General features: G+C 66.7%; 51 protein-coding genes (1 of these 51 running past the window's edge). 26 read left to right on the top strand and 25 right to left on the bottom strand.

The window, feature by feature from the left end; translation table 11 throughout:
* Positions 1–746, bottom strand: partial view of a type I pantothenate kinase gene (coaA, locus tag FHX50_RS05800; RefSeq protein WP_183375514.1) — the 5' portion only. It extends 223 nt beyond the left edge of the window; only the first 746 of its 969 coding nucleotides appear in the window; it begins with the start codon at positions 744–746; its stop codon lies off the left edge, out of view.
* A gap of 152 nt (positions 747–898) precedes the next feature.
* Here coaA and glmS point away from each other — a divergent pair, with 152 nt between their 5' ends.
* The 5 genes from glmS to FHX50_RS05775 all read left to right on the top strand — a co-directional run bounded on the left by glmS (position 899) and on the right by FHX50_RS05775 (position 6767).
* The gene (gene glmS, locus FHX50_RS05795; RefSeq protein WP_183375513.1) at positions 899–2767 is read left to right on the top strand and encodes a glutamine--fructose-6-phosphate transaminase (isomerizing); all 1869 of its coding nucleotides are present in this window, start codon (positions 899–901) and stop codon (positions 2765–2767) included.
* 128 nt (positions 2768–2895) lie between these two features.
* Entirely contained in the window at positions 2896–3327 is a 432-nt protein-coding gene (locus FHX50_RS05790; RefSeq protein WP_183375511.1) for a holo-ACP synthase, read from the top strand.
* Positions 3320–5620 carry an alanine racemase gene (alr, locus tag FHX50_RS05785; protein ID WP_183375509.1) on the top strand — a complete coding sequence of 767 codons (2301 nt, stop codon included), beginning with the start codon at positions 3320–3322 and terminating at the stop codon, positions 5618–5620. Before FHX50_RS05790 ends, alr begins: the two co-directional genes overlap by 8 nt.
* Positions 5617–6303, top strand: coding sequence for a tRNA (adenosine(37)-N6)-threonylcarbamoyltransferase complex dimerization subunit type 1 TsaB (tsaB, locus tag FHX50_RS05780; protein ID WP_183375507.1), 687 nt, complete (start codon positions 5617–5619; stop codon positions 6301–6303). The genes alr and tsaB overlap by 4 nt, the downstream gene beginning before the upstream one ends.
* The gene (locus FHX50_RS05775; RefSeq protein ID WP_183375505.1) at positions 6300–6767 is read left to right on the top strand and encodes a GNAT family N-acetyltransferase; all 468 of its coding nucleotides are present in this window, start codon (positions 6300–6302) and stop codon (positions 6765–6767) included. Before tsaB ends, FHX50_RS05775 begins: the two co-directional genes overlap by 4 nt.
* A 7-nt stretch (positions 6768–6774) precedes the next feature.
* On the opposite strand, the gene FHX50_RS05770 is transcribed toward FHX50_RS05775, so the two are convergent.
* From FHX50_RS05770 to FHX50_RS05760, 3 genes are read right to left on the bottom strand one after another with little or no spacing between them, the layout of a single operon-like run.
* Entirely contained in the window at positions 6775–8523 is a 1749-nt protein-coding gene (locus FHX50_RS05770; RefSeq protein WP_183375504.1) for a hypothetical protein, read from the bottom strand.
* Complete coding sequence (locus FHX50_RS05765) at positions 8508–9263, bottom strand: ABC transporter ATP-binding protein (RefSeq protein WP_183375503.1); 756 nt, start codon at positions 9261–9263, stop codon at positions 8508–8510. The genes FHX50_RS05770 and FHX50_RS05765 overlap by 16 nt, the downstream gene beginning before the upstream one ends.
* A gap of 53 nt (positions 9264–9316) precedes the next feature.
* Positions 9317–10462: a glutamate--cysteine ligase gene (locus FHX50_RS05760; RefSeq protein ID WP_183375502.1), complete on the bottom strand. Its 1146-nt coding sequence runs from the start codon at positions 10460–10462 to the stop codon at positions 9317–9319.
* A gap of 176 nt (positions 10463–10638) precedes the next feature.
* On the opposite strand from FHX50_RS05760, the gene FHX50_RS05755 reads away from it, so the two are divergent.
* Positions 10639–11913: an AI-2E family transporter gene (locus FHX50_RS05755; protein WP_183375501.1), complete on the top strand. Its 1275-nt coding sequence runs from the start codon at positions 10639–10641 to the stop codon at positions 11911–11913.
* Between the two features lie 82 nt (positions 11914–11995).
* Here the strand turns inward: FHX50_RS05755 and greA are convergent, their stop codons facing one another.
* Entirely contained in the window at positions 11996–12499 is a 504-nt protein-coding gene (greA, locus tag FHX50_RS05750) for a transcription elongation factor GreA (RefSeq protein WP_183375500.1), read from the bottom strand.
* Positions 12500–12821: 322 nt separating this feature from the next.
* A complete protein-coding gene (locus FHX50_RS05745) occupies positions 12822–13232 on the bottom strand; it encodes a DUF4307 domain-containing protein (RefSeq protein WP_183375498.1) in 411 nt (136 codons plus the stop codon).
* A 47-nt stretch (positions 13233–13279) separates the two neighbouring features.
* On the opposite strand from FHX50_RS05745, the gene mca reads away from it, so the two are divergent.
* Both mca and FHX50_RS05735 read left to right on the top strand, forming a co-directional pair.
* Positions 13280–14164, top strand: a complete 885-nt coding sequence (mca, locus tag FHX50_RS05740) for a mycothiol conjugate amidase Mca (RefSeq protein WP_239374017.1) — start codon at positions 13280–13282, stop codon at positions 14162–14164.
* Positions 14164–14535, top strand: coding sequence for a hypothetical protein (locus FHX50_RS05735; protein WP_183375496.1), 372 nt, complete (start codon positions 14164–14166; stop codon positions 14533–14535). Before mca ends, FHX50_RS05735 begins: the two co-directional genes overlap by 1 nt.
* A gap of 19 nt (positions 14536–14554) precedes the next feature.
* Here FHX50_RS05735 and trhA read toward each other — a convergent pair whose 3' ends face one another.
* On the bottom strand, positions 14555–15289 hold the full coding sequence (gene trhA / locus FHX50_RS05730; RefSeq protein WP_183375494.1) for a PAQR family membrane homeostasis protein TrhA: 735 nt from the start codon (positions 15287–15289) through the stop codon (positions 14555–14557).
* Between the two features lie 210 nt (positions 15290–15499).
* Here trhA and uppS point away from each other — a divergent pair, with 210 nt between their 5' ends.
* Both uppS and phoH2 read left to right on the top strand, forming a co-directional pair.
* Positions 15500–16282 carry a polyprenyl diphosphate synthase gene (gene uppS, locus FHX50_RS05725; RefSeq protein ID WP_259923591.1) on the top strand — a complete coding sequence of 261 codons (783 nt, stop codon included), beginning with the start codon at positions 15500–15502 and terminating at the stop codon, positions 16280–16282.
* A 68-nt stretch (positions 16283–16350) separates the two neighbouring features.
* Positions 16351–17676, top strand: coding sequence for an RNA 5'-3' helicase PhoH2 (phoH2, locus tag FHX50_RS05720; protein ID WP_183375483.1), 1326 nt, complete (start codon positions 16351–16353; stop codon positions 17674–17676).
* A 115-nt stretch (positions 17677–17791) separates the two neighbouring features.
* Here the strand turns inward: phoH2 and FHX50_RS05715 are convergent, their stop codons facing one another.
* The 3 genes from FHX50_RS05715 to FHX50_RS05705 form a co-directional block, all read right to left on the bottom strand.
* Positions 17792–18262, bottom strand: a complete 471-nt coding sequence (locus FHX50_RS05715) for a hypothetical protein (RefSeq protein WP_183375481.1) — start codon at positions 18260–18262, stop codon at positions 17792–17794.
* A 225-nt stretch (positions 18263–18487) separates the two neighbouring features.
* On the bottom strand, positions 18488–19894 hold the full coding sequence (locus FHX50_RS05710) for a class II fumarate hydratase (RefSeq protein WP_183375479.1): 1407 nt from the start codon (positions 19892–19894) through the stop codon (positions 18488–18490).
* Entirely contained in the window at positions 19891–20922 is a 1032-nt protein-coding gene (locus FHX50_RS05705; protein ID WP_183375477.1) for a carbohydrate kinase family protein, read from the bottom strand. Before FHX50_RS05705 ends, FHX50_RS05710 begins: the two co-directional genes overlap by 4 nt.
* A gap of 91 nt (positions 20923–21013) precedes the next feature.
* On the opposite strand from FHX50_RS05705, the gene FHX50_RS05700 reads away from it, so the two are divergent.
* Positions 21014–21604: a DUF4245 family protein gene (locus FHX50_RS05700; protein ID WP_183375475.1), complete on the top strand. Its 591-nt coding sequence runs from the start codon at positions 21014–21016 to the stop codon at positions 21602–21604.
* A gap of 18 nt (positions 21605–21622) precedes the next feature.
* Here the strand turns inward: FHX50_RS05700 and FHX50_RS05695 are convergent, their stop codons facing one another.
* The 5 genes from FHX50_RS05695 to yedE form a co-directional block, all read right to left on the bottom strand.
* Positions 21623–22594 (bottom strand): diaminopimelate dehydrogenase, encoded by a 972-nt coding sequence (locus tag FHX50_RS05695; RefSeq protein ID WP_183375473.1) that lies wholly within the window; start codon positions 22592–22594, stop codon positions 21623–21625.
* A 137-nt stretch (positions 22595–22731) separates the two neighbouring features.
* The gene (locus FHX50_RS05690) at positions 22732–22998 is read right to left on the bottom strand and encodes an exodeoxyribonuclease VII small subunit (RefSeq protein ID WP_183375471.1); all 267 of its coding nucleotides are present in this window, start codon (positions 22996–22998) and stop codon (positions 22732–22734) included.
* Positions 22995–24290 (bottom strand): exodeoxyribonuclease VII large subunit, encoded by a 1296-nt coding sequence (gene xseA / locus FHX50_RS05685; RefSeq protein ID WP_183375469.1) that lies wholly within the window; start codon positions 24288–24290, stop codon positions 22995–22997. Before xseA ends, FHX50_RS05690 begins: the two co-directional genes overlap by 4 nt.
* 57 nt (positions 24291–24347) lie before the next feature.
* A complete protein-coding gene (gene yedF / locus FHX50_RS05680) occupies positions 24348–24680 on the bottom strand; it encodes a sulfurtransferase-like selenium metabolism protein YedF (RefSeq protein ID WP_183375467.1) in 333 nt (110 codons plus the stop codon).
* Entirely contained in the window at positions 24677–25948 is a 1272-nt protein-coding gene (gene yedE / locus FHX50_RS05675) for a selenium metabolism membrane protein YedE/FdhT (RefSeq protein WP_183375465.1), read from the bottom strand. The genes yedF and yedE overlap by 4 nt, the downstream gene beginning before the upstream one ends.
* A 132-nt stretch (positions 25949–26080) precedes the next feature.
* Here yedE and FHX50_RS05670 point away from each other — a divergent pair, with 132 nt between their 5' ends.
* Together FHX50_RS05670 and FHX50_RS05665 are read left to right on the top strand one after the other, a co-directional pair.
* Positions 26081–27145 carry a 4-hydroxy-3-methylbut-2-enyl diphosphate reductase gene (locus tag FHX50_RS05670; protein WP_183375463.1) on the top strand — a complete coding sequence of 355 codons (1065 nt, stop codon included), beginning with the start codon at positions 26081–26083 and terminating at the stop codon, positions 27143–27145.
* 511 nt (positions 27146–27656) lie between these two features.
* Positions 27657–28502, top strand: a complete 846-nt coding sequence (locus tag FHX50_RS05665) for a hypothetical protein (protein WP_183375461.1) — start codon at positions 27657–27659, stop codon at positions 28500–28502.
* Between the two features lie 81 nt (positions 28503–28583).
* Here the strand turns inward: FHX50_RS05665 and FHX50_RS05660 are convergent, their stop codons facing one another.
* Together FHX50_RS05660 and FHX50_RS05655 are read right to left on the bottom strand one after the other, a co-directional pair.
* The gene (locus FHX50_RS05660; RefSeq protein WP_183375459.1) at positions 28584–29447 is read right to left on the bottom strand and encodes a poly(ethylene terephthalate) hydrolase family protein; all 864 of its coding nucleotides are present in this window, start codon (positions 29445–29447) and stop codon (positions 28584–28586) included.
* Between the two features lie 123 nt (positions 29448–29570).
* Positions 29571–30749 carry a DNA recombination protein RmuC gene (locus FHX50_RS05655; protein WP_246370821.1) on the bottom strand — a complete coding sequence of 393 codons (1179 nt, stop codon included), beginning with the start codon at positions 30747–30749 and terminating at the stop codon, positions 29571–29573.
* A gap of 118 nt (positions 30750–30867) precedes the next feature.
* Here FHX50_RS05655 and ychF point away from each other — a divergent pair, with 118 nt between their 5' ends.
* Genes ychF through FHX50_RS05630 form a run of 5 tightly spaced genes read left to right on the top strand, consistent with a single transcriptional unit; the run spans position 30868 to position 38929 of the window.
* On the top strand, positions 30868–31977 hold the full coding sequence (gene ychF, locus FHX50_RS05650; protein WP_183375457.1) for a redox-regulated ATPase YchF: 1110 nt from the start codon (positions 30868–30870) through the stop codon (positions 31975–31977).
* Between the two features lie 48 nt (positions 31978–32025).
* Positions 32026–33978, top strand: coding sequence for a site-specific DNA-methyltransferase (locus FHX50_RS05645; RefSeq protein WP_183375455.1), 1953 nt, complete (start codon positions 32026–32028; stop codon positions 33976–33978).
* Between the two features lie 3 nt (positions 33979–33981).
* The gene (locus tag FHX50_RS05640; protein WP_183375453.1) at positions 33982–36978 is read left to right on the top strand and encodes a type III restriction-modification system endonuclease; all 2997 of its coding nucleotides are present in this window, start codon (positions 33982–33984) and stop codon (positions 36976–36978) included.
* Positions 36975–37811, top strand: coding sequence for a TIGR02391 family protein (locus FHX50_RS05635; protein WP_183375451.1), 837 nt, complete (start codon positions 36975–36977; stop codon positions 37809–37811). Before FHX50_RS05640 ends, FHX50_RS05635 begins: the two co-directional genes overlap by 4 nt.
* Positions 37808–38929, top strand: coding sequence for a hypothetical protein (locus FHX50_RS05630; protein WP_221187233.1), 1122 nt, complete (start codon positions 37808–37810; stop codon positions 38927–38929). The genes FHX50_RS05635 and FHX50_RS05630 overlap by 4 nt, the downstream gene beginning before the upstream one ends.
* Positions 38930–38965: 36 nt before the next feature.
* Here the strand turns inward: FHX50_RS05630 and FHX50_RS11905 are convergent, their stop codons facing one another.
* Together FHX50_RS11905 and FHX50_RS11900 are read right to left on the bottom strand one after the other, a co-directional pair.
* Positions 38966–39133, bottom strand: a complete 168-nt coding sequence (locus tag FHX50_RS11905) for a hypothetical protein (protein ID WP_221187232.1) — start codon at positions 39131–39133, stop codon at positions 38966–38968.
* Positions 39134–39407: 274 nt separating this feature from the next.
* Positions 39408–39617 carry an AbiV family abortive infection protein gene (locus FHX50_RS11900; protein ID WP_221187231.1) on the bottom strand — a complete coding sequence of 70 codons (210 nt, stop codon included), beginning with the start codon at positions 39615–39617 and terminating at the stop codon, positions 39408–39410.
* A 208-nt stretch (positions 39618–39825) separates the two neighbouring features.
* On the opposite strand from FHX50_RS11900, the gene FHX50_RS05620 reads away from it, so the two are divergent.
* The 3 genes from FHX50_RS05620 (at position 39826) to FHX50_RS05610 (ending at position 42942) form a co-directional block, all read left to right on the top strand.
* Entirely contained in the window at positions 39826–40377 is a 552-nt protein-coding gene (locus FHX50_RS05620) for a hypothetical protein (protein WP_183375449.1), read from the top strand.
* Between the two features lie 306 nt (positions 40378–40683).
* A complete protein-coding gene (locus FHX50_RS05615; protein ID WP_183375447.1) occupies positions 40684–42216 on the top strand; it encodes a recombinase family protein in 1533 nt (510 codons plus the stop codon).
* 42 nt (positions 42217–42258) lie between these two features.
* Positions 42259–42942 carry a hypothetical protein gene (locus tag FHX50_RS05610; RefSeq protein WP_183375445.1) on the top strand — a complete coding sequence of 228 codons (684 nt, stop codon included), beginning with the start codon at positions 42259–42261 and terminating at the stop codon, positions 42940–42942.
* Positions 42943–42952: 10 nt separating this feature from the next.
* Here the strand turns inward: FHX50_RS05610 and FHX50_RS05605 are convergent, their stop codons facing one another.
* Entirely contained in the window at positions 42953–43549 is a 597-nt protein-coding gene (locus FHX50_RS05605) for a recombinase family protein (RefSeq protein ID WP_246370820.1), read from the bottom strand.
* A 203-nt stretch (positions 43550–43752) separates the two neighbouring features.
* On the opposite strand from FHX50_RS05605, the gene FHX50_RS05600 reads away from it, so the two are divergent.
* Together FHX50_RS05600 and FHX50_RS05595 are read left to right on the top strand one after the other, a co-directional pair.
* Positions 43753–44136: a helix-turn-helix transcriptional regulator gene (locus FHX50_RS05600; protein WP_183375441.1), complete on the top strand. Its 384-nt coding sequence runs from the start codon at positions 43753–43755 to the stop codon at positions 44134–44136.
* A 120-nt stretch (positions 44137–44256) separates the two neighbouring features.
* The gene (locus tag FHX50_RS05595; protein WP_183375439.1) at positions 44257–44517 is read left to right on the top strand and encodes a hypothetical protein; all 261 of its coding nucleotides are present in this window, start codon (positions 44257–44259) and stop codon (positions 44515–44517) included.
* A 2375-nt stretch (positions 44518–46892) separates the two neighbouring features.
* Here the strand turns inward: FHX50_RS05595 and FHX50_RS05590 are convergent.
* The 4 genes from FHX50_RS05590 to FHX50_RS05575 form a co-directional block, all read right to left on the bottom strand.
* The gene (locus tag FHX50_RS05590; protein ID WP_183375437.1) at positions 46893–48716 is read right to left on the bottom strand and encodes a DNA polymerase; all 1824 of its coding nucleotides are present in this window, start codon (positions 48714–48716) and stop codon (positions 46893–46895) included.
* Positions 48713–51283, bottom strand: a complete 2571-nt coding sequence (locus FHX50_RS05585) for a toprim domain-containing protein (protein WP_183375435.1) — start codon at positions 51281–51283, stop codon at positions 48713–48715. The genes FHX50_RS05590 and FHX50_RS05585 overlap by 4 nt, the downstream gene beginning before the upstream one ends.
* A 76-nt stretch (positions 51284–51359) precedes the next feature.
* Complete coding sequence (locus FHX50_RS05580) at positions 51360–51530, bottom strand: hypothetical protein (RefSeq protein WP_183375433.1); 171 nt, start codon at positions 51528–51530, stop codon at positions 51360–51362.
* Positions 51527–51706: a hypothetical protein gene (locus tag FHX50_RS05575; RefSeq protein ID WP_183375431.1), complete on the bottom strand. Its 180-nt coding sequence runs from the start codon at positions 51704–51706 to the stop codon at positions 51527–51529. Before FHX50_RS05575 ends, FHX50_RS05580 begins: the two co-directional genes overlap by 4 nt.
* Positions 51707–52809: 1103 nt before the next feature.
* On the opposite strand from FHX50_RS05575, the gene FHX50_RS05570 reads away from it, so the two are divergent.
* The 3 genes from FHX50_RS05570 (at position 52810) to FHX50_RS05560 (ending at position 56732) form a co-directional block, all read left to right on the top strand.
* The gene (locus tag FHX50_RS05570) at positions 52810–54294 is read left to right on the top strand and encodes an ApeA N-terminal domain 1-containing protein (protein ID WP_183375429.1); all 1485 of its coding nucleotides are present in this window, start codon (positions 52810–52812) and stop codon (positions 54292–54294) included.
* Positions 54295–54762: 468 nt separating this feature from the next.
* On the top strand, positions 54763–55956 hold the full coding sequence (locus FHX50_RS05565) for an MFS transporter (RefSeq protein ID WP_183375427.1): 1194 nt from the start codon (positions 54763–54765) through the stop codon (positions 55954–55956).
* Positions 55953–56732: a siderophore-interacting protein gene (locus tag FHX50_RS05560; protein WP_183375425.1), complete on the top strand. Its 780-nt coding sequence runs from the start codon at positions 55953–55955 to the stop codon at positions 56730–56732. The genes FHX50_RS05565 and FHX50_RS05560 overlap by 4 nt, the downstream gene beginning before the upstream one ends.
* Before the next feature lie 90 nt (positions 56733–56822).
* On the opposite strand, the gene FHX50_RS05555 is transcribed toward FHX50_RS05560, so the two are convergent.
* Positions 56823–57407, bottom strand: a 585-nt coding sequence (locus tag FHX50_RS05555; protein ID WP_221187230.1) for an LPXTG cell wall anchor domain-containing protein, incomplete at its 5' end; no start/stop codon positions are given.

The raw sequence follows: 57407 nt of genomic DNA, 5'->3' as shown, positions 1-57407 counted from the left end.
AAGCGTTCGATGTACCAGCGGCGGATGTCGTCCTCGCGGGCGTCCACGTACACGGAGAAGTCGAAGTAGTCGGAGACGGCGATGCCGACCCGGCCGTCGGCGCGCACCCGCGGCGCCTGCAGCACGTTCAGGCCCTCCACGATCAGCACATCCGGCCGCTGCACGCGGACGAACTCGTCCGGCAGGATGTCGTAGCTGATGTGGGAGTACACCGGCGCCAGCACTTCGCTCTGGCCGCTCTTCACATCCGCGACGAACCGCAGCAGCGCGCGGCGGTCGTAGGACTCGGGGAACCCTTTGCGGTGCATGATGTCGCGGCGCTTCAGCTCCGCGGTGGGATAGAGGAACCCGTCGGTCGTCACCAGCTGCACGCGCGGCGTCTCCGGCCAGCGCGCCGTCAGCTCCCGCAGCAGGCGCGCTGTGGTGGACTTGCCGACGGCGACGGAGCCGGCGACCCCGATGATGTACGGGGTGCGCCGTGCGTTCTGATGGAGGAACTCGTTGCGCACGTCCCGCATGGACTGCGCGTTCTGCACCTGCAGGTTGAGCAGGCGGGAGATGGGCCGGTACACCTTGTTGACCTCGTCCATGTCGAGCCGGTCGCCGAGGCCGCGCAGCGTCTCGATCTCGTCCGCGGTCAGCGGCAGCGGCGTCTCACCGGACAGGGAGGCCCAGTCGTCGCGGGCGATCTCCGTGAAGGGGGAGAGGGATGGGCTCGCATGGTCGTGCACAGTCACAGCCACCATTGTTCCACGGACGCGGCGGATGCTCACTTCTGCACGCTCGCGCGAAGCGCTCCGCAGGCTCGAGCAGGCCGGGGGCGATCCGTGATCTATCACTCCGACGCGCCCGCTTCCATCCGGCTGCGCACAGGTGCGGCACCGCTATCGTTTCTGGCATGTGTGGAATTGTTGGATACGCAGGGCCCGTCGGCCCCGAGGCCTCGAGCCGCCCCATCGACGTCGTCCTCGCCGGTCTCACCCGGCTGGAGTACCGCGGATACGACTCCGCTGGAGTCGCCGTCCTCGGTGAGGACGCGGTCGACGTCTTCAAGAAGGCCGGCAAGATCAAGAACCTGAAGGAGGAGGTCGCCGGCTCCGAGCAGACGCCCTCGAACGTCTCCATCGGGCACACCCGCTGGGCCACCCACGGCGGGCCGACGGATGCCAACGCCCACCCGCACCGCGGCGGCAAGAAGGGCGAGCTCGCCCTCGTGCACAACGGCATCATCGAGAACTTCGCGCCGCTGAAGGACGAACTGCTGGCCGACGGCTACGAGTTCTCCTCCCAGACCGACTCCGAGGTCGCCGCCCACCTCGTGGCCCGCGAATACGCCGCCACCGGTGACCTCACCGAGGCGATGAAGAACACCGTCGGCCGCCTCGAAGGCGCCTTCACCCTCCTGGCGATCCACGAGGACGCCCCGGACCGCGTGGTCGCCGCCCGCCGCAACTCCCCGCTGGTGATCGGCCTCGGCGAGGGCGAGAACTTCCTCGGCTCCGATGTCGCCGCGTTCGTGGACTTCACGAAGCAGGCGATGGAGATCGGCCAGGACCAGATCGTCACGGTCACCGCCGACAGCGTCGACGTCATCGAGTTCGACGGCACGCCCGTCGCCGACCCGAAGACCTACACCATCGAATGGGACGCCGAAGCAGCCCAGAAGTCCGGCTACGCCTCCTTCATGGCGAAGGAGATCCACGAGCAGGCCGAGGCCATCGCCGACACCCTCGTGGGCCGCTTTGAGAACGGCCGCCTCACCCTCGAGGACATGCTCATCGAGGAGTCCACGCTTCGCAGCATCGACAAGATCATCGTGGTCGCCTGCGGCACCGCGGCGAACGCCGGTGAGGTCGTCAAGTACGCCATCGAGCACTGGTGCCGCATCCCGGTGGAGGTGGAGCTCGCGCATGAGTTCCGCTACCGCGACCCGATCGTGAGCCCGAAGACCCTTGTGGTGGCGATCTCCCAGTCCGGCGAAACCATGGACACCCTCATGGCGGTGCGGCACGCGAAGGAGCAGGGCGCGAAGGTCGTCGCGATCTGCAACACCCGCGGCTCCACCATCCCGCGCGAGTCCGATGCTGCGATCTACCTGCATGTGGGCCCGGAGATCGCCGTCGCCTCCACGAAGGCGTACCTGGGGCAGATCTCCGCCTGCTACCTCCTGGGCCTGTACCTCGCGCAGGTGCGCGGCAACTTCTACGGCGACGAGATCCAGGCCGTCCTGGACGACCTGGAGCAGATCCCCGCGAAGATCCAGCAGGTCCTGGACGGCTCCGAGCAGGTGGAGCAGCTCGCCCGCGACATGGTCGATGCCACCAGCGTGCTGTTCCTCGGCCGGCACGTCGGTTACCCGACCGCGCTGGAGGGCGCGCTGAAGCTCAAGGAGATCGCGTACATCCATGCGGAGGGCTTCGCCGCCGGTGAGCTCAAGCACGGCCCGATCGCCCTGGTGGAGGACGGTCAGCCGGTGTTCGTGGTGGTGCCCAGCCCCCGCGGCCGCGACTCCCTCCACTCGAAGGTCGTCTCCAACATTCAGGAGGTGCGCGCCCGCGGCGCCCGCACCCTCGTGATCGCGGAGGAGGGCGACGAGGACGTGCTGCCGTACTCGGATGTGGTGATCCGCTACCCGCAGACCCGCACCCTGTTCGCGCCGCTGCTGACCATCATTCCGCTGCAGATCTTCGCCTGCGAGCTCGCCACCGCGAAGGGCCTGGACGTGGATCAGCCGCGCAACCTCGCCAAGTCCGTCACCGTCGAGTGATCCGACCCTTCTGAGCGCCCCGCGGGGTGCTCACGACCGGCGCCGCTGGAGGTGCCCTCGGCCACGGAGCCGACGGGTGCCCGGCGGCGCCGCTGTCGTCCCCACGCCGTGCTGGCTACACTGGCGGCATGTCACGGGCCCACGACGTTCGAGATGGCGAGGAGCTCGCCTTCGAACCCGAACCCGAGTCCCGGCTCGCCGGGGTGGGTGTGGACATCGTCGACATCGACAGGTTCGAGGCGATGCTCGCCCGGACTCCACGACTGAAGGAACGGCTGTTCGCGCCCGAAGAGCGCGGACTGTCCCTCGCATCGTTGGCGGCCCGCGCCGCCGCGAAGGAAGCGACCGGTAAGGCTCTGGGCAACCCGGGGGAGCTCTCGTGGCAGGACGTCATCGTCCGCAAGACCGCGACGGACCGCCCCTACCTGGTTCTGCGCGGCAACGCGCTGGCCACCGCCGTACGGGAGGGCGTGAGCGCCCTGCACCTCTCGCTGAGCCATGACGGTCGTCTTGCTGTGGCATCTGTCGCAGCGGAAAGAAGGAAATCACTCGATGACTGAGACCGCAGCGTCACCCGCCCCGTTCGCCGAGGAGCCCGGTATCGCCCCTCCGAAGGCCCGCATCTCCAAGGACGCGATCCGGCACAACGCCCGGCAGATCCGCTCCGCCCTCGATGAGCAGACCGCGCTGATGGCGGTGGTGAAGGCCGACGGGTACTCCCACGGCATGATGGCTGCGGCCGAGGCCGCCATCGCCGGCGGCGCCACCTGGCTCGGGGTGGCGCATCCCGGATCCGCGCTCGGCCTGGCACGCGCCGGGTTCGATGTTCCGATCCTCACCTGGCTGTTCGACCCGACGACCGCTCTGGACGTGCTGCCGGAGCTGATCAGCGCCGGCATCGACATCGGCGTCGGCTCCTACGAACTGCTCGAGCTGGTCGCGGACGCGGGACGCACCGCAGACCGCCGCGCCCGTGTGCACCTGAAGATCGACACCGGGATGGGCCGCGGCGGTGTGCTCCCGGAGGACCTGCCGAAGATGACGACGATGATCCGCGGCAGCGACTACCTGCATGCGATCGGCGCGATGAGCCACTTCCATTCCGCTGACGTTCCCGGCGACCCCTCCATCGATGAGCAGATGCGGGTGTTCACAGAGGCGTGCGACGCCCTCGCCGACGAAGTCGGCCCGATCCCGCTGCGCCACATTGCGAACTCCGCCGCCGCCCTGACCCGCCCGGACACGCACTGCGACATGGCGCGGGTGGGCGTGGCGCTGTACGGCTACCCGCCGGTGGAGACGGACCTGGACCTGCGTCCGGCGATGACGCTGACCACGCGCGTGGCGGAGATCAAGACGGTCCAGGCGGGCCAGACCTCCGGGTACGGCGCCACCTACACCTGTGCGGAGAGCACGGACCTGGGCCTGCTCAGCATCGGCTACGGCGACGGCCTGCACCGGGCGGCGTCCGGTCGCGGCTGGGTCGCGGTCCGCACCGATGAGGGCATGAAGGTGGTCCCGCAGGTGGGGCGGATCTCCATGGACCAGATGGTGGTGGACCTCGGCCCTTCCTCCACGGCGCACGCCGGTGATGAGGCGATCATCTTCGGTGACCCGGCCGCGAACCCGGACGTTCCCACGGCGGAGGACTGGGCGAGGGCCGCCGGCACCATCTCCTACGAGGTGCTGACCTCGATCAATGCGCGGGTGAGCCGTGTGGTCCTCGACCTGACCGACGAGGACGAGGACACCGGCGCCGCAGTTGACTCATCCACGGCCGGTGACTCTGACTCGGGCGCTGACCCCGCCGCGACTGCCGGCCCTGACGCTGAGGCCGGCGCTGAGGGTGGCGCTGCGCCGACCGAGCCCGCTGACCCTGCGCCGACCGCGGTCGGAGACGCTCCGGCTGCGGGGGCCACCGCAGCGCCCGACGCCGCACCCGCCCCGGTGATGCCGGGCGGCGCCTCGAGCGACGCCGACTACGTGCAGTCCCCGCCGACGCCGGTCACCGGCGGCACCCGCGTCACCGTCCCCTCTGCAGCCAGCGCGGAGCGCCCCGTCCGGACAGGCCAGGAGCCCCCCACCGAGAACCTTGAGCCGATCGCAGACGAGGCCGGCCCCGCACCGGTCCACGACGACGCCCTGCCCGGCGCACTGGAACCGCGGGAGCAGAAGACGTGGACGATCGTGGACCAGTCCACGCTGACGGACCCGTCGGCCGCCCCCTCGGCCGGCACTGACGCGTCCGGTGCGGCGGGCTCGCCGGCGGATGACACCGCGCAGATCCCCATCACCGCCACCAGCGTCCAGGTCGACACCAGCACGGCCGAGGAGACCCGCCGAGTCGCGCAGATCCTCGCTGAGCAGGCGCAGGCCGGTGACCTGATCGTGCTGGACGGCCCCCTCGGCGCCGGCAAGACCACGTTCACGCAGGGCTTCGGATCGCAGATGAACGTGCGCGGCACCATCGCCTCGCCCACGTTCGTCATCTCCCGCGTGCACCCGCCGCTCGGGGACGGGCCGAGCCTCGTCCACGTGGACGCCTACCGCCTCGACGACGACTGGGACATCGAGGACCTCGACCTCGACTCCGACCTGCAGGACTCCGTCATGCTCGTGGAGTGGGGCCGCGACCGGGTGGAGCATCTGACCGATTCCTACCGCAGTGTGCAGCTGATCCGCGCCGAGGGTGCGGACCCGGCGGGCGACGTCGATGACCCGGAGGAGCCGCGCACCATCGTCATCACCCAGACGGGGCCGCGCTATGAGGACATCGACCTCGCGCACCTCGCCGACCGGTTCCGCGGGGCCGGCCTGACAGTCCGCGACCACCACCAGGAGACGAGCGCATGATCCTCGGCATCGACACCTCCGGTGCCGTGTCGGTCGCGGTGGCCGACGAGGACCGCATCCTCGCTGTGCGCACCGATGACCGCGCCCGCCACCATGACGAAGTGCTGCTGCCGCTGATCCAATCGGCGATGGATGATGCCGGAGCCGCCCGCTCCGACCTCACCGAGGTCGTGGTGGGCCGCGGGCCCGGCCCGTTCACCGGCCTGCGGGTCGGCCTCGTGACGGCCCGGTCGATCGCCGCGGTCCTGCGGCTGCGCCTGCGGGGCCTGTGCTCCCTGGATGCGCTGGCGCTGCAGGCCGCCGAGCAGGATCCCCTCGCGGGGACCGTCGGTGTGGCCCTGGACGCCCGCCGGCGCGAGGTGTACGCCGCCGCGTACCGCATCGAGCATGCGGGGGAGCAGGTGCGTGTGCACCGCACTCTGGGGCCGACGGTCGCCGCACCCGCCGATGCAGCCGCTGAACTGACGGGGTGCGACGCGCTCGTCGGCGCCGGCGCCCACCTGTACGCCGAGCAGCTGCCGCCGACCGCGGACCTGCGGCATGTTGATGCCGGTTTCCTCATCCGCGCCGCGAACCAGCAGGTGCGCGACGGTGACGAGCTCGGCTCCACGGACCCGCTGTACCTGCGCGAGCCGGACGCGGCGAAGCCCACGGGCCGCAAATCCACGCTCGGGAAGCGATGAGCGTCCCGGCGCTGCTGCGCCCCGTGGAGCCCGAGGACATCGAAGCGATCGCGTTCCTCGAACTCGCGCTGTTCCCGGACGAAGCGTGGGACGTCTTCATGCTCGCCGAAGAGATCGGCCACCGCGACCGCCGCTACATTGCGGCCGTGGACCCGGAGAGCGAGGAGATCATCGGCTACGCCGGCATCATGCTCGCCGGCGACACCGCGGACCTGCACACCATCGGCACCACCCGCCCCGGGCAGGGGATCGGGCAGGCGATGCTGGCGAACCTGGAGGAGACCGCGCTGTCCGAGGGCGCAGAGCGCATGCTGCTGGAGGTCCGTGAGGACAATGAGCGCGCCCGCGCCTTCTACCGGGAAGCCGGCTACGAGGAGCTCGGGGTGCGCCGCGGCTACTACCGGACCGCGGCCGGCGCCATGGACGCCATCGTCATGGCAGCGGACCTGCCCCGCACTGCCTGAGCACCCCTCAGCCGATGAAGGTCTTCACCTTCTGCGCCACCTCCGGCCAGTGACGGTCCAGCTGACGCCCGCCGAGCACGATGCCGGCCCACAGGGTGACAGCACCGAGCACCAGGGCGATCACGGCACCGATCCAGGCGAGGTACTGGCCGAACGCGAAGCTCGCACCGATCAGCGCCATGGCCGGCAGCATCGGCAGCCACGTCACCAGCATCGACACCAGGGTGGGCAGCCACGCCGCCATCGGTGAGGAGTTCTTCATCGAGCCGGGCTTCGGCGCCGCGAACGGAAGGAACGCGGCCGTCGCCACACCGATGCCGGTCCCCGACAGGGCAACGCCCAGCGCGCTCAGCAGCAGAACACCCGCGTATCCGCCGAGGTCGTGCAGCACACCGATCACGGCCGTCACGATGATCAGCATCGGAACCGCCCACATCAGCGACACTCCGGCGCGGGCCGCCAGGGTGGTGCGGCCGCGGATGCCGGCCACGATGTTCACCCAGTTCGCGGGGCCGTCCATCCCGATGTCGTTGTAGATCAGCAGACCCGCCATCCACGCCACCACCACGGTTGCGAAGATCGACATCGACGGATTGTTCGACATCACCGACATGCCCACCATGAACGCCACCATCACCGGCTGGACCAGCAGGCCCATGGAGTAGCGGGCGTCGCGGCGCATGTACTTCAGCGACCGGCCGACGGATGCTCCGAACGGCGTGGAGCGCAGGAAGCGCGGCACGAGCGCCGTCACCTTCTCCGACTTCGCGGCGCTGTCGCCCTGCAGCGCCTGCGTCAGCGCCAGCTCCAGGGAGCGGCGCCACCACAGCCACAGCACAGCGATCGTCACCGAGGCGATCAGCATCCGCACCACAGCGGCCGCGTACCGGCCCTCCAGCAGGTCCATCGGGATCGCGAACGGCGCCCCCAGCGGGGTCCAGGCGATGACGCCCAGGACCAGCAGGGCGTAGTGGACGATCGTGTCGATGACCGACGGGCTCTCCGCGATCGCGTTGGAGATGAGGGAGAACCCGTACATCCCCACCAGGAGGCCGATGATGCCGAGACCTGTCGCGAGCTCGCGGCTGCGACGACTGGACTGGCGGGTGGAGCGGAACGCGTCGATCGCGCGCGGCAGCAGAATGCAGATCGCCAGGCCTGCCAGCAGGGACGGCAGAAGCAGCACCAGTCCGCTGATCGCACCGGCGGGCCGCTCCGCGAGGAACCGCACCAGCATGACCGTCTGCGCGGCGCCGAGCACACCGATCGCCAGCGCGGTCAGGATGATCGCGGGGGAGATGAGCGATGCGATCAGCATCGGCAGCTGGAGGTCGCGGCCGCGTCGGCCCAGGATCGCGAACTTCGCGGGCGAGAGCGCGTCCTCAGCGCCGGAGACCACGGCCGGTGCGAGCAGCCAGGCGAGCACGAGCAGCGCGCCGATGCCGACCGCGGTCGGCGCGAACGCCCCGCCGATCTCCGACACCGACGCGGACGTGATCAGGGCGGGGCCGCCGAACGCGAGCGCGCCCAGCGCATACAGCACACCGATCGCGCCGCCGATCGTGGCGGCGAGCGTGGCGCGGGCGCGGCGCAGCGTGATCGTCCACCGCAGCTTCATCAGCAGCGGTGTCAGCGACGGCGCCTTCCCGTTCGCGGGCGCGTCGCCGCCCTCGCCGGGCAGCGGAACGGGCCCGGCGGTGTGCACGGCAGCGGAGGAGCCGCCCTCGGCGGGAGCGGGGGTCACTGGTTCAGCCACGACAGATCCCCCTGGGAGGCCTGACCGCCGGCGAGTTCGAGGAAGCGTTCCTGCAGGGTGCCGCCGGCGCGGACCTCATCGAGGGTGCCAGCGGTGCGGACAGCGCCGTCGGTGATGATGGCGACGTGGCTGCACAGCCCCTCCACCAGTTCCATCACGTGGGAAGAGATCACCACGGTGCCGCCGGAGGCGACATAGCTGGACAGCACGGAGCGGATCGTCTGCGCTGAGACCGGGTCCACCGCTTCGAGCGGCTCATCCAGCACCAGCAGACGCGGCGCGTGCAGCAGCGCGTTCGCCAGAAGGATCTTCTTCGTCATACCGGCGGAGTAGTCGACGATCAGTTTGCCCTCGGCATCGGCGAGGCCGAGGGTTGCCAGGAGCGAATCGGTGCGCTGCTCCACTGTCGCGGGATCGATGCCGCGGATCAGACCGGTGTAGGTGAGCAGTTCGCGGCCGGTGAGGCGGTCGAACACGGGCAGGCCGTCCGCGAGGACGCCCACCTGGCGCTTCGCCTCCGTCGGCTGCTGCCACACATCGGTGCCGAGGATCAGCGCGGTGCCCGCATCGGGCCGCAGCAGACCCGTGGCCATCGACAGGGCAGTGGTCTTGCCGGCGCCGTTCGGGCCGACGATCGCGTAGAGCGAGCCGCGGGGAATGGACAGGGACAGGTCGTGGACGACAGGGACACCGGCGAAGGATTTCTGCAGGCCCTGCATCTGAAGAGCAGCATCGGTCATGCTCTCAGTCTAGGAAGCAGCCACCGGCCGATCCGTCGTCCGAAGGTCGCAGATCAGGCGGTCTGCTCTGGTGCGAGCGGATGACCGGCGTCCGTCTCGGCCACGAGGTGCTTGACCACCGCGGGCAGGCCCCGCTGGTGCGCCACTTCCCGCTGTCGCTGATAGGACGCACCGAGTTCGGTGATGCGGTTCAGCCCCTCGAACTCGCGCGTGCACCCCAGGCGTTCAGCAACGGGGGCGAGGCGGTCCATCAGCTCCGGCAGGGCGTCCGTGATCAGCTCTTCGCGGTTGTTGCGGTCGAGCACGAGGATCGCGTCCATCCCGTACCGGGCGGCGCGCCACTTGTTCTCCGCGATCTGCCACGGCGCCATCACCGGCAGCTCCTCTCCGCGGTCGAGGCGCTCACTGAAGTCGTCCACGAGGCACTGCACGAGGGAGGCGACGGCGAGGACCTCCTGCAGGGACGGCAGTCCGTCGCTGACCCGCACTTCGATGGTGCCGAAGGCGGCGACCGGCCGGATGTCCCAGCGGATCTCGTTGACCTCCTCGATCACCCCCATCGTGGTCATGTCGTTGATGTACGCCTCGTACTGCGGCCATTCGGTGAACATGTGCGGCAGGCCCGCTGTCGGCAGCTGCTGGAACATGAGGGACCGGTTGGAGGCGTAGCTGGTCTCCTCGCCCTGCCAGTAGGGGGAGGAGGCCGACAGGCACAGCAGGTGGGGGAGGTACGTGAGCAGCGCGTTGGTGATCGGCAGCATCTTCGCCGGGTGGTCGATGCCGACGTGCACGTGCACGCCGTAGATCGTCATCTGCCGGCCCCACCACTGGGTGCGGTCCACGAGAGTGGAGTAGCGGGCATCGTCGGTCACCATCTGGTCGGCCCACCGCGAGTAGGGGTGCGCGCCCATGCTGGTGACGTCCACCCGCAGGGGTTCGCCCGCTTCGCGGACGCGCTGCAGGGAGCGGGCGAGGTCCTCACCGGCTTCGGCGACGGTGCTGCACACGTCGGTGACGAGTTCCACGGTGTTCTGCAGCAGTTCGCCGACCACACCGGAGGTGCCCGCGTGGACGTCACGGACGGACTGCAGCAGCGACGGCGCGCACTGGCGCGACTCACCGGAGTCCCGATCCACGAGCAGCATCTCCCATTCGATGCCGACCGTGGAGCGCTGGGAGGGGGCGATGTTGATGGTCATGGTGCCATTGTCCATCATCGGCCCTCATGAGGACGCCGTGTCCGTTCTGTCATAATCGCCTGTGGCGCCGTATGCGCCGCCTCGCGTCAGCACGTCGCGGTGGGCGGCCGATGGGGTCCGGACACCACGGGCCCCAGCGGTAGGATGGCCTCCCGCAGATGAAGGAGCATGATTCCATGCAAGCAGCCAAGCGTTCGCGTCAGCGGCAGGTCCAGCGCCTGGCGCAGCCGGTCACCTCGATCCAGGGCGCGGCCGGTCAGGAGACCCGTGAGATTCCCCTCGGCATCCGCCGGGCCGGGGCCTGGGCGTGGCGGTTCATCGTCATCGTCGCCAGCCTCTGGCTCATCGTGAAGGGCATGGGGATGCTGTCCGGACTGGTGATCCCCGTCCTGGTCGCGATCCTCCTCACCTCCCTGCTGAACCCCCTGGTGCGGATGCTCACACAGCACACGTTCCTTCCGCGCGCCGCCGCGGCCGCCATTGCGCTGCTCAGCCTGATCATCGTGGTGGTCGGCATGTTCGTGCTGGCGGGCCGTCAGCTCGTCGCGTCCTGGCAGGACATCTCCGATGCCGCCGTCAAGGGCTTCAACCAGCTGTGGGACTTCGCCACCACCACCCTCAACATCGACAGCGGGGCCGTGTCGGAGGCTCAGCGTGAACTGGTGGACAAGCTGCAGGCCAACTCCGGCGCCATCGTCAACGGTGCGGTCGCGACCGCCGCAATGGTCGGCAATGTCGGCACCGGCCTGCTGATCGCCCTGTTCACCCTGTTCTTCCTGCTCAGCTCCGGCCACAGCGTGTGGCGCTGGATCGTGGGCCTGTTCCCGGCACAGTCCCGCCCGACCGTGCACGAGGGCTTCCGCCGCGGCTGGAAGGCGCTGAGCGCCTACGTGCGCACCCAGGTGCTGGTGGCGGCTGTGGATGCCACCGGCATCGCACTCGGCTTCGTGATCATCGACCTGGTGCTCAGCGCCACCGGTGCTCCGAGCTCCGCCCCGCTGACTCCGTATGCGGTGCCGATCTGGCTGATCGTGTTCCTGTTCAGCTTCGTGCCGCTGGTCGGTGCGGTCGCCTCCGGTGCGATCGCCTGCCTCATCGCCCTTGTGCTGCAGGGCCCGATCATCGCGCTCATCATGGTGGGCGTGGTGATCCTGGTGCAGCAGCTCGAATCCAACGTGCTGCAGCCCCTGCTGATGGGACACGCTGTGGAGCTCCACCCCCTGGCCGTGTTCCTCGGCGTCGCGGGCGGCGCGATGATCGCCGGCATCACGGGCGCCCTGTTCGCGATCCCGTTCCTGGCGTTCATCAACGCGCTGTACCTCTTCTTCACCGGCCGTGACCCCGCCCCGGACCTCGGCGTGGACGAGACCGCGCAGCAGCACTACAGGGAACTGGAGCGGCGCCACAAGGAGTTCCTGGCGACCGGTGTGCACGCCGCTGACCAGTCCTGACACCGGCGAACCAGCCGCCGACAGAGCAGAAGGGCCGCATCCGTGGGGATGCGGCCCTTCTGCTCGTCAGTTCATCGGTGCGTCACTTGGCGCGCTTCGGATCGTACGGGCTGCAGCGCACGATCGTGACGGGGATCGACTTGCCGTTCGGTGCGGTGTAGTCGATCTTCTGGCCGACGCTGGAGCCGGAGATGGCCTGACCGAGCGGCGACTCGGAGGAGAACACCTCCAGGGTCTCGTCATCGTCGGCGATCTCGCGGTTGCCGAGCAGGAAGGTGCGCTCCTTGCCGGCCATCTCCACGGTGACGACCATGCCGGGCTCCACCACGCCGTCATCCTTCGGGGTCTCGCCGACCACCGCGGTCTTCAGCAGGTGGGTGAGCTCCTCGATGCGGCCCTCCAGCTTGCCGAGCTCCTCACGGGCGGCGTGGTAGCCGCCGTTCTCCTTGAGGTCGCCCTCGTCGCGAGCAGCGGAGATGCGCTCCACGATCTCGGAGCGGCGCGGACCCTCGAGCTCCGCAAGCTCTGCCTCGAGTCGGTCGAAGGCGTCCTGGGTCAGCCAGGCACCCTGCTGGTTCTCGCTCATCGTTGTTCTCCTGGGTCAGTTCAATGGACAGTCGAGTCTGAGTGGCGGTGCGCACCCACGACAGCTCCCTCGCATCTGTGCGGCGGGAGGGCGGCCGTGCGCCCGCGGCATCGCGGTCAGCATGCCAACGAAAAAGGACACATGACGAAGCATGCGTCCTGAGGTTTCGCTTCCGCGTTGACGACCATTGTAGCGCACATGTGTCCGAATGACCCTGATCCTCGTCACAGAACCCGTCGGCCGACGGGGTGGACTCCCGCGAGCGGACAGGGATCCGGGCGCGCGGCCCGGCACGGGCGCAGCGCGGACGCGCAGGTGCGGATCAGAGGGGAGTGCAGGACTTCACGACGCCGGACACCGCCGGCTGCTGAGTGGTCACCACCACCGAATGGTGGGAGACCCGCTCACTCTGCTGCGGAACCTCCACCGAGGTGAAGCCCACCTGGCCGCGGTTCCCGTTCAGCGCCTCCACACTGCAGCGCACCGCGGTGCCGGGCTTCGTGTTCAGCTCGAAGCTCACCCGCATCTGCGTATCGGACACGTGGGTGTAGCCGGTGGTGGTGACCTTCACCGGAGATGAGGAGGAGACCACCAGACCCACCCAGATGACGGTCGCGAGGAACACCAGAGCGAGGATCCCGATGCCGATCCGGGCGGCGAGGGTGCGGCCAGCGGAGCGAGACGTGCCGTAGCGCTCTGCCAGGCGTTCGGAACGGGACTCGGTGGCGTGCATGCGGCTATTGTGTCATGGGACCAGGACCTCTGCTGCTAGGAGAGACATTGAGCGCTGACAGCCGCCCCGCACGCGAGAAGCTGCGCATGATGGCCGTGCACGCCCACCCGGATGACGAAGCGTCCAAGGGTGCGGCAGCCGTCGCCAAATATGTGCACGAGGGGGTGGACGTCACCATCGTCACCTGCACCGGCGGCGAACGCGGAGACATCCTCAACCCCGCGATGGCGGATGACCCCGACGCGCTCGCGGACCTCACGGCCGTGCGCCGCCGCGAAATGGAAGCGGCCCGCGACGTCCTCGGCGCCGACCACGTGTGGCTCGGCTTTGTGGACTCCGGCCTGCCCGAAGGGGACCCCGTCCCCGACCTGCCCGACGGGTGCTTCGCGCTCCTGCGCACCGAAGAGGCGGCACGCCCCCTCGTGCAGCTGATCCGTGAGCGCCGCCCGCACGTGCTCACCACGTATGACGAGAACGGGCACTACCCGCACCCGGACCACATCATGACCCACAAGATCTCGATCCTGGCGTGGGAGCTCGCCGCCGATCCCACCTATCGGCCGGAGCTCGGCGAGCCGTGGGAGATCTCGAAGCTGTACTACAACATGAGCATGTCGGCGGTGGAGGCGAACGAGTTCCACGAGTACTACCTGGAGCGTGGCCTCGACTCCCCGTACGAGGAGCGCCTGTCCTGGTACAAGGGGCTGCGGCAGAACCCGATCACCACCAAGGTGGACGTCTCCGACTACCTGGAGTACCGCGACCGGGCGCTTCTGGCGCACGCCACCCAGGTGGATCCGGAGGGCATGTTCTTCTGGGTCTCCAATGAGGTGCGCCGCCTCGTGTGGCCGTGGGAGGCCTACACCCTGCACTTCTCCCGCATTCCGGTGACGATTCCGGAAGACGACCTGTTCGAAGGACTCCGTTCGTGATGATGATCGCCGATCGCCTGCTCGTCACCGCCGGCACCGTTCTGGCGGACTCGACCCCGTCGCCGTCGCCGTCCTCCACGGTCCCGCCGGAGGACATGAACGCCGCCACCATCACCCCCGGCCTGCCGGGGTTCATCGTGTTCTTCATCATGGCGTGCGCTCTTGTGCTGCTGGCGTGGGACATGGGCCGCCGCATCCGTCGGTCCTCGGCGCGGGAGAACGTGGCGGCGCGCATGGCCGCCCGCGATGCGCAGGCAAGCTCCACCGAGGGCTCTGAGCCCGCGCGCGCTGCTGACGAGGGCGAAGGCCCCGAGCTCCGGTCCGAGGAGAATGACGTGGACCTTCCCGACGGCCCCGAGGACCGCGCCTGATCCGACTGAGCGCCTTCGCTCAGACCACGGAGATCCACACCGCGATGAGGTGGCAGACGAAGCCGATCACGGTGAAGCTGTGGAAGATCTCGTGGAAGCCGAACACCTCCGGCACCGGGTCCGGCCGCTTCAGTCCGTAGACCACCGCACCGAGCGTGTAGGCGATGCCGCCGCCGATCAGCAGGCCCACCACCGGCCAACCTCCGCCGGCGTGCAGCTGCGGCATGTACAGCACGGCCACCCAGCCGAGCGCCACGTACGCCGGCACGTACAGCCAGCGCGGCGCACCGGTCCACAGCAGGCGGAACGCGACACCGAGCGCGGCGCCCGCCCACGCAACGGACAGCAGCACTGTGGCGTCATGCCGGTTGAGCAGTGACACCGCGATCGGGGTGTACGTGCCGGCGATGATCATGAAGATGTTCGCGTGGTCGAACCGCTTGAGCATCAGGGCCCGCTTCGGCGCCCAGGTGCCGCGGTGGTACGTGGCGGAGACGCCGAACAGCAGACCGGCCGTCGCGATGAACACCACAGTGGACAGGCGGGCCGCGAGGCTCCCGCCGAGGGCCACCAGGATCAGCCCGGCGATCATGGCGCTGGGGAACGCGAACAGGTGGATCCAGCCGCGCAGCTTCGGCTTCGGCACCACACCCGCGGCGATGCTGAACTTCTGCGCGGCGAAGTCGCGCGCCCGGTTCGCTCCGGCGCGCGCCGAAACAACGGGGTGGGACCCCTCGTGCGGTGTGGTGACCATGTGGTCATATTAGCCGACCGCACCCCGCCCGGCCGCCGGGGACCACCGCCTGGTCCGCGGTGCACGCCCGTCCGCTCAGCGGCCCCGGCCCCCCTTTTTTTGTGAGCATGTTGTGCACGCCCGGGGCACGGATGGGGGAGCGGCACCCGTCGGCCGCCCCGATCGGGAAGAATGGGCCCCACCCCATCCGACGCGCCGACAGGAGGACCCGTGGCAGCACCCGCCAGCGCGCCCCGCACCCGAGCGGCTGGACCGCAGCACGCCCGCGGCGCCGAGGAGCCGGCAGCGCCGGCTGCGAGCACCGCGCCCGAGCACGTCGGGGTCATCATCGACGGCAACCGCCGGTGGGCGCAGGGCCGCGGCCTCTCCACCGCCGATGGCCACCGGGAGGGCGCCCGCCGCATCAGCGATGTGCTGCGCTGGATGGACGAGCGCGGCATCGCCCTGGGCACCATCTGGATGCTGTCCACCGACAACGCGAACCGCCCCGCCGACGAGCTCCAGGCGCTGTTCGGGATCATCGCCGCGACCGTGGAGGACATCGCGGCCGACGGGTTCAGCATCCGCATCATCGGCGACCTCAGCCTGATCCCCGCCGCCTCCCGCCAGCGGATCGGCGCCGCGATCGACGGCGCAGACATCCGCCGGGACATGCAGGTGAACCTCGCGGTCGGGTACGGCGGCCGCCGCGAAATCGTCGACGCCGTGCGCACGTCGCTGCGCGATGCCGTCGCCGCCGGCGCCGACCCGATGGAGGCGATCGCGCGCCTGAGCGAACAGGACGTCGCCGACCACCTGTACACCGCCGGCCAGCCCGACCCGGACCTCATCATCCGCACTTCCGGTGAGGAGCGCCTGTCCGGGTTCCTGCTGTGGGAGTGCGTCCACACCGAGCTGGTGTTCACCCAGACGCTCTGGCCGGACTTCAGCGAGCAGGACCTGGATGCGGCCCTCGAGGAGTTCGCCGGCCGCGACCGCCGCTACGGAGCCTGAACCCGGCCCACCGCCCCGGTTAACCGGGGCCCAAGCCCCCATGAACTCTCATCGGCGCCCACCGGGACATGTCCGGGAGCCCCTTCGCGCCGACCTACGCTCAGGGCATGATCTATGTTCTGGACACCTCAGTCCTCCTCTCGGACCCAGGCGCACTGTACCGCTTCGCAGAGCACGAGATCGTGCTCCCGATCATTGTGATCACGGAGCTGGAGGCCAAGCGCCACCACCCCGACCTCGGGTTCTTCGCCCGCAAGGCGCTGCGCTCGCTGGACCGCCTCCGCGAGAAGCACGGGTCCCTCGCCACCGCCGTCCCCATCTCCGATGAGGGCGGAACCCTGCGCGTGGAGCTGAACCACCAGGACACCTCCAGCCTCCCGCCGGGCTTCCGCCTCGCCGACAACGACACCCGCATCCTCGCCGCCGCCAAGAACCTCCTCGACGAAGGGCACGAGGTCACCCTCGTCTCCAAGGACGTCCCGATGCGCATCAAGGCCAGCGCCTCCGGCCTGCGCGCCGAGGAGTACCGCGCGGAGCTCGCCCACGACGCCGGCTACACCGGCATCGAAGAGGTCCACATCAGCGACGACGACATGCAGGGCCTGTGGGCCGGCGAAACGATCGACCTGCCGGAGGACAAGCGGGACCTGCCGCTGCACACCGGTCTGAAGATCCACTCCGGTCGCGGCAACGCCCTCGGCCGGGTGGTCCACATGAACCAGATGCGGGTCATCCCCCCGGATCAGACCCTGTTCGGCGTCACCGGCCGCTCCGCGGAGCAGCGCATCGCGGTGGACCTGCTGCTGGATGACGCCGTCTCCATCGTGTCGCTCGGCGGCCGTGCCGGCACCGGCAAGAGCGCCCTCGCCCTCTGCGCCGGCCTCGAAGCCGTGATGGAGCGCCGCACCCAGCGCCGCATCATGGTGTTCCGCCCCCTGTTCCCGGTGGGCGGGCAGGAGCTCGGGTACCTCCCCGGCGACCAGGACGAGAAGATGGGGCCGTGGGCGCAGGCCGTGTTCGACACCCTCGGCTCGATGGTGTCCGACTCGATCGTGGATGAGGTCATCTCCCGCGGCATGCTCGAAGTGCTGCCGCTGACCCACATCCGCGGCCGCTCCCTCCACGACGCGTTCGTGATCGTGGACGAAGCGCAGTCGCTGGAGCGAGGCGTGCTGCTGTCGATGATGAGCCGTGTGGGTCAGAACTCCCGCGTGGTCCTCACCCACGACGTCGCCCAGCGCGACAACCTCAGGGTGGGCCGCTTCGATGGCATCGCATCGGTCGTGGAGGCGCTGAAGGGCGAGGAGCTGTTCGCACACGTGACGCTGCGACGCTCCGAGCGCTCCCCGGTGGCGGAGCTCGTCACCCGTGTCCTCGACCAGCCGGCTCCCTGATCGGAGCGCTCGAGCATGATCACGGTGGTGAGCCGCCGGCTGCGTGCACAGCAGCCGCACCTCGTCGCGATGATGAGATGCGGCTGCTCGGCTCGCCAGGTGCTGTGGTGGGCGCTCAGCCCTTGCGGTGGGTCCAGGTCTCGCCGTAGGTGACGGTCAGGGTGTGGCCCTCGCAGTGGGACACCAGCCACTCGTAGGCGGCCTCGGCGGAGTCCAGGCCGTCCTCGCCGCCGGAGGTGATCCTCGCCTCCAGGGCGGTGCCCGACGGGTGCTCCGTCCATTCCAGTGACGCTCCGCCGTCGAGGCCGTGACGGCCTGTGTCCGGGTGCTCCGGGTTCTGGGTGAGGGTGCGGAACCTCTGATCCATGCGGTCCGCAGCGTCGCTCAGCGCCTGCGAGTCGGTGCCGGCGGAGATGAGGACGTCGAGGGTGACCAGGAAGTCACCGTCGCCCCAGCGGGCGGTGGATCCGTCGGCGAACTCCATCTCCTCCACGGGGGTGTAGGGGGCGATGCCGGGCTGGGTGGGCTGCCGGTCGGCGACGGCGCCGAGGTGGGCGGTGTGGGACGGAGTGCTTGCGGTGGCCATGCGATGAGTCCTTCCAACGCGGTCCGCGCGGATCAGCGCGGTGGGCAGCGCCCTGCCGCCCAGGTCACGATTCTATGAACGTGCACGGTTCGGAGCCTCGCAGCACGGGTCCTTCGCGGCGGCGTACGGGGCTCCTCCGCTGCCGGGAACAGCGCAGCGGCCGCCGTCAGAATCCCTGCAGGCGGCCGCTGGTGGATTCGGCGCCGGGTGACCAGCGCTGGGCTATCAGGCCTTCGGCGCGGTCATCGACAGCACGTCCAGAGCATCATCGAGCTGCTCTTCGGTCAGCTCGCCGCGCTCCACGAAGCCGAGGTCGAGGGCGGCCTCGCGGACGCTGATGCGCTCCGCGACGGCGTGCTTTGCGATCTTCGCGGCGCTCTCGTAGCCGATCAGCTTGTTCAGCGGCGTCACGATCGACGGGCTGGCCTCCGCGTAGAAGCGGGCCTTCTCCTCGTTGGCGACGAGACCGTCCACGGTCTTGTCCGCGAGCACCCGCATCGCGTTGGAGAGCAGGCGGATCGACTCGAGCACGCAGGTGCCCATGAGGGGGATCTGCACGTTGAGCTCGAACACGCCCTGGCTGCCGCCCCAGGCGACGGCGGCGTCGTTGCCGACGACCTTCGCGCACACCATCATCATGGCCTCCGGCACCACCGGGTTCACCTTGCCGGGCATGATGGAGGAGCCGGGCTGCAGGTCCGGGATGGCGATCTCGCCGAGGCCGGTGTTCGGTCCGGAGCCCATCCAGCGCAGGTCAGTGTTGATCTTCGTCAGGGACACCGCGATGGTGCGCAGCGCACCGGACATCTCCACGAGGCCGTCGCGGGCGGACTGCGCTTCGAAGTGGTTGCGGGCCTCGGTCAGCGGCAGGTCGGTCTGGCCGCCGAGGTGCTTGATGACGGCCTGCGGGAAGCCGACCGGGGTGTTGATGCCGGTGCCGACGGCGGTGCCGCCCAGCGGCACCTCAGCGGTGCGCGGCAGAGCCGCTTCGACGCGCTCGATGCCGTAGCGCATCTGAGCGGCATAGCCGCCGAACTCCTGACCGAGGGTCACCGGGGTCGCATCCATCATGTGGGTGCGGCCGGCCTTCACCACGGACTTCCACTTCTCGGCCTTGTCCTCGAACGCGGTGGCGAGGTGGTCGAGCGCGGGCAGCAGGTTGCGCACCACGGACGCGGTGACGGCGACGTGCACGGACGTCGGGAAGACGTCGTTGGAGGACTGGGAGGCGTTGACGTGGTCGTTCGGGTGGACCTCCAGGCCGGACGCCTTCGAGGCGAGGGTCGCCAGCACCTCGTTCATGTTCATGTTCGAGGACGTGCCGGAGCCGGTCTGATAGACGTCGATCGGGAACTGGTCGTCGTGCTCACCGCTGATGACCTCATCGGCCGCGGCGACGATGGCGTCGGCGATCTGCTGGTCCACGGTGCCGAGCTCGGCGTTGGCGCGGGCCGCGGCCTTCTTCACCTCGGCGAGGGCGTGGATGTGGGCGGCTTCGAGCCCCTGGCCGGAGATCGGGAAGTTCTCCACGGCGCGCTGGGTCTGCGCGCGGTACAGGGCCGAAGCGGGCACCCGCACCTCGCCCATCGTGTCGTGCTCGATGCGGTAGTCAGTCTGGTCAGCCTGCGTCATTGCTCAACTTTCTTACTGGTGCTGGTGCCGGAGGGGCCGGCGAGCGACCCATCCAGCCTATCCCCGATCTCGTGCAGCCACGGCGGGTTCGCGCCGGTGCGGCTCACCGTCACCGACGCGAGTTGAGCGGCATGCCGGACAAGGGCCGTCACCTGCTCGGCGCCGAGGGCGGTGAGGCGCTCACGGGCGGCCTCGCCCGCCCCGTCGGCAGCGCCGCCGGCCGACGGAGTCAGCACACCGAGCCGCACCAGGCCGTCGATCAGGCCGGCGGAGAAGGTGTCGCCCGCCCCGATGGTGTCCGCGACGTCGGTGGGAGCACCGGGCACGTCGATGCGGCCGGCAGCGGTGAACGCGGTGGCTCCGTCGGCCCCGCGGGTGAGGACGGCCAGGAGCGCACCGCGCTGCAGGAACGCCGCACACGCGCGCTCCTCCTCGCCGGCGCCGTACAGCCACTGGAGATCCTCGTCGGACGCCTTGACCACGTCGGCGAGAGCGGCGTTCGCTTCGATGACGCCGCGGACATCGGCTGCTTCGCCCATGAGGGCGGGGCGGGCGTTGGGGTCGTAGGAGATCAGCGCGTGGGGGCGGAGGCGCTGGATCTGCTCGCGCACCACGGAAGCGCCCGGGGAGCGGGTGGCGGCGATGGAGGAGGTGTGCACCGCTGCGGGGGAGTCGGGGAGGCCGACGGGGTTCGGGGACCAGTCGAGGTCGAACTCGTATTCGGCGGCGCCGTCCTCTGCGATGTCGGCGCGGGCGGTGGAGGTGGCGCCCTCCTGCACGGATCCGGCTGTGAGCGTGACGCGCGAGTCGGCGAGGTGGGTGCGGATCCGCCTGCCGCGCTCATCGGTGCCGAGGTGGGTGAGCAGGTGCGAGTCGTGGCCGAGGCGCCCCAGCGCGACCGCCACGTTCATCGGAGAGCCGCCGGGGTGCTCCTCGGGGGGTTGGCCGGGGCGGTGGACGATGTCGGTGAGGGCCTCGCCGATGGTCAGGATCTGCACGGGGTGCTGGTCGGAAGAGGAATCAGTCATCACACCGGTGATTGTCTCACCGGCTCGGCGGTTCGTGGAGCGGGTCGCACGGAGTCGCCCACCGCCCGGTGGTGCTGTCACAATGTCAGCCATGTCCGACCCATCGCTTGATCAGGCGCCGCCGAAGAAGCGGGAACTGCCCACGAAGAAGAACACCTCCGTCAAGAACATGGCGTGGGCCATGGGCCTGAACCTCATCCTGGTGGCGATCATCGCCGTGGCCGTGGTGGGGCTGGGCCGTGACAATGAGCAGAAGCCGTCGGCCGGGTCCGTCACCACCGTGAACATCGCCGAGTCCGCCGGCCGCGCCCAGGAGACACTCCCGTTCCCCGTGGCGAAGCCCGAGATGGGGGAGGGGTGGCGGCCCATCAAAGCGCGGCAGGGCGGCTCCGGTGAGTCCGGCACGTGGACCGTGCAGCAGCGCTCAGCGAGCGGCGAACTGCTGACCTTCGTGCAGGGATCCGAATACGGGCCCGCGATCACCCAGCTGATGGGCGGGGAATACCGAGCCAGTGGTGAGGAGCAGCAGATCGGCGGCGCCGACTGCGAATGGTTCGACGGCGACGACAAGCGCATCGCCCTCGGCTGCGACACCGGCGACTCCGGTTTCGTGGTCTACGGGGGAACGAACCGGGAGGACACGGCCGCCTTCGCCGAGAAGGCGGCGAGAACCGCGCAGTGACGCGCCGAGGGCGCACTCTCAGACGTCGCGGGCGATCAGCTCATCCAGCGGAATCGGCGACAGCAGGTACGGCGCCACCTCCAGCACGGTGAACGCACCGACCTGGCCCGAGCGGTTCATACGGGCGGCGGCGCGGGCGTAGGCGACCTGCGCGGCCGCGGTGAAGTCCGGGTTGCGCTCCAGCTCCAGGGAGAACTCCACCGTGGACAGCGAACCGCCGAGGTCACCGGTGGTGATGACGCGGCCGCCGTGCGGCAGCCCCTGATGGTTCTTCTCGAACTCCTCGACGCTGACGAACTCGACCGTGGTCTCGTACGGCTCGAAGTAGTTCGGCATCGTCACGATCTGCTCGCGGATCCGCTCCTGCTCGGACTCCTCCGCCACCGCAACCACTTCGCGGCGGTGAGCGGTGTGCGCGGTGATGTCGGCGCCGTCACCGCGGCGGGCGGCCTGCAGGGCGTCGTCCGACGGGATCGTGTACTGCACGGCGCGCTGCACACCCGGCACCCGTCGGACCGCATCCGAGTGGCCCTGGGAGGCGCCGAGGCCCCAGAAGGTGTTCTGCTGCGCGCTGGGGAACAGGGCTTCGGCCATGGTGCGGTTCACGGAGAACAGGCCCGGGTCCCATCCGGTTCCGACCATCGCCGTGTGGCCGTTCGCACGGGCCGCGGCGTCCATGCGGGCGCGGTGGCCGGGGATGTCGGCGTGGTTGTCGTAGGTGTCCACGGTGGTGAACAGCTCCGCCCAGCCGGTGGCCTGCTCGGGGATGTCGGTGGCGGAGCCGAGGCAGAGCAGCACCACGTCGATGTCGTCGGCGTGCTGGGCCGCGGAATCGGCGGGGAACACGGGAGCGTCGGTGTCCAGGGAGCTGCGGCGGGAGAAGATGCCCACCAGGTCCATGTCGTCCTGGGCGCGGATGAGCTTCTCCGCGCTGCGTCCGAGGTTGCCGTAGCCCGCGATGGCGGCGCGGATCCGCTTCGTTTCAGTCATGGCACGACCCTATGCCCCAGCCGTACTCGCTCGCCAAAGGCGCCCGGTGGGAGTGAGACGCGCACCGTTGAGCGGGCCGCGCCCTGCCGCAGCGGCGACGCCGGCCGGACACGGCTGCCGGTCGGCACTGCTGCGGGTCAGTTCTGCTGGTCGGTGCTCTGCGCCTGCTGGCGCTGCACGGCGGCGTCGAGGCGCTCGCGGGCGCCGTCGAGCCACTGCTGGCAGCGCGTGGACAGCAGTTCGCCGCGCTCCCACAGTGCGATGGACTCCTCCAGCCCGCCCTGCCCGGATTCGAGGCGCTGGACGATGCCGACGAGTTCGTCGCGCGCCTGCTCGTAGCCGAGCGCGCGGATATCCTCCGGCAGCTCGGGGGACTGGGGGTCGTCGGGGGTGCTGGTGCTCATGCGGGGTCCTCCTCGGGTGAATCAGTGGGGCCGACGGGTGCCGTGCGGTCATCAGAGCCGGTGCTGACCGCACCGATGCGGCCCTCGGCCATGCGGATGGACAGGCGGGTGCCGTCGGGGGCGCTGACGGGGTCGGTGATGACGGTGCCATCGCTCAGCTGCACGGCCGCGTAGCCGCGCCGCATCGTCTCCAGCGGTGACAGGCTCCGCGCCTGCCGCCGCAGGTGCGTGATCTCGTCACCGGCGCGCTGCAGGCGCGCATGGATGATGGTGCGCACCATCGACATCTGGGAGCGCAGCTCATCGGATCGCGCACCGAGCATGGTGTGCGGCTGGGCGAACACGGGCCGGGAACGCAGCGCCTGCAGGTTCTGTGCGTCCCGGTCGATGCGGGCGCGCAGAGCGGACCTGAGGCGGGTGCGGGCCAGCTCCACGTGCTCGCGTTCGGCCATCATGTCCGGCACCGCGATCTTCGCGGCATCCGTCGGCGTGGACGCGCGCACATCCGCCACGAGGTCCAGCAGGGGAGTGTCCACTTCGTGGCCGATGGCGGAGATGATCGGCGTGGCGGCGCCGGCGGCGAGGCGCACGAGGGACTCGTCGGAGAATGGCAGCAGATCCTCCATGGAGCCGCCGCCGCGGGAGATGATGATGACCTCCACCTCGGGGCGCGCTTCGAGTTCGCGCAGTGCCGCGCTCACCTCGCTGACCGCTTTGGTGCCCTGGACGGCGACTTCGCGGATCTCGAATCGAACGGCGGGCCACCGCTTCTCCGCGTTGACCACCACGTCCCGTTCGGCGGCGGAGGCGCGCCCGCAGATCAGGCCGATGGTGTGCGGCAGGAACGGCAACGGCTTCTTCCGGCCCCGGTCGAACAGGCCCTCCGCCGCAAGGGTGCGCTTCAGCTTCTCCAGGCGGGCGAGCAGCTCACCGAGCCCGACGGGGCGGATATCGGACGCTTCCAACTGCAGGGTGCCGCGCTTGCTCCAGAAGGTGGGCTTGCACCGCACCACAACGGTCGCGCCCTGGGTCGGCTCCATCCCGGACTGCTGGAGGACGTTCTCCCGAACGGGGACGGTGAAGGAGGCGTCGGTGTCGGTGTCGCGCAGGGTCAGGAAGTGCAGGCCGGCTCCGCGGCGCATGTTCACCTGCACGAGTTCGCCGATCACCCACAGGGGCGACATGCGGTTGATGTAGTCGCGCACGTTGACACTGAGCAGCCGCACCGGCCACGGATTCTCCGGGGTGGTTTCGGCGGCGGTCGCGGCCAACTGCTGCGGGGGCTCAGTCATGGCCTCTACTCTGCCACGCCGCCCCGTGCTGCGCGGTGCTCCTCGAAGGAGCGTGGATCACTGCTCGTGTTGATGCCGTCGGCCCCGCAGGAAGCCGAAGCGGCGGCGCGGCTTCTCCTCGGTGAGGTGGCGGCCGAGCACGGCGTCACCGCGGCGGAACACGAACAGCATCGTGGCGCCCTCCTTCACGGGTTCCCCGAGCAGCTCGTGGCCCGCGGCGCGTGCGTCGTCGGGCACGTTGCGGTACGCCTGCGGGCAGTCGGTGGAGATTTCGATCGTCTCCCCGGGCCGCAGGCCGTGCAGTGCTTCGAGGGTGTGGATCACAGGGTAGGGGCAGGACTCGCCGCGCAGGTCCAGCGAGTAGTCCGCGGTGCGGAACGAGGAACTCATGCGGCGACCTCCTCTCTCTCTGCCGGGGCGGATCCCTCAGCGTTGAGACGGCTGAGGCGACTGGTGCGGCGCGGCGACATCGCCAGCCACCACAGCGCCAGCAGAACCAGTGAGATCACAAGGGCTCCCCACAGGCCGCCGAAGCTCGTCAGACTGACCGGGGGAGCGGAGGCGACCAGATGGCGGTGGATGCCCCAGTGGTCCCAGCCGTAGGCGAGGACGGTGGCGCCGATGACATTGCCGCCGAACGCCACCCACGCCACTGTCTGCCCTTCCATCGCGCGGTACATCATGCCGGTTTCGCACGCTCCGGCCATGACGATGCCGAGGCCGAACAGGGTGCCGCCGATGACGGTGCCCCACCCGGCGGGCTTGGTCAGCGGGTCCATTCCGGTCACCAGCAGAACCACGAAGGTGGTGATGACGGCGGTCGCCAGGCCGATCACGAGCGCGTCGGAGAGCTTGGTCTTCCGCGTGACCCAAAGGTCGCGGAACGCCGCGGTGAAGCAGATCTGACCCCGCTGAATGAGCGCGCCGAACACGGTGCCGAACACCACGGCGACGGCCAGCAGGGGCCGCTCGGTGAGCAGGTACAGCAGGCACGCTGCGGCCAGAGCCGCCACGATGACCGTGAACGCGGACAGGTGGCGGACCCGTCGGCGCCGGTTCTGCTCAGCGGTGAGGTGCTGGCGCGCGGACGCGGGGACAGGGCGAGTGGGGCCGCGCCACCAGCGCTGTCGGATCAGCTGAACACCCAACCAGGTGCCGATCGCGGTGGTGAGGGTGAACAGCCAGGCGTGCAGGGAGAACTGCGGAATGCCGGTGAACATGGCGGCGAGGTTGCAGCCGAAGGCGAGGCGGGCTCCGAACCCGGCGACGATGCCGCCGGCGAGTGCCTGGGGGAACCGGCGGCGCAGCGGCGGGGTCCGGACGCGGAAGTCGTCTGCCCAGAGTGCTGCGAGGAGGGACCCCGCGAGCATGGCGATGACGATCCAGCCGTCGGTGCGGTCCAGGGGGCCGCCCTCCAACGCGGTGACCTCCTGGTAGTAGGTCCACGAACCGGGGTCGGCGCCGAGGAGCTCAACGGCATGTCCGCCCAGGCGGGTGAACTCACCGGTCACGGCCCAGACGGTTCCGGTGATCGCGAAGTAGGCGGCGCTGAGTGCGCCGAGGGCGGCGAACACGGGGCCGGGCGGCAGGCCCACGCGGGCGCGCAGAACGGAGTCGTAGGAGCGGTGGGATGCTCGAGGAGGAGGCGATGATGTCACGGAGTCTCCGAAGCGGGCCGAGGGGACGAAGTCGATTGTAGACGGTCGGGAGGGGGCTGGGATCCGGCCCGGTGTGTCCGCGCTGGTGGGCCAGCTCGCTTCGGCTGGGGTTCCCACCTCGTGGTCCGTAGGATGGTGGGCGTGACTGATCAGCGTGTTCTTCTTGCAGAGCCCCGCGGGTATTGCGCGGGCGTTGACCGGGCCGTTGTGGCCGTCGAGCGGGCGCTCGAGCATTTCGACGAAACCGTGTACGTGCGCCACGAGATCGTCCACAACAAGTTCGTGGTGGACTCCCTGCGTGAGCGCGGCGCCGTGTTCGTCGAGGAGGTCGACGAGATCCCGGAGGGGTCCCTCGTCATCTTCTCCGCCCACGGCATCTCCCCGGCTGTGCGCGAAGCCGCCGAGGAGCGGGGCCTGCGCACGATCGACGCGACCTGCCCACTGGTGACGAAGGTGCACAAGGAAGCTGTCCGCTTCGCGAAGGCCGGCTACGACATCCTCCTTGTGGGCCACGCCGGTCACGAAGAGGTCGAGGGAACCGCTGGTGAGGCCCCTGATCACGTGCAGATCGTGGATTCGCGTGACGACCTCGACGCGATTCAGGTGCGCGACCCGGACAAGGTGGTGTGGCTGAGCCAGACCACCCTCAGCGTGGACGAGACGATGGAGACGGTGGAGCGGCTGCGTGAGCGCTTCCCGAACCTCCAGTCCCCGCCGTCGGACGACATCTGCTACGCCACCCAGAACCGCCAGGTCGCGGTGAAGAAGATCGCGCCCGACTCCGACCTCGTGCTCGTGGTCGGCTCCGCGAACTCCTCCAACTCCGTACGCCTGATGGAGGTCGCGAAGGAGAACGGTGCGAAGGACGCGCACCGCATCGACTTCATCAGCGAACTGAAGGACGAATGGTTCGAGGGCGTCACCACTGTGGGAGTCACCTCGGGGGCGTCCGTGCCGGAGGTGCTGGTGCAGGCGCTGCTGAAGGAGCTCGCCGAACGCGGCTACGGCACGGTGGAGCGTGTCCGCACCGCGCAGGAGGACCTGATGTTCTCCCTGCCGCGCGAGCTGCGCCAGGAGATGAAGGCGCAGGGAGCCGATGACCGTCGTGAGCGCCCGCAGCGGGACATGCGGGATGCGGCGGACCAGTCGCCGCTGTCCGGCCGGGGAGCTGCGCCGACGGGTGCCGACGCACAGTGAGCTGACCCCGCCCGTCGTGCACGCTGACCGCGGTTGAACGGGACGCAGACGAGAGAAGGACCCCACCGATCGGTGGGGTCCTTCGTTGTTGTCTGCTGAGCTCGGCGCGGGCGCTGAGACGAGTGGTCAGCAGCGGGCAGGGCTACGCGGCGGCCGGTGACGTCAGGATCGGTGCTAACTGAATAGTTTCCTCATTCGATTGTACGGCTCTGTTCGGACGATCGTCCCAATGAACCCAAGAGAGGTGAAAGCAGTCCTGGCCTGGGGTTTCGTGCGGAGAAGGGCTCTGGATGCGGAAGTGTTCCCGCCGGGGCGGTCTCACATATCGAGTCGGTGGCGCGAGTGGCGCAGAGACGCCTCCGCCGGGCGCCGAGCAGAGCGTTGACGACCGCGTCACGCCTCTGTAATCTACCTTCGGTTTGGTCAAGGACCTACTACGCGGTCAGGAGGAGCGCGCCGCTCCTGAATCGGGCTCGATCGAGGTGCGCTGAAGACACAGAAAGGGTTCACCGTGACCACTACCGGCCGACGGAATCTGTTGAAGGGCGCGACCTGGGCGGCCCCTGTCATCGCTGTCTCCACGATGGCTCCTGCCTACGCTGGCAGCCCTGTTCCCGGTACTGGGACGCTTGTGGCAGCCCCCTGGTCGAACACCTGGCGTGCAAGTAACCAGTACAAAGGAGCTGCTACCATCCTGCAGCCCTGGGTCATCTACCCCACGACACGGCCGTCCGGCACGGTGGCTGTCACCAACGAGACTCCTGCGTCACAGACCGCCAACCCGCTGACCAGGAAGGCCAGCGCATGGGATCCGATCTATCCGGATCAGAGCACGGGCAACTACAACGGCAACAAGGCCGAGGCGCCCGGTGCCGTGGGCAAGGGCGATGTCATCGAGATCTTCATCGAGAACATCGGCGGGAAGGACTCCTACGCGCCCCAGCCGCGCGTCGCTGGTCAGGAGCACACCACCTTCACTCATGACGGCACGCGCTACGGTCCTGACACCTACGGTGCAGCTTGGCCGGATGTTCTGCTGCGCGACTACCGGCCGAACAATCCGGATTCCTACTACGACTTCCTCAAGGCCAACGAATTCAGTGGTGCAGGCGTCAACACCGGCAAAGAGTCGTTCACGGGTGTCCCTTACACCACGGCGGATGGTCGCCACGGCTGGAAATGGGTCATCGAACTGACCAATCCCGTGGACAACGAACACGACGGGTCGGATGCGGTCACCTTCGACATCCGCTATCCGGAGCACCGCCCTGAGGGGTCATTCCCCAAACGAACCTACGCCCAGTACCGGACCACGGTGATATCGCCCTGGGGAACGGTGGTGTACACGTCCGCCTGATGGACCGAACGCGAAGGGCCCCGCAGGTAACGGACCTGCGGGGCCCTTCGTCGTGTGCGGGCTGCCGCGCCCGACAGCGGATCAGCAGCTGGGGGAGCGGAACGTGGTGGACGGCAGGGCGTCCTGGCAGAGCAGTTCGGCGTAGCGCTCGTCGCCGTCCACATGCACCTTCATGAAGGACAGCATGCGGCCCTGCAGGGCGGGGTCGTCCACATTGCCGGCCCAGTGGGTGCCGGTGAGGTGGTTGATGAGGTAGCGGTCCTTCGCGCCGGTGAGGGAGCCGTAGATCGGCAGGGTGTACTGCGCGTAGGGGGCGACGTTGTCGAGCATGCCGCCCACCACGAGGGTGGGTTCGTTGACGCGGGGGAAGCCGGTCTGCGCCCACGGGTGCACGGCGATGACGGCATCGAACTCGCGGGCCTGCGCGGCGTAGAGGACACCGCCGCCTCCCATGGAGTGGCCGATGAGCGCGGTGCGGTCCTTATCGACGATCTTCTGGATCGCGGGATGCTTGAGACCCGACTCCATGGCGCGCACGGCCATGGTGGCCCGCTGCTGCGGCTGTTCGAAGCCGGTGTAGGTGTTGGCCTGCAGCACGATGAAGCCGTGGGAGGCGAGGCGCTTGGCGGTGACTTCGTTCACCGAGCCCGGCTCGAGGAATCCGGGCATGGCGACGACCAGGCCGTACTTCTCACCGTCCTTCGGGTTCGCGGGGTAGAAGAGGGTGCCGCCGCCGAAGCCGGAGAACTCACCCGCCTTGAGCTTGGTGGAGGTGACCTCGTACGGGCCGTCCTTGGTGATGGATTCCTGGGTGGGGGCGTCGCCGTGTTCGGCCGCGTTCGCAGCGGTGGGGGTGAGGGCGGCCCCGGAGAACGCGAGGGCGCCGGCGGCGAGGACTGCGGCGGTTCGGGAGGTGATGGTGGTCAGGAGGGATGAGCGGGTCACGGGATTCTCCTTCGGGTCAGTGGCTTCCATGACGCTGAGTGAATGGTAAGTCAGTCGTGACGTGCGTCGAAGTGGGTTCGGAGAATCTGTCCGCCTGGTGGGAAATGCCAGTCTCGGGGGCGGTCAGTCTGTGCTCGGATCGTGCTTGCCGGAGTCGCCGGAATCGCCGGTGTCGCGAGGCAGTTCCCGGGCGCGTGAAGTGACGGGCCCCGGCTCGGCGAGGGGCTTGCCCATGGCGGCGAGCTCCTCAATCGAACGCGCGGTCGGCATGACCCTCGACTGGTAGGAGCCGACCACGTCGTTGAAGGTCTTCACCGTCCCATCGAGCGACCGCCCCAGCTTCGTGAAGTGCCGCCCCATGGTGGTGAGCCGTTTGTGGAGTTCCCTCGAGCGGGACAGCACCTCGAGGGCGTCCCGGTTCAGCGCATCAGTGCGCCATGTGTGCGCCACGGTCCGCAGCAGCGCCATCAGCGTGGCGGGGGAGGCGATCACCACATCGAGGGTGAACGCGCCGTCCAGCAGGCCCGGGTCTGCTTCGAGAGCAGCGGCGAGCACCCCATCGGAGGGAACGAACAGCACCACGAACTCCGGTGCGTCCCCGAGCCCCGCCCAGTACGACTTCGCACTCAGGGAGCTGACGTGCATGCGCAGTGCGCGGGCGTGTGCCTGCAGCTGGGCGGCGCGCTCCGACGGGTCCTGCGCGTCAACCGCGCGCAGGAACGAATCCATCGGCGCCTTCGCATCCACCACGATGGAGCGGCCCTGCGAGAGATGCACGACGAGGTCCGGGCGCTGCTCGCGGTCCCCGTCGGCCGACCTCCCCCTCGCCTGGGTGGAGAAGTCCGTGTGCTCCAGCATCCCGGCCGCTTCCACGATGCGCTGCAGCTGCACCTCACCCCATTGGCCGCGGGAGGAGGGGGCCTTGAGCGCTGAGGTGAGGGCCGCCGTGCCGTGGGTGAGGTCCGCGGTGGTCTGCGACAGGCGGCGGAGCTGCGCGGTGAGGTCACCCTCGGAGCGCGACCGGGCCGCCTCGGTGCGCGCCACCGACTGCTGCAGCTGCTCGAGGGACTGCCCGATCGGAGCGAGCGCAGCCGATGTGCGGGCGTGGTCGCGGGAGTAGCGCTCGTCGGTCAGCGCCAGCAGCTGCTGCGAGGACTCCTGGGCGGCCTTCGCAGCGATCGCGGCAACATCCACCTGTTCTTCGCCGGCGCGTGAGCGGGTGCGCGCGGACCAGAGGGAGCCCGCGATGATGCCGAGCAGGAAGGCCGCAATGCCGATGACGATGACGATCCACATGTCCATGGGACTAGACCACCACGGGGGTGCGACATTTAAAGTCTGCGACACCCCGCCCGTGAGATCGGCCCCGTTCCCCAGCGGCCGGCGGCGGGCTGAGCAGGCGGCGGATAGACTGGCGCGCGTGGCTCTTACTATTGGAATCGTTGGCCTGCCCAACGTCGGCAAATCGACCCTGTTCAACGCACTGACCCGCGCCGAGGTGCTGGCCGCGAACTACCCGTTCGCGACCATCGACCCGAACGTCGGCGTGGTGCCCCTGCCGGATGCGCGCCTCGGACGCCTCGCCGAGATCTTCGGTTCGCAGAAGATCCTGCCTGCGACCGTGTCCTTCGTGGACATCGCCGGCATCGTCAAGGGCGCCAGCGAAGGCGAAGGCCTGGGCAACAAGTTCCTCGCCAACATCCGCGAGGCCGACGCGATCTGCCAGGTCACCCGCGCCTTCTCCGACCCGAACGTGACCCGCGTGGACGGATCGAAGGACCCGCAGGGCGACCTGGAGACCATCTCCGCTGAGCTGATCCTCGCCGACCTGCAGTCCATCGAGAACGCCCTGCCGCGCCTGGAGAAGGACACCAAGCGCAAGGTCATCGAACCCGAGGTCCTGCCCGAGGTGATGAAGGCGAAGGAGCTGCTGGAGACCGGCGTGACCCTGTTTCAGGGCGCGAAGAAGGCCGGAATCGACATCTCGCTGCTGCGCGACCTGCAGCTGATGACCACCAAGCCGTTCATCTACGTGTTCAACACCGACGAAGAGGGCCTCGCTGACGCCGCCATGCAGCAGGAGCTGCGGGAGCTCGTGGCGCCGGCCGAAGCGATCTTCCTGGACGCGAAGTTCGAATCCGAGCTCATCGAGCTGGACGAGGCGGAGGCGAAGGAGATGCTGGAGTCCACCGGCCAGGAGGAGTCCGGGCTGGATCAGCTGGCGCGCGTCGGCTACGACACCCTCAACCTGCAGTCCTACCTCACCGCCGGCCCGAAGGAAGCGCGCGCGTGGACCATTCGCAAGGGCTGGACCGCTCCGCAGGCAGCCGGTGTCATCCACACCGACTTCGAACGCGGGTTCATCAAGGCCGAGATCGTCTCCTTCGACCAGCTCGATGAGGCCGGCTCGATGAACGAGGCCAAGGCCAAGGGCTGGGTCCGCATGGAGGGCAAGGACTACGTCATGGCCGACGGCGACGTGGTGGAGTTCCGGCACGGAGGAACATCTGGAACGGGCGGTAAGAAGTAAGCCTGCAGCACGACCAGTCCGCCCCCGCTGCCTGAACGAAAGACGATCATGATCAGAGACGCTCACGAGGCCAACGCAACGGTCAAGCCCGCCGACTTCGAGCTTGCGCGGCTCCGCGCTGCCGTGCCCGAGTACTTCGACAAGAACGGCGACTTCAGGCTCGACCGCCTTCAGGAGGCGCTGAGCTCGGCTGACGTCTCGATGACCCGCGAGGGCTACGAGCTCAAGTTCTTGGGAAAGTCCTACGCTAAGTACCTGACCTCGACGCGGACCGAGACGGTCATGGTCCCTGACCTCGAGCACAACGCTGAGGCGGCGAACGCTGAGTCGGAAAATCTGTACATCGTTGGGGACAATCTCGATGCGCTCAAGCACTTGCTGGGGTCATACGCAGGCCAGGTCAAATGCATCTACATCGATCCGCCGTACAACACTGGTTCCGATGGGTTCGTCTACGTCGACGACTTCGGCTTCACGGCGAAGGACCTGGTCGAAAAGGTGGGTCTTGACGAGGACGAGGCCGAGCGGGTGATGGCGCTCCAAGGCAAGTCGTCGCACTCCGCGTGGCTTACGTTCATGTACCCGCGGCTGGAACTCGCGAAGGAACTACTCGCAGACGACGGTGTTATCTTCATCAGCATTGATGACAACGAGCAGGCTAACCTCAGGGCGCTGTGTGACGAAGTTTTTGGCGAACAGAACTTCCAAGCAATGATTAGCGTAGTCTCTAACCCTGGTGGCAGGGACTACAAGCAAGTCGCTGTCCAGCACGAATATGTCCTCATGTACGGGGTTACAGATTCCGTACTTGTTAGAGAAATTGCGAAAGAAGCCTCGTTCCCTTTTCACGACGGCATCGGCGGGTATGAGCTTCGCGAGTTGAGGAACAGGAACCCGAAATTTCATCGAGGTAATCGACCGAACCTGTACTTTCCGTTCTATGCGGACCCTGATTCCATAACTCCGGAGGGGTATGTATCGGTCAGCCTGACTCGGACCTCAACTCATCATGTTGAGATTTATCCTCGCAATAGTGAGGGTCGGGACAGTTGCTGGAGGTGGGGCACTGAGAAGGTCGCGGCCAATCTAGTCGACAGCAACCCCATTGATTCTCAGGTCGTCGCAAGGCAGAAGCGTGACGGGGGCTGGAACGTATACGAGAAAAATCGCCGATCGACCACCAAGGTGAAATCTGTTTGGGCAGACACCGGAATGCGCACTGAGGACGGAACTCGCCAGGTTCGTTCGCTTTTCGGTGGAACATATTTCGATCATCCGAAGCCGTTGGCGCTCGTCGAGCGATGCCTGGAAGTCGGCACCGCCGATGACTCGATTGTTCTTGACTTCTTTTCCGGTTCGGCCACAACGGCGGATGCGGTCATGCGCTTGAACGCTAAAGACGGCGGGTCGAGGCGGTTTATTCTGGTTCAGATTCCCGATCAGTTGTCTTCTGGTGGTGTTGCTTATGGTGCTGGCTACCGTTCGATCGACGAAATTGGTCGTGATCGCATAATTAAAGCAGGTTCCGCTATTAGATCTGAGTCCGGAGCCGACATCGATTACGGTTTCCGTCACTTTCGGCTTGAGGAGCCGAGCGAGCGCACGCTTGATCAGCTTCAGTCCTTCGATCCGAACGAGGACGGCGTGATGTTTGCTGGCGATTTCGTGTCCAAGTTCGCTTCAAACGGGACGCCGGGAGAGCAGGTCGCGCTTTCGACCTGGCTCGTCCAGGACGGTTTCGGCTTGGCGGCAGAGGTGAACGGCGTGGAACTTGACGAGTACACGCTCAGCGTCTGCGGGGACTCTGGATACGTCGTCGAGCCAGGACTCGATAGTGAAGACGTGATGGCGCTCGTGGCCAAGCTCGAGGCCGGTGAACTCGATCTGAAGCGTCTCGTCGTCTTCGGGTACTCGGTGCCGTTCTCGGTCATGCACGAGCTGAAGCAGAATCTCACGTCGCTTCGGTCGGGGCAGACCGTCTCGGTGATCGAGCGGTACTGATCCATGCAGATCCGACTTCAGACTCTGGAGCATCAGCAGCGTGCGCTGAATGCGCTGACCCGCGTCTTCAAGGACGTGGAGTTCGACACTAGTACCCCACCCGAGGCGAACATCGCATTCGACCCGGCCGATCCTCAGATTCGCGAGAACATCAATGCGATCCAGTCCGGTGTCGTAGACGGGATCGCTGCGATCCCTCGTCCATGGCGGGGACACGTAGATGACGGTGTTCTCGGGGTCGACGCCAAGATGGAGACCGGCACCGGCAAGACGTTGGTCTACACGCAGCTCATGTACGAGCTGAACCGGCTCTACGGCTTCACGAAGTTCATCCTTCTCGTGCCTTCGACACCGATCAAGGAAGGCGCGAAGGCGTTCATCCGGTCGGACTACGCACGCCAGTACTTCGCTGATGCGTACGGCCCGCAGATGGAGCTGCGCCTCGATGTCCTCGATCCGCAGAAGCGATCGAAGGGGCGGAAGATGATGCCGAACTCGGTCGTTAACTTCGTGCACGGTTCGCGGCTCTCGCCTGGTCGGATCTCCGCTCTCCTCATGACCGACGGCATGCTGCAGTCGAAGAAGACGATGGCGTTCGACTACGACCAGACGGTGCTCGGCACGACCAGTGTCCCTTACGAGGCGCTTCGTGGGACTCGCCCCATCGTCATCATGGATGAGCCGCATCGCTTCCGACGCGACAACAAGGCGTATCAGACGCTCATCGACGAGATCCAGCCCTTGGCGGTCTTCCGCTTCGGCGCGACGTTCCCGGAGCTCGGCAAGACGGGGAAGACCGATTACAACAACCTCGTGTTCAACCTCGGTGCCGTCGAGTCGTTCAACGAGCAGCTGGTCAAGGGCGTCCAGGTCCAGTACCCACAGGACAGCAGCAGCGATACGACGCGCCTGAAACTCACGAGCGTCTCTGCGCGCAAGCCGAAGCAGGCGACGTTCCAGAACATCGGCACGGGGAAGTCCCTCACCTTCGATATGGGGGAGTCCCTCGGCATTGCGGACGGCGCATTCGCGGGCATCACAATCGAGGGGATCGGTAAGACCGACAACCCGACGATCAAGTCCGGCGTCACGCTGTCCAACGGTCAGACGCTGGGGACAGGGGACATCCTCTCGGCCCGGGTCTACTCCGACACCTATCAGAGCCTGATGATGCGGCAGGCACTCGACAACCACTTCGAGACCGAGTGGGAGAACTTCCGCCGCTCGTCCAGGGTCAAGACGCTAACCCTGTTCTTCATCGACTCGATCGAGTCCTATCGCGGCAGCGACGGTTCGAAAGGGCACCTCAGGCAGCGCTTCGAGGAGCTCCTCGCTGCACGGCTCACCGCGGAGATCGAGAAGCGCGAGGGCGACTCCTCGCCCGTCGCGAAGGAGTATGTCGCCTACCTGCGGGCGTCGCTCGCTGACGTCGAGGCGACGAACGGTGGATACTTCTCCGCGGACAACGCCACTACCGACGAGGCCATCCAGCGCGAGGTCGACGACATCCTCCGCAACAAGGAGGCGATGCTGTCCTTCGAGACGGCGAACGGTGCGCCGAACACTCGTCGATTCCTGTTCTCGAAGTGGACGCTACGTGAGGGCTGGGACAACCCGAACGTGTTCCAGATCGTCAAGCTCCGGTCGTCCGGGTCGGAGATCTCGAAGCTCCAGGAGGTGGGCCGAGGCCTCCGGTTGCCCGTGGATGCGAAGGGAACTCGTCTCGCGGGCGAGCAGTTCTATCTCACCTACCTCATCGACTACACGGAGAAGAAGTTCGCCGATTCACTCGTCGACGAGATCAACTCCGACGTTGCCGTAGGCCCGGCCAAGGTGAAGGAGCTGCTTCCCAAGGTCGCCGACGAACTCGGCAAGACTGAGACGGAACTGTTCATCGAACTCCTGCAGCAGGGGTTCGTCGATTCGGACAAGAACGTCGTACCGGGGCGCGAAGAGGACCTGTTTGCTGCCTACCCCGCGTTCAACAAGACGGGCCTGAAGCCTGACAAGATCGTGAAGGGCAATCAGAAGGTCAAGGTCGGCATTCGCTCCGAGCGGTACTCCGAGCTCAAGGACCTCTGGGAGACGCTGAACGCCAAGTACTACCTCCGTCTCGATGAGCTCACGGCCGACGAGATCGATGAGTGCATCGACGAGGTGCTGGGAGCTGATATCTACCGGCGGGAGGCTGGTCGATTCACGCAGGACGTCGTCGTGCAGGCTGACGAGGGCTCGTCCCTGGAGGTCCGAACGGAGACGAAGAAGGTCTTCAACGCGACCGAGACGATGCCGTACGGCGACTGGCTGAAGCGTGTCCGTGCCCAGACGGGCCTGCCAATCGATCGTGTCCACGCGGGGCTCGTCCGCCTCGACGCGAAGAAGAGCCTCCCCGCCGACTTCTTCAACAAGGCGACCCTGCATGAGTTCGTCGCTGAGTTCACGGAGTGGATGGAACGCAACTACCTCGAGCGGTTCACGTACTCGAAGATCGAGGGACTCGTGCTCGGCACTGAACTCACCGATGCAGACGGTGCCCCGCTCGAGAGCATCACGCAGGGCAACATCGGCGTCTTCCGCGATGACAAGGCCATCGTGCCGGACAAGTTCCTGTACGACGCGTTCGTGTACGACTCGCCGAAGGAGTACGACACGATCCGCGACTCGAAGCTCGACGAGGTCATCGTCTTCGGGAAGATCCCGCGCCGGTCGATCAAGGTGCCTCTGTACTTCGGCGGCACCACGAGCCCGGACTTCATGTACGTGCTCAAGCGCGAGGACGGCGGATTGTCCCTGAACTTCATCATCGAGACGAAGGACGTCAAGAAGCGCTCTGACCTCCGAGAGAGCGAGAAGCTTCGCATGAAGGCGGCGAGGCAGTTCTTCGAGTCCTTGAGCTCAGAGTCCTTCGACGTCACCTTCCGGCCTCAGGTGAAGCGCGACGAGATCGCGGTGATGATCAAGCAGCTCCTGAGCGACGGAGAAGGTCAGGCTCAGGAGTGACCACTTCGAAGCCGCCGCAGCCGCCGTGGTCCTACTCGGTCCTGCAGTCGGTGGCGGCGGTGCTCGCCGACACTTCGGATGGGCTGACCGGCGGCGAGATCGGGGAACTTCTGTCGCGCCTGGACATGCAGGACCCGCTCCGTGGCGCGACCAAGCGAGTCCGCCTCGCCGAGGCATTCGTCGTAGCGCAGAGTCGATTCGCCAATCCGAGGCGGATCATCACGTTCATCGTGACGGCGATGGAGCCAGTGCGGTATCGGAACGACCTCGAGCTGTCCACACTGCGCGAGGATCGGCTCAATGAGCATCTTGCCTTCGTCGGTCTGCGCGTCAACGACAAGGGCGAGGTCGCCCGCGAGGCGAAGGCGCAGACGCTCGACGAGGCGACTCGTATCGCCACGTCCATCCACAACGAGCTGCAGCGCCGGAAGGTCCATCCCGAGGTGCTGCGCTACTGCTCTGTCGAGGTGCTGAAGAAGGTGCACTTCCGCGCCTGCCTGGAGGCGACCAAGATCATCTTCGAGCGGTTGCGGAGGGCCGTGGGACTTCAGGGCGACGGCGCGGCTCTTGTCGACGCGGCGCTCGCCCTTGGCAAGACTGGCGTACCAGCACTCGCGATCAACGAGCTGGGTACGCAGACTGAGCGCGACGAGCAGACGGGGCTCGCGAACTTGATCAAAGGACTCGGCGGCCTCTATCGCAGCCCGACGGCGCACGACTGGAGGCTGAACCGGTCCGTGAGCGACGACGAGCTGCTCGAGGCGCTGACGATGGTCTCGATGGTCCATCGGAGACTGGATGGCGCGCGGATCGCCGATGGAAGCTCGTCGTGATCCAGGACGAGGACGACGACCACGGGGTCGACCCCGACGACGAGTACACCCCGCAGGCCGAAGAGCCAGAGCCCGACGAGTCGAGCGAGGAAGAGGTGGTCGACCGAAATGGCGGGTTCCGCATGCCGTCAGGGTTCGCCAGTTCGCTGCTCCCCAATATGGACAATTTCCTGGCCAGCATCGTCGCGCCCTTTCAGGAGCGGATGAGTTCGGTGATGCCCGACTACAGCGCCCTCGCACGCGAGGCCGTTGCGCCGATTAATGAGCGGCTCCAGGAGCAGATGGCTTCGATCGTCGCCAGCGTCCCCACCTTCTCGGTGCCAGCGCTCGACCTGCCTGCGCTGCAGGCTCCGGTTCTCGGTCCAGCGACTCTGGAGATGCTCAAGGGGATCTCCGAACAGCACGCGAGGACCATGGAGGGTCTGTGGGGGTCCCTCGAGCCGCTCTTTGATCCAGCGGCTTTCCGCGGCCTCAATCGCGCCCTACTGCCATCCAACCTCAAGGAGTACGCGGGCGAGATCAGGGCGAGCGACGTCCACGAGTTCGTCGAGCAGGAGGGCATCCCGCTCTATCTCGTGCCCCGGGGGCGGACGGCGTTGCGGCTGTTGCGGGCGAAGGATCGCGCAGGACGGCGACGAGTGCTCAGCGACTGCTACGAGTCGCTCATGGAGGACTGCGCCGACGTACTGGAACGGGCGGACCACGAGGCGGTCAGCAATGAGCTGGGCTTCGCCCTCGACGGCCTCGGCGCGATGCGCGCCGGCCACGCTCGTTCAGCCCAGGCCATGTTCACCGTCACGCTGGATACGCTGATCTATCGCTTCTATCCTGATCGGAAGGCCCGTGAGGTCATCACGAATCGCAAGAGGGACGCCGGTGTCCCCGAGGCCATCGACGAGATGGGCGTCCGAGAAGCACTTGTGTGGCTCCCGATTTGGAACGCGCACGAGCAGTTTTGGAAGGACAAAGGCGACAAGGTGCCGCACTACTACTCGCGCCACGCGAGCGTCCACGGTGTTTCCTCGCGCCAGTTCAACAAGCGGAACTGCATCCAAGTGCTCATGCTCGTCACGAGCCTCATCGGCTACGCGGACCGGGTGGCGCGTGAATCCGGCTAGTTTCGCACGGGCCTGCGGCAGCGATGACGGCGTTGTTCAGTCCCCGCTGCCCTTGATGATATGGCCGCCGTGTCTGAAATCCTGCGCCGCCGCCCAGTCCTCGGGGTGCGAGATCGGCAGGATCCTGTGCTCTTGCTCGTGCGTGCTGTCGTACGGTGTCGTTGCTTCCAGCTTCATCCGGCTGTGGTCCTTGATCAGCAGCATTTCGACGACCTGCGCCGCGGTCTGCAGGTCGTCGGCGATCGTCCCTGCAGAGACGTCGCCGGGGGGAGCACGGCCTCGCCCGAGGAGTCCAGGTCGACGTAGCCGGCCATCTTCTCCCCGTTGGCTCTTTTGCCTGCGGCCTCGGCTTCACTCCTCTTCTTCGCGAAGCGAGCCGTCCAGCCCTCCTGTGACTGGTCCTCCGGGAGGTCATAGGGCTCGTAGTCGCCCCAGAACGGCGCGAGCTACTCACCGAAGACGGAGGCCTCCATGTACTTCACAGCGTGGCGGCGACCGTCCGACAGAGCCACGGGACTTCTCGGACGTCGTCCGCGCCAGAACCCCATGACTGCCCGAAGGTCTCGTAGATCCACAGCGCCTTGCCCCGCTGCTCCTGTGCGAGGACCGTGAGCGAGCGGGTACGGCCGAACGAGCCGCGCTCAGGTAGGGCAAGGGCGTCGGCGATGAGCCCGGAGGCGTTGTCCATGAGCGCCTTCCAGAGAGTTCGCGCAGCGTTCGGATGCAACTCCAAAAGAGGATTCTCCCGCAGTTGAGTTCCAGTCGCGGCATCGTTGGATGGCGCAGCCAGCATCCCTGATAGGTGACGGAGACACAGGGTACCGGAGTCGCTCAACATCAGTCTTCCCGACGAGGAGGCGTTCGAGTCTCTGGCTGGTCGAGTGCGGCCGTTCCTCATGGAGAAAGATGACCTGCACTACGAGAAGGTGCTCGATGCTTTGCTGGGCCACGTGGAGCACGACGACGAGCTCGTGAGGGCTCTCGAGGAGCTCCGGCAACAGTGGGCGCGGTTCAATCCGAAGAGCCGGCAGACCCTCGGATACGCGATGCAAGTCGGGTGTGGCACAGGGCCGTTGGGCGCACCGGTTGCCGACACGACCTTGGCGGACGCCTGGCTCTACTGCGACTTCGGGCATGGAGACACCAATGTAGCCTCGCGCGTCGGCGACCATGGAATCGATGACCGATATCAGGCGGCGGTGCTGCTGGTGTCCAATGTTGCCGTGTGCGAAGTGTCAACCCTGAATCTGGTACACCGCGCGTGGTCAGCCGGTGCGGTATCCCTGGATAAGTCAAGCTTCACCGAGGAGGTCCTGGCGCGCAATCAGATCTCGAAAAAGATCACTGCGATGGCTTCGGGGCCTGCTGGCACACCGACAGAGGAGTTGCTGCAGATGCTTGACCAGGCTAGTTCTCTTGAGATACCTGACGACCAGACGGAAGTGTAGGCCGGAAGCCTTCTAGCCGGTATGAGCTGGGTAGCTCGAGCGGCTTCGTCAGCTCCGTAGGTATTCAATGGAGACGATCTGGCCAACCGCGCCCCATGTTGTAGAAGTGCGGTGATTGGAGCTGTCTGATATTGCGGGGCTAATGGTGAAGTTCTGCAGTGGCCCCGCCCTCTTAGCTCATCATCGGGCCCTCCATCGATAACTCTGAGAAACCAGCCTGATCGATGCTGCGGGCATCGATCCCACGGGCATGGATCCGGCTCGTGAGTTCCGGTACGAATCAACGTCTGCCGGTAGACTGATCGCATGTCCACGAACCCGGTTCGAGCCGCCGTCTACCTGCGCATCTCCCAGGACAGAGAAATGGACGGCCTGGCGATCGAGCGTCAGCGCGAGGACTGCCTCGAGATCGTCGAACGCAACGGCTGGCAGCTGGCCGGGGAGTACGTGGACCAGTCCAAGTCAGCGACCGACAAGACGAAGAAGCGGCCCGCATACGACCGGATGGTGGCGGACTACGAGGCGGGTCGGTTCAGTGCGATCGTCTGCTATGACCTCGACCGCCTGACGCGCCAGCCCCGTCAGCTCGAGGATTGGATCGATGCGGCCGAAGAACAGCGACTGAGTCTTGTGACCGTCAGCGGGGAAGCCGACCTCGCATCGGACTCCGGGCGGTTCTTCGTTCGGGTGAAGGCTGCAGCTGCGCGCGGCGAAGTGGAGAGGAAGTCCGAGCGCCAGTCCCGCGCACACCTGCAGAGGGCCAAGCAGGGGCGTCCGCCTAAGGGGGTTCGCCCCCTGGGCTACAACATCGACGGGAGTCTGGTCCCGGCAGAGGCAGAGGCGGCCAGGGAGATCTTTCGATTGTTCGCCATCCATGACGGGCCGTCGATCGCAGCGATCGCGGCCGGCCTTTCGGGCAAGACCGGACCTCATATTCCTCGCTCACTTCCACACCTGCCCAAGCATTCGCGGACCCTGGCCATTGAGCGTAATGAACGCCGCGCCGCCGAAGGACTGGACCCCAAGCCCGTGCCGGACGATGGCCCTTGGTCCTCCTCGACCGTCCTCGGCATTCTGCGCAATCCTCGATACGCGGGCTACTCGGTCTACACGGACCGACGGGCCCGAGAAGACAACAAGCGGCGCAGCTGGCACGCTCAGATCGTTCGAGGGAGCGACGGAGAGCCGGTGCGTGGTCTCTGGGACCCGATCGTCGATGACGCAACGTGGTGGCGCGTGCAGCAACGGCTTGATGCTCCCGAGCGGATCACGAACCGGAAGGGATCGACTGCTCGCCTTCATCTCGGCTCGGGGCTCTACCAGTGCGGGGAGTGCCACGTGCCCGTGAGGGCCCATGGGCAGAGGTATCGGTGCCCTGAGTGCCATTTGGCGCGGTCACGGGCCCAGATCGATGACTGGGTCCTGCGCATCATCCGTGCGCGACTCGGTCGCCCGGACCTAGTTGACGCATTGGAGCCGATTGATCAGCCGCGCATCACGGAGATTGCTGCGCAGATCGCTGCCCACGAGGCCCGCATCATCCGGGCACAGCGGGACTATGACCAAGCCGTCATCGAAGGGTTCGACCTGAAGAGGATCCGAGACAGGGAACGTGCCGAGATTGATGAGCTGACGAAGGAGCGCCTCTCTCTCATGATGATGCGAGACCTCGGAGGCGTCGTTGACGCAGTTGACCCAGTTGCTGCTTTCGATGAAGCCGATCTCATGATCAAGCGGCGAATCATCGATCTCTTCTGCACAGTGTTTCTGTACCGGCATCAGCGGGGGAAGAAGACATTCAACCCGGAGACGGTCCGTATCGTGCCCAAGGGGTTGTGAGGAGCTGACGCCGGTTGCTTTCTATGTGGCAGAATCCCCGGCATGACGGAGAAACCGGCACCTGGAGAATCATGGGCGTACCGCGCCCGCGGTAAGGATCCGCTCGTCGAAGTGAAGGTGATGCGCTTCGGCACCGAGAAGCCGCCACGCGTCCTCATCCAGTTCGCTGACGAGAGGAAGAAGGAGGAATGGGTTCCGCCGTCTCGCCTCAAGACGCCGTGGAACAACGCCGCAGCCTTCTCCGAACGTGAGCAGCGCTGGGCCCGCCTCGAAGAGGGGTATCGAGGTCCGTTCGACCCGGAGCTCAACGCTGCGGAGCAGATCATCGAGCTGTTCATGGACAAGGAGATGGTCGAGATCGAGTACAACAGCGGGTCGGCCCTCCGCATCAAGAACTTCGGGTACTTGATGGGGCTGCTCCGAATCTCCCGCGGGTTCTTCACGCATTACGCACACGCGTTCGCCGAAGGGGGAGACACGATCGTGCCGTGGCCGGCGACTATCGCCGTTGGCGCGCGCTTCGCCGAGGTTCACCCGGAAGACGTACTGCGGTACATCGCAGATGAAGAAGCCCGTGCTGAAAACGAGTCTGTCCACGGAATGCGCGTCCACCGGGGCTTCATCTCCGCTGAGGTCTGCAAGCGCGAAGATGAGGAGCATGGTCGGCCCACCAGAAGGTTCTTGAGGGCCTGGTGCCGGTACGAACCCCAGAGCGCGACTGTGTGAGCCAGGAGGGTCAGTCAGTCTGGGTCGGTGCTTCGAGAGCGGCTTCGTCGGCGATGACCCGATAGATGGTCTGGCGGCTCACACCGAACAGCTCACCGATCTCACGAGCAGAATGCTCCCCTTCGGTGTGCAGCCGGATGACCTGCCGGCGCTGAGCCGGGGTCAGCTTGGGCTTGCGTCCGGTCATCTTCACGCGACGCTCGGGAGAGGCCAGCGCCTCGCGCGTACGGGCCGAGATCAAGTCCCGTTCGAACTCCGCGAACAGCCCCAGCATGCCGAAGAACATCTTGTCCATGGGATCTGAAGGGTCGTATGGCTTCCCGCCGAGACTGAGAGTGATCCCTCTGGTCGTCAGCTCGTCGGCGATGCCGCCTAGATCGCGTGCCGAGCGTCCCAATCGATCCAGCTTCGTGACAACGAAGACATCACCGGAGCGCAGCGCCTTGAGCGCCGCAACAAGGCCTGGTCGGACGCGGGTGGTCCCGGTCAGGCCTTCATCGAAGTAGATGTGTTCCGGCATAACCCCGAGAGTCTGGAGCTGCTGCCGCTGTGACCGCAGATCCTGACTGTCCGTGCTGACTCGGGCGTATCCGATCATCGTGTTCATAATTACTGCCTCCATTGAGAATTCTATTGGACAGTACTTCTGGACATCTTGAGCGGCATAATGGTCATTCTGGATGACCTGTCCGTAAAACGGTCGTCTATTGGACATGATGGGTAAGCGGACGGTGGAATACTTGGTTTTCGGTCGCACTGGCGATGTCTATGCAGTTGCCTCGAAACCGAGATGCCCCGGGGAGGATCGCGATGAATGAGATGCCTTCAGACATCTTCAGTCGGCGGCTGCGTGAGGAGCGGACCCGCCAGAAGATCAGTCAGGCGCAGGTCGCGCAGTACGTCGGGTTCAAGATGGGGGCGATGCTGGACGCTACAGCAATCACGAGGATCGAGCAGGGGACCCGCGCCCTACGGTTCGATGAGGCGTTCTACATCGCCGAGGCGTTGAAGCAGCCGCTCCTGTCGATGGCCTCCAAGGATTTCCAGCGGGCCAAAGATGAGGAGGTCAGTGACCTCATGGACCAGCTTGCCGAAGCGCAGAAGACGTGGGCTGACGCGAAGTCGGAGATCGCCCGGCTCAACCGTCTGATCCAGGCGGTGAGCGCACGCAGCACAGCCGCCGACGATCGGTGAATCGAAACCTCCCCACAGCCGTACCCCGTCCGACGCGCACAGTGCTGATTTCTCAGCGGATTCCGCTGTCACCGGCTAACTTGACCGTGTAGAACTCCCTCGAGGGATCGGTGATGGTGCATGCGGCGTTGGCAGGATCAGTTGGAGCGGGCACAAGTCCTTGAGGCTCACCTTGTCGATCAGCTCATGGCAGCCAGACAAGAGCTGTACAGCATCGGTTACCTGGCGCTGCAGGAAGCCGATTCGCCGCCTGTTCAGGCTCTGGAAGAGCGCATATCCAGGCTTGAGCGCCGGCTCAACGAAGTCCATTGGCACCAGTTCGAGGCACTACAACGGCTGAATGAGTACGGGCTCGACGACGACAGCTCACAGGGCCTGTGACCCCGGCTCTACACCCACTCCCACACCTGACCCGTCTGTGGCCACATTCCGGCCACAGACGGGTCATTCTGTTGCCCCACGCCGCCCACGGCGCGCCCATTCTCTGCCCATGGTCAGCATCAGCCCACTGGCGGCCCACATTGCGCCCACGATCGGGCCACGCACGGGCCAGCGATCCGCCGCGCCGCCGCGCCGAGAACAGTGCCACCTAATCGGGCGCGAAGTGACCATCTTCTGGCCACTGAAGGGCCAGAACGCGCCCATGAAGCGACTCAACCGGCGCTGCGCAGGCTGTGCTGACACTGCGGCAGTGCATCCGCTGACCAGTTCGCGGCCACGGTGCGCCCAGGCACAGCCCTCTCGACGCCCTTTCTTGGTCCCAACTGATCCCGCTTCGCGGCCTCATTCGGGCCACACAGTGACCAGTCTCGGCCCAGGGGAGTGGCCCAGGAGCAGAGTTTCTCGCCCCGGAACGGGCCTCGGTAACTTAGCGCAGACCCGCTGCACACTCTGCTGCACCGCCGCAGCGCACATGCTTCGAGGAGCGGCTGCACAGTGCGCAGTGCTGGCGCAGCGAGAGCGCGGCGACCATCGTCGAAGAGTGTTCTCCTGCTCGTCGCGAGACGTGCTGCACGTCCTGCTGCGCACGCTGCGATCATCTCCGCAGCGTCGTCGCTGCGCTCGAGAAATAAGTTACCCAGGCAAGCCTTACTTCTCGTTGGAGCACCCGTCAGCACTGCTGCGGGTGCTCTCTTTCTTTTCGGCTGCGCACGGCGCTGACGCGCCCTGATGCAGGCCCTCATGCGGGCGCGCAGCCGGGTGCTGGAAGCGTCTCTGCCGGCGGGGTTCCCCGCCATGATGCCAGCCCCGCGCCGGGGGAGGGGAGCGTGCTTCTCCTGCTCCGCAGACGCCCCTCTTAGATGCCCCGCAGACCTCCTCACGGAGGCTGCGCAGACTGTCGCAGATCACCCGTCAGATCGCCGTCGCACGCGCCGGCACAGTGTGCTCCAGGAGTGCTGTACGAGGGCAGGCAGCGCTGCCCTCACACCCCGCCGAGGCGGGGCAGTGATCCGGGGCTCGAGGATGTTCCAGCACTCGCGATGGCCCCATCGCGAGCACCTCGCCCCACACCCGCGCTGCTGCTGCCCGCAGCACCGCGAACAGGTGCAGGACATCGCTGCAGAGCCCTGCAGCACAGTGCTGTGAGGTGTTGTTCATCGCAGGCCAGGAAGTGTCGCAGCGCTGCGCGCTCCGGCCTGCGACAGGGGAGCAGCACTGCGTGCTGCATGGGTGAATCGATGCGCTGCATCGACCCGTCAGTACGGCGTCGCAGCGAGCGAATCTCCTCGATCCGTCGCTGCAGCAGGTGACCGTACGCCTGTCGCACCACCGCCGCCGAAGGCGTACGGTGAAAGTGTGTCCTGACCAGGGGAAACGTTTTCAGCCGTACGGCCCTTTGCTCCTCGCTGCAGGGCGTACGCCTATGAACCGTACGCCACGTTTCCCCTGAGATTCGAGGCTTCCGCTAAGGCTCCAGCACTCGAATTGTGACGGCCCGAAGAATCGGGCCACAGAGCATAAGTTTCGGTGCGACACCGGCCTGTCGGCCGGCGTCGGTCAGCATAGCTGACACCGAAAAGTTTGTCCCGCGTCGTGAGCCCCACTGGGGCTCCCTAGCGGCATGCTCCCAGCTTCCAGCTGGACCGGCTCTGCCCTCTGTCATCGGCCCACTGGGCCGCTGACCTCGAGCAGAGGTTTCCGCACCCGAGCCCCGGTCTCGCTCATCCACTGGATGAGCTCGCGGGGTCGCCGCAAGCGGCGAGGTGCGAGCCAGGTGCTGCGCACCTGAGTGAGGGGCGGCGAAGCCGCCTCGGACGGCGGCCGAGAGTCGAGTCCATCTGCGAGCAAAGGAGTGCATCGATGGCATCGAAGAAGAAGGGTCCCTCGGCTGCTGGCCGTCCTGGTCAGTTCGATCCGCGCTTCGTCGGCAAGAGCCTGTACGAGCGTGTTCTGTTGAGCACCCGCCTGGACAGTGAGTCGGGCTGTTTGGACACCGAGTGCCTCACCTGGACGGAGGTGATCGATGGAAGCGGATACGGAAGGCTGTGGTCGCAGAAGGGTGCGCCGCCGGTGTGGGTCGGCCCGTCTCTCCGATCCCGCGCAGCGGCTAGCGTTGCTCGCTGGCTTCCTTGGGGCATGAGCCTGGAAGAATCCCTCAGTCTTTTAAGTTGCTCAATTGCGCAGGTGAGTGGATTTCTGCCCTCTGTGCAGTCGACGGGCTCCGGGCGTCGGTGCTCAGGAAGAGCGGGCTCGCGGGAGCCAGTTAGCTAAAACGAATCCGCGTATTGTGTCCGCTGAAGATGATTGCGCCGGCATCAACCGGCATGCCAGGCGCATTCTCGGTCATCGCAGTTCGACAGAGTCCGGTGCGCGTGTGAGACCTCCGGCCAGTCCTTCAGGTCGTCGCGGTAACAATCAGCCCAGTCGAGGCCTGGTGTCGACGCTTCTGCGAGGATCGGGACCGTCCCCGAACCGGAATCGAGATGCACCTCGAACTGCAGCGCACTGAGCAGAGCAGCTTCCGCCTCGTCGACTCGGTCCGCCGGCACAGAGAGCACAAGCTCGTCGTGGACGATCGCCCGGAGGCACGGCAAGAGCCAATCGGGCAACCGCAGGACACCCTCCATCATGAGGTCCCGAGCGGTGCTCTGACCGATGTACGCAGGGGCCTGGGTATGCTCGCTCCCCGGGGTCACTCGAACCCTGCGCCCAAAGAGATTCGTGAGCACCTGACTCCTGGCCTCTGCACGGATTCTCGTCTTGAACCGGTCGAGGTCGGGGAATGCTTCCTGCAGCTGCCGCAGATGCTGAACCGCATCTACGACCGAGATCCCCGCGGACTGCGCCAGGCTCTGTGCTCCCATCCCGTAGGACGTCCCATGAGTGATGGCCTTGGCTTCGCCTCGGCGCGGGTGGTGCTGGTCGGAGGTCCGGTCCCAGCCTGCGTCACCGAACAATGCCATCGCCATCTCGTTATGGAGGTCCTTCCCAGGACGCAACGCATCGATATACCTCTCGTCCTGAGAATGAATCGCCATAGCCCGCGCGTCGATCTGTGAGAGATCAGCACTGATTAAGACATCGCCGTGGTCAGCAACGAGCATGGCGCGGTCGCACACATCCTTGCGGCTCCTCTTGCCGAGGCCCGTCAGTGCGGGGTGAGTGATGCTGATCCGGCCGGTGGCCTGCGAAGCGGAGATCGACGGGCGCACTCGATCGTCCGGTCCGGTGTGCTCGAGGATCCCCTGGGCATTGCTCGTCTCCCCATTGAAGGAGCGGAGCGCTGCGCACAGTTCGGAGAGCTGGTCGTTTCCGTGCCACCTTAACTCCAGAGCCTCTAGGACCGCTCTGCTCGTCGCGATCTTCCCGTTGTGGGTCAGTGGTGGTTCAACGCCGCACGCGCGGAAGGCCTTCTTCAGGGGCTCCTGAGCCACGGTTGTCGTGTGGGGACGCTTGCCACTCAGCGGCAGACCGTACGTCGTGTGCAGATGGTGCTTCGTCCGATCGATCCGTGCCTCGCGAGAGGAGACCAAGTGGTTCGCAACGGAACTGTTGACCCTGAAGCCGTTCTTCATGATGTGAAGCAGTCGCCACATGACCTTGTGCTCGCGCATCACATAGGAGTCCACAACCAGGTGCCGGGCCAGTCCGCGGACCATCTCCACATCGCGGATCAGGTAGGAGACGTACACCGGGTTATCCGTGGGGATCTGGTCGTACCCGCCGAACTGGTCGGCAAGATTCTTGAGCGCGGACTCTCCTCCCTGCTGCTGCTTGCCGCCGATACGCAGACGCCTGCAGAGCGAGTCGAGCCCGTAGCGCTTCGCGTCTGCCTTGCCCGAGAGCGGTGGATCGTTCTGCCGCGCGACAAGGAGCGTGTCGATGACTCGACCTTCGCGGACGAGACGAGCCAGATCGAGACCGTGGTAGCGCTCGAGCGCCTGGAGATCGAATGCCAGAATGTTGTGACCAACCACGTAGTTCGCTTCCTCGACGAGGCGAACGATCAGACTGAAGTCGTCGGTGGTCTTCACTGGGGCCTCATCGATCGCATACCCGGCCAGGCGGACGAAGCCGGGACCGTAGGTCCACAGCTCATCCGCGTCGGCCGTCTCCAGGTCGAGATACAAAATGCTCATGCGGTACCGTCCTCCAGATCGCAGATGCGCACCCCGCCGGGGACCGGAGGCATCGCCCGCGGCACCCGATCAGTAGCACTGTCCCCGTTAGGCGCAGGAATCGTCTCGCCACTAGCCGCACCTGCAGCGGGTGCAGTTACAGAGGCAGCCTGCGGCCCAGATGCCGGGGGACCGCCGGCCGCAACACCACCGGAGCGGGCGGGCTGCTCGTCAACGACGAACTTGCGGACGCCCCTGTGCGCAAGCCCATCGGCACGGATGCGCAATCCGTCGTACCACCGCGTGTGCTGGCCGTAGTAGGTCGACAGCTTCTTCGCGGTGAGACTGACCCAGTCAAGGTTGTAGGGCGCAGGCGCATCCGGATCAGCTGCGGCCAGGTCAATCACCTCACGGGCAGTGAACGGGACGGACGAGCCCTTGAGCTCGTGCAACCACTGGAGATGTGCCGCAGTCTCGACGGCCTCAACATCAGCTGACTCACGAAGTTCGGGAACCGTCGCCAAGAAGTCCTGGAACCCCGCCAGATGCAGGATGCCGCCGACGATCCGCTGCCACTCCGTGAACGACTTGAAGTCGAAGAGCTTCGGTGCGGCCGGCTCTCCGCGGTCGTACCAGGCATGCACCAAGACGAGCACAGCGCGCAGCAGTTCAGCGCGATGCTCGGGCACCCAGGTCTCCAGGTGATGCCGGAAGTTGTCCCGGGTCTCCAGATCGTCACGATCTGAGGCCAAGCGGCACGTATACACCCTCCGGATCATGTCTCCGGGGATCTGAATGTTGTTGCCCATGCCGTACCAGCTCGCCCTGTTGGCGAGGGTGAGCATTTCACTGTTGCCCAGCTTCCGGCTTTCATAGGTGCTCGCTGTAAGCACGGCCGAGAGCGCCGTCGACTTCAGCCGGGAGCGCCCATCCTCGTTCTGGACCTCGTCCAGGACGACGCAGTCCGCCCCAGTGCTCAACACAGCCGCGATGCGCTTCTCCATCTCGTCGTCGCTCTCGCGCGCAGTCATGATCCGCGCGGAGCTGCCGAAGGCGATCTGGTGGATAACTTCCATGCACCCGCCCTTGCCGACCCCTCGATGGATGCCGTCGAACAGGAGCATCGGGACCTTGTCAACGTTCGCCCGGATCATCGGAGTGATCAGACCAGCGACGGCATGGGTGCGGTCAGCCTCAGTGGCGAACACCCAACCGTCGTAACCATCCGCGCCGTCCATCGCGAACAGGTCATCGCGAATCAGCCGGGCGGCCGACTGGATCTCCTCGTCTGAGGGATGATCAGGCACTTCCAGGTCGCACAGCTCAGAGCTCAGGTCGAGGAACATCTGGCTCTGGGCGTGGTACCCGTTGCGAGCCAGGATCTCCCCATCGGCCAGTACAAGGGGCGACCGCGTGATCGCCCGCAGATGGGCCAGACGTTGAGGCCGGCCTGGACCCGGACTCACCAGACGATCCCTCACGAGATCGACCAGAGGATCCTGCAGGTGAACAGGCCTAGCGGTCCCCCTGGACGACGTCGTGAACGGCGTGCACACATCGAGGATCTCCCTACGCAGCTGGGAACGCTGCAGCGCTTCAATCTGCTGCACAGGCGGTGCGCCGGGATCGGCGTGGGTCTCCGAGACCCGCACCAAGGTCCTCCCATGAAGAAACAGACGGTCACCGCCGCGCTGGTCGATGAGCCGCTCAACCAGCTCGAGCGAAGCCGCGTGCAGATCACCGCCGACCTCGATCGCCGGCCGCTCAGGGGCGCACTCGGGCAACGTGTTCGGCGGCTTCGCAGCAGGAGCCTGATCCGCAGGCTCAGAAGCAGCCTGACTGGTCAGCTCCTGCAGGAGGTTGCGGCGCTCGGCGTCGTCCTGAGCGGCCGCCAGTAGATCGTCGAGCCCCTGATTGCCGTCACCAGGAAGCCTCACGAAGCGGACAGACGACGCACCGAAGTCCTTGCAGGCCGCACCCAGCGCTCGAGCGCCGCTGTACACTCCGATCTTCGTCCGAGCGTCAGCGTCAGGAATCACCACAACGTCCTGCTGGGCCACAACCTGGAGGTGCGGGGTGGGGCGACCCGAACCGTCGCCCTCACGCCACCCCCAGATCCCAGGAATGCGGTAGATCGACCAGTCGTCCGGAGCGTACGCGACCGCGGCCAGCGCCTGCTTGACGCCCTCCACGATCAGCACAACCGAGGGGTTAGTGACCACCCGAAGCACAGTCAGCTTCGGCGGGTTCTCATGGCGGCGCGGGGAGACGTACTTCGTGATCTCACCGTCCGCGTTCCGGACGCTCCCGGGCTGCGGCTTGACCTGGTGGGTTAGCGATCCGTCGGGCAGACGCATCGGGAACACCAGCGCGGGAAGGCTGTTCGGATGCCTGGTGATCGTCGACCGCATGAGCTGCGGCAGCTGGTCCTCGGTATAAGCGGTGTAGACCCCGTGCTCGAGAGCGATCTCCTTCGAAATCGCACTGGCAGCGAGTTCTGCCGAATGGGCTGCCGAGATCATGGGCATGGACCGATCATCGGGGCGGTCCGCCCCCTTTTCTGCGCGCACAATATCTGCTACGCTCATATCGCAAAGTCCTTAGATCGGGACGAGCGGGAACTCGTCCGAGGAAATTCTTAAATACGATTAGAGAGAGCGCCGACTACTCGTCGGCGCTCTTTCGCGACTGGGCGCGCGAGAGCAAGTCACCGAGGGAATGAATCCCGTCGGAGGTGAGCGGAGGGAAGGCATCGACGATGCGCTCGACGATCTCGTCGAGCTCCGCCGACGAAGCGTCGGCCTTCGAGATGCGGGAAACAGCAGGTGCGCTCATGCTGCACCCCCGGACGGGGTGCTGGGCAGGGCCTCGACGAGCAGGCAGAGATCCCGCTCGCGAATCGCCAGGCGACGCCCGATGCGGTACATCGGGATGCCGCGGGCTCGAATCAGATCGCGCAGGTGGTCAGTGCAGCCGAGGCCGTTCTCGGAAAGTTCGCGCATGGTGTACACGCGCTCGAGCGTGGTGAAAGTAGGTGCGGTAGGCACAGGAACTCCAACAAAGCTGGAACCATGCCTGACACATCCGAGACTCACCCACCCTGCGGGTGAGACCGATCAGGCAGCTGGGCCACCGTCCGGCCCACCGCGCAGTCACTACTGTCCTTTTCTCTCTGACCTCGGCCTTAGGGAATACACGCCTGGCTTTAAAGCGTCTGCTCCTCTCGGAGGAGCTGGGTTGGCGACCATCGGAGTCGACCTTTCACCCTTCAGGATAACTGCGGATGGGAGCGGGTGCAAGCGGGGGAGAACGGTGGTAAAGGGGTTGATCCCGTCATGCTCATGGTGGGCAGGATTGGCGGAATTCGGGTTCAGGAGACGTTGCCCACCACCTGACCACCGACGTGCCCACCGGCGAAAACTGTCGCTGGCCTGCGCTTTTCTCCTAAGTGGTGGGCATGGTGGGCAGAAAGCTGTCCATCTCTTACGCGCATGCGCGCATGCGCGCGCTGGCGTTTCTGTGTGCGTAGGCGGTTTTCTTTGCGCGCGAGGATGTGGAGATTCTGCCCACCAAGCCCACCAATGTTGGCAAACCACCAGGTCAACGAAGGTTTTTGGTGGTGGGCAGAACGGTGGGCAGGTAGATCCGCTTGCCCACCAACGAGGCTTGGCTGCCCACCGTGTTCGACATAGTCCCAGTTCAACGATGAGTTTCGGGTGGTGGGCGCAGCGATCGCGCTGGAGCTCTCGATGACATCGAGTGAGCTCGGGCTGACGTCCGCGACGAGCGGCTCGCAGCGACCGTTGTTCAGATGGGGGCGTCGATAGCTCCCGTGATGCTGATGTCGCGGCCAGGTGTAGGCCCGTCGGCGCGCCGGTGGTCCATGCTCCGGTCTGGCCGCGCCGGGGGTCTGCACTAGTCCGGACTGAGCGCTCTTCGAGCGTGGCTGGGTTGGTGCGTGATAGGCGCGTGTTCTCGGCCGCGACGCAGCCGGCGGATTGTCCGAGCGTCGTCGGATGATTATTCGGCGTCGGTTCGAGCAGGAACGCGGCCTAGTCTGGAGCTTTCGAACGGACGCCTGGCGTCGACAAGAAGGGATCTTGGTGGGAGCACAATGTCCAACAATCCTTTGAATCTCGATGAGGCCGCAGAGTGGGCTGGCCTATGGTGGCTACCGGACGGCCACGGCGAGAGGATCTCAGGGATCCTCCGGTACGACCCCGAGGATGGCCTTGCGCTCGAGCTGGTCGGTGCTTTCGAGGATCGGATCACTTCGAACCCTGCGCCCGGGAAGACGGTGTGCCACGAGGGAATCAGGACGTGGGATGTCATCTATGGCGCAGCACAGCAGCGGGAGATTACCCTCCTCGGCTGTGTACCCACCAGCGGGATGCGGGCTAGGTCCGCGCGGGTGATGAGCCCCGACAGACAGACAGTGAGGGCGACCACCGCAATCATCGGCGCGCATGTAGGCGGCGAGGAAGACACGGTGTTCTCCGCGGCGGAGCTCTCGGTCGAGGACTTGGGGCGATGGGCCGCGTCGTCCGTGTTTGAGGCCTCCTATGGAGCTCCTGAGGGCAAGCTCGACGGAACCGGGAGCATCACGGTGAAGCCGGTCGAGGCGCAGACGGTGGTGGTCGAGGGTACTGAGTATCGCCTCTCGCACACGCATACGCTGCCGTTTTTCGACCAGCGCAAGGGCGGAGCCACCGCGCGAATGCGGGAAACGGTCTCCGTTCGAGTTACTCCGGCCGAACCGTTTTCCTTCAGCGCGGCGCTGGAGGCAGCGAGCATGGTGCAAGATTTGATCGCTCTCGCAATGCACCGAGCTGCAGGGGTGATCTGGCTCCAGCTGGAGGTGGCTGGGACGGAGTCGGTCTTGCCGGATGGCCGACTCATGCCGTGTCGGCGAGCCGACGTGCTCTACCCGTTTGCCGCTCTCGGCAAACATGACGCGAAAGCCATCGACCATCACCAGGTTTTGTTCACCTGTGAATTGCTCCCGTTCGAGGAAGTTGTGCCCCGCTGGTGCGAGGCTCATAACCGCCTGCAGGCAGCGACCAATATGATCTTGGGCCTGCGGTACGCACCGGCTCGGTTCATCGAGAATAATCTTCTCACGGCGGTGGGTGCTGCCGAGGCGCTTCACCGCGGTCTCGGTGTCGACGAGAAGCCGTTTCCCAAGGAAGAATTCTCAGCGATGCGCGACGCGATGCTCGGGCAGATTCCCGAGGAACACCGGAGCAGGTTCAAAGCTGCGATCCGCAATGATCCAACGCTCCGGGAGCGTCTCCATGACCTTGCAAAGCGACCCGATGAAAAAGCGATCGCACTGCTGGTGCCGGACGTTGCTCACTGGGCCAAAAGGACCGCGCGGGCGCGCAATGACCTCGCGCATGAAGGCCGGGCACAGAGCCACTCCTTCGAGGAACTGATCGCTATTGTCGAAGTGACAACGGCCATCGTGATTCTCAACTTACTGTACGAGCTCGGCCTGACGCCCGAGCGGCAGCGGATGATTGTGCAGGAAAACCCGCAACTACGGGCGACAGCTCAAACCTCACGTGATTGGCTGAGGGCCCCCGGGTTCGACTCGTGAAGGATGTGCTCGCTGAGGGAACTTACTGGATTCACATTCATCCGCAGCAGTAGTCGTTCCGCCTGAGCTTCTCTAGATGTGTTGAACCTGTCGAGGAAGCGCAAGGGCCTCGTGACTTCATGGGTGCCGGTGTGTCCGTGTTGGGCCCGTGGTCGACCCTGTCGCACCCAGCGTTCTGACAGGGCCTCTTACTGACTTCAGCTAACCACAGATGGTTCTACGTGCCGGAACGCGGTGGAGTTCCGCTTCAACGTGTGACCACCTGTCCGGCAGACCGTCGAACACGGCTCCCTGATGGGTGCGACGTCGCCTGCGCAACTGGGCCTGCATTAGCGCTAGACGCGAGTTTCATAATTCCGTAAGGTTACCCTTGCCTAACGGAAGGATCTCCATGAGCCTACCGCCCCCGCCGTCCCGGTGACGGCTACGGCCCCGCACGATGATCAGGACCACACGACGACCCACGGCGTGCTGCCGCTCGTCGCGTCCCTCTACGTCACGCAGTATCTGGGTGTCGGCTTCATCTACGTCGGGCTGACCGCCATCCTGCGGCGCGAAGGAGTCTCCCTCGAAAGCCTCGCGGCCGTCTCCCTGGCGGGCGCAATGTGGGCGCTCAAACCCCTGTGGGCGCCGCTCGTCGACCGATTCGGCCGGACCAAGACGGGCCACTACCGCACGTGGCTCCTCATGCTGCAGCCACTCCTGGCGCTCGCCAGCCTCGCCCTGGTCGCGATTCCTGAGCCCGCCCAGCATCTCGGCGTCCTCGGTGCCCTCATCGCGCTCTACACCTTCATCAGCGCCACGCAGGACATCGCCGCCGACGGCCTGACCGCCCGCGCCGTCAACGACGCGACGCGACCACTCGCCAACGGCATCGCCAACGCAGCGCAGTGGGTCGGAAACATCCTGGGCGGCGGCGTCATCGTGCTGATCTTCGACGCCTTCGGCTGGGTCCCGGCGATGATCGCGCTTGCTGGACTCTGCCTCATTCCGCTGCCGCTCACCCTCCGTCATCGCGAGCGCCTCCCCGCAGCTCCCGAGACGCGGCTCGGCCCTGCGTATGCCGCACTCCTGGAGGTGTTCCGTCAGCCCGGCGGGCGCATGTGGGGACTCGCGGTGATGCCCCTGTTCCTGGCCGGCACCACCGCCGCGTACGGATTCCTTTCGCCTGCGCTCACCGATGCCGGCTGGGGGCTGGACCGTCTCGGCTGGGTGCTGGGGATGTTCCTCGCCGTTCCCGCGGCGGCGGCCTCCCTGATCGTCGGGCCGTGCGTTCGGCGGTTCGGGGTCTCGCGCTGCCTGCTCACCGTCGGGCTCGTGGATGCGTTCGCCGTGATCGCGCTGCTCCCGCTGGCCTCCGGGTGGGCGCCCTTCCTGCTGACCGTGGTGGTCCTCAGTGTGTTCGTGGCGGCGATGGCGGCGGCGAGCACTATCGTCTACACCGTCAACATGTCGTTGGCTCGTCCCGGTACCGAAGCCACCGACTTCACAGTGCTCGCCGCTGTCGCGATGACCGCGAGCTACGTCCTCGGCGCCGCACTCATGTACGCCGCGGGAACCGTCGGCTACGGCCCGGTCTTCCTGGCGTGCGCCGCACTCGCGTTCCTCGGCACAGCAGCGGGGGTCGCGCACACCCGTCGAATCGAGGCGAGCACCGCATGAGCAACATCTCCGTCTCACAGGGCGACGGCCCGATGCGCGTGCAGGTGGCGCGCTCGGAGCGCATCTCGTCGTGCATCCAGCGGGTCACGTTCTGCGGCGATGACCTCGCACGCCTTCGCTGGCGTGGTTTCGACCAGTGGGTGCGCCTGTTCCTCCCGACGAGCGATCCTGCGAGCCTGGATCACGTGCCTGATCGCATCACCAGGGGGACGTACGCGCGTCTGCTCACCGTGCCGGCCAAGCGCCGCCCATCGGTGCGCTCGTACACCCTGCGTGCTTGGCGCCCGGACGCCGGCGAACTGGACATCGATTTCGTTCTCCACGGCGACAAGGGAGTCGCCGGCCCTTGGGCCGCGAGCGCGCGGCCCGGTGACCGCGCAGCGCTCCTCGACCAGGGGTGCGGGTGGCCCGTGCCCTCAGCGCAGAACCTCCTCCTGGCTGCCGATGAGACCGGACTTCCCGCCGTCGTGGGTGTTCTGCGGGACCTCCCGCGCACGGCGCGCGGTTGTGCGCTGGTGGAGATCCCTGACTCCTCCGACGCACAGTCGGTCGAGCTCCCCAGCGGGATGGAGCTGCGCTGGTTGGTGCGCTCCGCTGATGTCGCCCCGGGAGCCATGATCCTCGGCGAGCTGCCGCAGCTCGACCTTCCGACGGCCGACCGCCACGCGTTCGCTGTGGGGGAGTCCGCGCTGGCCACGGGAGTGAGGCGGCATCTTGTCCGTCAGCGCGGCTGGGCGCGAGGCGAGGTCACCTTCTGCGGCTACTGGAAGTGCTGACGGCGCCCGCCGACGTCAGCGCCGTCGGCGCCGTGGAGCAGGCGGGGCCGCGCCCCATGCAGGAGCGCGACCCCGTCGTGCGGGTGAATGCTAGCGGCGACTGCGGCGCAGGCGAATCACCGCCGCCCCGGCTGCGATGAGCACGACCGCCGCCGCGATCAGCCCAGCGGCTTCGGTACCGGTCCGCGGCAGGAAGCCCTCACGGGCGGACTGAGCGGAATCCGACTGCGGACGAGAGTCCCGGCCGGAACCCGCGGCCGCGTCCTGGCCCGATGCGCCAGCCGTCCCCGCCTCCGGCTCCTGTGCATCCCCTGGCGCCGATCCGTGACCAGCCTCGTCACTCACCCCTGGTCCTGCCGGCTTCCCCGGCTCTTCGGGGTCACGCGGGTCATTGGCCACGGGCTGCCCAGGCACGGTGGGGGACTGCGGCTTCGAGGGCTTCCCAGGGGCGGGTGACGTTCCCGGGCCCTTGGGGTCCGACGGGTTCTCCGGCGTCTCCGGCAGCTCCTCCACGTCACAGTCCTCGCCCTTCACGGTGACGTCCTGAACAGGCGAATAGTGCTTCGCACCGTACGGATCCGTGGTGAGAACGTAGAAGGAATGCGTGCCGTCAGCGAGCTCCTTCACGTCGACCGACACCTCCGACGGTGACGCTGCGCCCTTGACTGCGCCCAG

Origin of the sequence: Helcobacillus massiliensis, from assembly GCF_014191425.1 — a bacterium.
GTDB classification, from domain to species: domain Bacteria; phylum Actinomycetota; class Actinomycetes; order Actinomycetales; family Dermabacteraceae; genus Helcobacillus; species Helcobacillus massiliensis.
The sequence above is the reverse complement of the archived record's forward strand: the minus strand, read 5'-3'. Positions and strand labels throughout refer to the sequence as shown.

Bases quoted from the DNA above. Each gene is read 5' to 3' on its own strand.
- glmS (WP_183375513.1), top strand. From the start codon at position 899: ATGTGTGGAATTGTTGGATACGCAGGGCCCGTCGGCCCCGAGGCCTCG.
- FHX50_RS05790 (WP_183375511.1), top strand. From the start codon at position 2,896: ATGTCACGGGCCCACGACGTTCGAGATGGCGAGGAGCTCGCCTTCGAA.
- alr (WP_183375509.1), top strand. From the start codon at position 3,320: ATGACTGAGACCGCAGCGTCACCCGCCCCGTTCGCCGAGGAGCCCGGT.
- tsaB (WP_183375507.1), top strand. From the start codon at position 5,617: ATGATCCTCGGCATCGACACCTCCGGTGCCGTGTCGGTCGCGGTGGCC.
- FHX50_RS05775 (WP_183375505.1), top strand. From the start codon at position 6,300: ATGAGCGTCCCGGCGCTGCTGCGCCCCGTGGAGCCCGAGGACATCGAA.
- FHX50_RS05765 (WP_183375503.1), bottom strand. From the start codon at position 9,263: ATGACCGATGCTGCTCTTCAGATGCAGGGCCTGCAGAAATCCTTCGCC.
- FHX50_RS05760 (WP_183375502.1), bottom strand. From the start codon at position 10,462: ATGACCATCAACATCGCCCCCTCCCAGCGCTCCACGGTCGGCATCGAA.
- FHX50_RS05755 (WP_183375501.1), top strand. From the start codon at position 10,639: ATGCAAGCAGCCAAGCGTTCGCGTCAGCGGCAGGTCCAGCGCCTGGCG.
- greA (WP_183375500.1), bottom strand. From the start codon at position 12,499: ATGAGCGAGAACCAGCAGGGTGCCTGGCTGACCCAGGACGCCTTCGAC.
- FHX50_RS05745 (WP_183375498.1), bottom strand. From the start codon at position 13,232: ATGCACGCCACCGAGTCCCGTTCCGAACGCCTGGCAGAGCGCTACGGC.
- FHX50_RS05735 (WP_183375496.1), top strand. From the start codon at position 14,164: ATGATGATCGCCGATCGCCTGCTCGTCACCGCCGGCACCGTTCTGGCG.
- trhA (WP_183375494.1), bottom strand. From the start codon at position 15,289: ATGGTCACCACACCGCACGAGGGGTCCCACCCCGTTGTTTCGGCGCGC.
- phoH2 (WP_183375483.1), top strand. From the start codon at position 16,351: ATGTCCGGGAGCCCCTTCGCGCCGACCTACGCTCAGGGCATGATCTAT.
- FHX50_RS05715 (WP_183375481.1), bottom strand. From the start codon at position 18,262: ATGGCCACCGCAAGCACTCCGTCCCACACCGCCCACCTCGGCGCCGTC.
- FHX50_RS05710 (WP_183375479.1), bottom strand. From the start codon at position 19,894: ATGACGCAGGCTGACCAGACTGACTACCGCATCGAGCACGACACGATG.
- FHX50_RS05705 (WP_183375477.1), bottom strand. From the start codon at position 20,922: ATGACTGATTCCTCTTCCGACCAGCACCCCGTGCAGATCCTGACCATC.
- FHX50_RS05700 (WP_183375475.1), top strand. From the start codon at position 21,014: ATGTCCGACCCATCGCTTGATCAGGCGCCGCCGAAGAAGCGGGAACTG.
- FHX50_RS05695 (WP_183375473.1), bottom strand. From the start codon at position 22,594: ATGACTGAAACGAAGCGGATCCGCGCCGCCATCGCGGGCTACGGCAAC.
- FHX50_RS05690 (WP_183375471.1), bottom strand. From the start codon at position 22,998: ATGAGCACCAGCACCCCCGACGACCCCCAGTCCCCCGAGCTGCCGGAG.
- xseA (WP_183375469.1), bottom strand. From the start codon at position 24,290: ATGACTGAGCCCCCGCAGCAGTTGGCCGCGACCGCCGCCGAAACCACC.
- yedF (WP_183375467.1), bottom strand. From the start codon at position 24,680: ATGAGTTCCTCGTTCCGCACCGCGGACTACTCGCTGGACCTGCGCGGC.
- FHX50_RS05670 (WP_183375463.1), top strand. From the start codon at position 26,081: ATGGTGGGCGTGACTGATCAGCGTGTTCTTCTTGCAGAGCCCCGCGGG.
- FHX50_RS05655 (WP_246370821.1), bottom strand. From the start codon at position 30,749: ATGGACATGTGGATCGTCATCGTCATCGGCATTGCGGCCTTCCTGCTC.
- FHX50_RS05645 (WP_183375455.1), top strand. From the start codon at position 32,026: ATGATCAGAGACGCTCACGAGGCCAACGCAACGGTCAAGCCCGCCGAC.
- FHX50_RS05640 (WP_183375453.1), top strand. From the start codon at position 33,982: ATGCAGATCCGACTTCAGACTCTGGAGCATCAGCAGCGTGCGCTGAAT.
- FHX50_RS11905 (WP_221187232.1), bottom strand. From the start codon at position 39,133: ATGCTGCTGATCAAGGACCACAGCCGGATGAAGCTGGAAGCAACGACA.
- FHX50_RS11900 (WP_221187231.1), bottom strand. From the start codon at position 39,617: ATGGACAACGCCTCCGGGCTCATCGCCGACGCCCTTGCCCTACCTGAG.
- FHX50_RS05620 (WP_183375449.1), top strand. From the start codon at position 39,826: ATGGAGAAAGATGACCTGCACTACGAGAAGGTGCTCGATGCTTTGCTG.
- FHX50_RS05615 (WP_183375447.1), top strand. From the start codon at position 40,684: ATGTCCACGAACCCGGTTCGAGCCGCCGTCTACCTGCGCATCTCCCAG.
- FHX50_RS05610 (WP_183375445.1), top strand. From the start codon at position 42,259: ATGACGGAGAAACCGGCACCTGGAGAATCATGGGCGTACCGCGCCCGC.
- FHX50_RS05605 (WP_246370820.1), bottom strand. From the start codon at position 43,549: ATGAACACGATGATCGGATACGCCCGAGTCAGCACGGACAGTCAGGAT.
- FHX50_RS05600 (WP_183375441.1), top strand. From the start codon at position 43,753: ATGAATGAGATGCCTTCAGACATCTTCAGTCGGCGGCTGCGTGAGGAG.
- FHX50_RS05595 (WP_183375439.1), top strand. From the start codon at position 44,257: ATGCGGCGTTGGCAGGATCAGTTGGAGCGGGCACAAGTCCTTGAGGCT.
- FHX50_RS05590 (WP_183375437.1), bottom strand. From the start codon at position 48,716: ATGAGCATTTTGTATCTCGACCTGGAGACGGCCGACGCGGATGAGCTG.
- FHX50_RS05585 (WP_183375435.1), bottom strand. From the start codon at position 51,283: ATGAGCGTAGCAGATATTGTGCGCGCAGAAAAGGGGGCGGACCGCCCC.
- FHX50_RS05580 (WP_183375433.1), bottom strand. From the start codon at position 51,530: ATGAGCGCACCTGCTGTTTCCCGCATCTCGAAGGCCGACGCTTCGTCG.
- FHX50_RS05570 (WP_183375429.1), top strand. From the start codon at position 52,810: ATGTCCAACAATCCTTTGAATCTCGATGAGGCCGCAGAGTGGGCTGGC.
- FHX50_RS05560 (WP_183375425.1), top strand. From the start codon at position 55,953: ATGAGCAACATCTCCGTCTCACAGGGCGACGGCCCGATGCGCGTGCAG.